The sequence below is a fragment of the Ideonella paludis genome (genome assembly GCF_018069865.1).
In the GTDB taxonomy this organism is placed as follows: Bacteria; Pseudomonadota; Gammaproteobacteria; order Burkholderiales; family Burkholderiaceae_C; genus Ideonella; species Ideonella paludis.
The window spans coordinates 1-57,671 of record NZ_JAGQDG010000010.1; the positions used below are offsets into that span (position 1 = coordinate 1).

Here is a 57,671-nt window from a genome sequence, read left to right on the forward strand (position 1 = left end):
GTTCATCACGGGTCTCAAAAGACTGGATGGCCAGGTTGGAAAGCAGCCTCTCCACATCCCTGTCGGACAGCTTGCTGCCCTCGATGCGGGTTGACGACCCGATGCTCTCTATGGTGGCCACCCTGCGTAAGGCAGACAGACGATCAGGCGCTAGGGTGCCCAAGGCACGCCAAGCGCCTTTGAACTCATCAATCCGAGCGATCAGGCTCAAGATCTCAGGGGTGATTCGAAGGGTGTCAGAGCGGAGCATAGAACCAATAATACGCCCAATAACACCCATTTCTCAGAATGTGGACCCTTCAGGGATCTGACGAAAGAATGGGTGTGAATGGATGCTTTATGGGTTCACGCTCGACCAACTGTGGTGCAGTCACACGCCCTGGCGCCTGTCGCCTACAGCAGGTTCAATGGCATGAAGATCGACACCATCGCAAATATGGCCAGCAAGGCGTTGAGAGTCAACGTTCGCTGCGCTTGCTTCACGGCCCATCTGTAGATCAAGCACAGCAACACCACTGCTGTCGGTTCACCTTAATCGTGTCACCAATGGCACCTTAATTTGGCAGCGATGATCCCTTAATCTGTCACCGGAGCCCTCAACGCGGCTTCGAGACGTTCAAGATTGCGCACTTTCCGCCTGCGTCCTGGCTGTGAGCTTGAAGGTGCCGGCGGCGGCGGCCTCCTCGAGCAGTTCCATGCTGATGGACTCTGTTTTGGTCCTGATAGCCAGCTCAGCCGCTTGCGCCAACAGCTTGGTCACCTTGCCTGTCAGGCCACCGCTGTAGGCCATCAACTTTTGGACAATGTCCTTCTCTGCGAATGGTGACGGCTTGGCCAGTGGCAGCAGGCGGCCGTAGCTCACCACGAAGGATCTGAAGGCGTCACTCTCTCGCCACCTTGGAAGCGCAAAGGGTTCAAAGCGGGAAGCGATCTGCGCATCTGTCTGCATCGCGTACAGCGCTTCGCTGGTTCCCAAGGCAATGATGGGCATCCTGAATTCATTGCTCAGGAACTTCAATTGATTCAGGGACTGGCGTTGCTCTCGAACTGAGCCTGCCAGCAGGTGATGCACCTCATCAACGATCATCACCTTGGGTGGCGATCGATGCATCAGCCGCAAGCACAGCATCTCGATGTCTAGGCCACGGCGCGCAAATGGCGCTTGATGGCCGAGCCCCTCGATGATCTGTGAGTACAGTCTCCCGTCGTCGGGTTTTGCTGGCATCTGGAGCCGCAGCACCCTGCGACTGACCACTTCGCCATCACCATCGTGAACGTCAGGGTGATCTCTGACAAACTTCTCCATCAACATGGTCTTACCCATATTGCTGTCCCCGTACAGAAGCATGCTGGGCATGCGGCCGCAAGGTGGGTGATCCAGGAGGTGCTCCATCCGCGCCAATGCTTCGTCACCCAGTGCGTATGACACCCATTTAGGCGTGTACAAGCGGTGAATGCGCTCGCTGCTGGACACATCAATGTAGGACCAAACGCCCGGATGCAGATGTTCAAGACCCGCCACGTCATTGCTCCCAAATTTCGCCTTCGAACGGTTGCACCGGCTTATCGTAATCAACGGGCGGGACTGGCGCGCCTGCACGCAAAGTTTCTGTAGCCGACGCCCCGTTCTTCTGTCGCTGCGCAGAGCGCCTCGCTACTTTGGTCTTGCCGCTGGCCTGCTCAATCAATGCTCGCTGCTCTAACACCGCTTCGAACATCGCTGCCTGCGTCACTTGGCAGTTGGCGGCCTCTCGCATGCGTGCCACTGCCGATCGTTGCTCCCACAATGAAATAGGCGGCAGCGCGATATCCGCATAGGCAATCGGGACGTAGCTTCCGTCGCGACTCTGAGCGTAGACCTTCGAGAGATTTCTGGGGTCGTATCGGACGACCATGGTTTCGCCCAGCTTGGCCAACACGGGCAGCACCGGATCCCAATAGCGAATGTTGAACAGATGCAAGCCGTCACGTCTGAGCTTGCGCATCTCGAACGGCAAAAAGCTGACGGTGAATTGTTCGATGTCGCCCGGCAGAGCGCCAAGCCCAGCACCCGCATTGCGCATGGCCTCGCTCCAGGCCGCCGCAGGTCGCCGACCAAGGCTGCGATGCACTCGATGGTGGTATTGGTCGCAGATCTCTATCGCCAACCAGCGCTCAAGCTCGCCCAAGGTCATCACCGCTTCGGCCTCTGAGGGGTATGCCCCTTTGTCCTGCGGGTTCGACCCTGTCGTGCCAGGTAGCAGATGCACTCTCCCCATCATCGTGCCGATCAAACGTTCGATATGACCGCCATACCGCGGCTGACGCACCGGCCTCAGGATCAATGTCATGCCGTGCTCGTCACAGCCACGCTGCAAAGCCGCACTTGTGAAGTCAGGGCCATTGTCCGCATGAATGGACTGGGGGATGCCCCATACTGGCCACGAGCAGGGCAAGCCTCTGGCTTTGAGCCAGAGGTCCTTGGGCATCACCGTGTGCGTCAAGCACAGTGCCACCGAGGTAGAGGAGGGAGCTTCCAGAGAGAGGTAAAAGCCCGTCACCATTCGGGTGCAGACGTCCACAGCCAAGGTCAACCAAGGTCGCCCGATGGGAAGTCTATGCTCGTCGTCCAACACCACGACATCGACTCTGGTGTGGTCAATCTGAACGACTTCCAGCGCCCGCTCCACCCGATAGCTGCCCGGCACGGTTTCGAACAAGGCTGCCACTTCCTTGGGCTGCAGCCTAGCCTTGGCCACTTCCATGGCATCGAGTGCTCGCAGTCTTGCCAGGATGGGCTTTCGTGATGGTGCAGCAAGTCTGCGGTGGGCACAGCGCAATCCAACTTGCCGGACGACCTCCTCTTTCTTCGCACGGGTCTTGGTCAGATAGACATCTCTGATGACCTCATCGATGACACTCTCGATCTGAGGACTCAATCGACTCGCACCCGTTGGCGCCCCCGCTCGGGCTGGCAGCAGTGCAGAAGTCGATGGGGTTTTGCGATAGGCCGCCAACCAGCGAAACACCGTGCGCTCAGACACGCCCATGAGGTCCGCAATACGTCCAGCCTCAGCTTTGACGTCTGCACTTGCTTGCAGCTGCTGAACCGCTTTCTCGCGGTCTCGGGCTTGCTGCCAATCTGCGTCGCTCGTTTGCTCCAGACCAGTGAGGTCCAAGCGCTTGCGCTCCAAGACGGGAAGCTGGCGCAACGCTGATGCTGGGGTTGTCGACACCGCACCGGTAGCCAGATCGCGAACCTGCACTTGCCCGGATGCGTTGACCTGGACGATGATCACGACACGGTCGTCTGCAACGGCCGTTGCGCCTGGCACCACCACTAGCTGCTTCATTGACGCCCCCTGTTACGCAACCTACGCACATGGTGACACGATTAAGGGATTATTTGCAAGTTACTGACAAATAAAGGGTTCACATTCGGGAGCGCACTTCACCCAAAGAATCACATGAAGTGAGCAATTGCTCAGCCTGTAATGGCCATAAACTGTGGCCGTGGCCGCTGCCAAATTAAGGTGCCATTGGTGACACGATTAAGGAAAACCGACACCACTACCAACTCGCGATCAGCATGGTGAGCCTAGGTATCTTGCTCGGCGGAGCCGATGCGGTACGACGTATCTCTGATTGGCTCACCAGATTTCGCCACACCGACCTGCTGCTGGAAGGCCTGTTGGCCAAGGTCATCGTGGACCCGGACGACGAGACAACTGAGTTCTTCCACGAGCAGCCCTACGACCCGCTGATCGATGCGTTCTACACCGCCGAGACCCCGCAAGACGCCAGCGCTTTTGTGAAGCAATATCTAGAGGGTTGGTACAAGTCGTTCGAGGGAGTGCCATGGCACGACGGGCACCTGGTGGTTACCGACGAGTATTCAGCCTACGAGGGCTATTGGGCCTTTGAGGCAGCTGCGATCTGCGTGCTGTATGGCATCGATGACAGCAGCTTTCGGGACCATTTGGTCTATCCCAAAGACTTGGCTGACTGGGCGCGTGAGCACAAAGTGCTGGATCGACTCCAGCCTGGCCAAGGTGCCCAAGCTTTGCGGATGCGGTGTCAGGGCGGGCAACCCTGTCCACAAGCCGGGCTCTGGTCTACACCGGCTAAGGCCAACAGTCAGGGACATTTGAGCACTTCAACAACGTTCATCCCCACCCAAGTTTGAGGATGATGTCGCCCAGGGGGAGATGGCGGCAGAATCAGCCCGCCCGCCAGGGCTAACTCAGCGACTGGACTGGTCCGGTATCGCGGGGGCAAGATCAGTTTGTGCAAACCTCTCGTAACGGGCCCCGAAATGAGTACCGCGCATATGTTTCGATGGATGAAGCGTTTTACAGATAGACGCAAGCTTGCGCATACTCCTGCGGATAGCCACGTCAATGATCTTGGCACCATTGATGTTCCCCAAGAGGTCATTCGGGCGACACTCTTGAATCACATGATGGCAGCCATGGCTGGCCTGCGGTCGAGATATTGGGCGGGCATCCCTATCGTGTTCTTGCTCTGCTGGAGCTACACCGATCAGGTGGTGCTGATCGCATGGGTAATCAGCAATATGGTGTGGTGGGGCTTTCGGGCCACCATGCAAAAGCGCTATTTGGCGCAATCTGAGCAAGAGCGAAGCAATAGCTTCGACATGTGGGCCGGCTTGAATCTCATCTGGAACTTTGGCTACGCCCTTCAGTGGGGCATCCTGACCCTGCTGATCTTTAACGATCTGCCCCTCACCCAGAAGACACTCTTGACCATGCTCATGGTAGCCAACGCGGCCATCGTGGTCGTCTTCACGCAGGGCGAGAAGATCATGATCCGAGTGCCTCTGTGGCTCTTCATGGGTGCCCTGGCGGTGGCATGGTATGTGAGTGACTTCGAGGCCAAAGCACTGGTCGCCGCGTGGATCCTGCTGCTGTGCCTAGAGTTTGAAGACGCCATGAACCGACAGTATCAGCAGTTGGTCGCCATGCTGTCACTGTCTTACCGCAACCAAGTGCTGGCCAGCCGAATCACCGAGCAAAACAGCGCACTGTCGGAGGCCCTGGACTCACGCCGCCGCCTAATTGCGGTGGCCAGCCATGATCTGCGCCAACCGGTCCACTCCTTAGGCATGTACGTGGAGAGCTGGCGCCCCACACAAGACTTAGCGGAACAGGAGCAGCGCGCCCGAACGGCACTCAGCGGCATCCGGCACATGCAAGAGATCTTGAACACATTGCTCGACCTCGGACGCATAGAAAGCGGTGCTCTGGATGCCCGACCACGGCAGTTCGATGTAGAGCGAATGTTGCGTGACGTGGCCGATAACTTTCAAGTGCTGGCCGACGCCAAAGGTTTGTCACTGCAAGTCAACGCCTCGGCACAGGACATGGTCTCCGAGCCTTCCTTGCTGAGAAGAGCCGTCTGGAACTTGGTGAGCAATGCCATCAAGTACACCGAAGAAGGGCAAGTTGCGCTGATTCTGCAAACCAAAGGGGACAGGCTGCAGATCACGGTCAAAGATACTGGCCCTGGCATCGCGCCTGAGGATCAAGCCCACATCTTCAAAGAGTTCCACCGATTGGAGGGCACAGACGCGATCGAAGGGGTGGGCCTGGGCCTTGCCGTGGTAGACCGTATCGTTCGCTACTTAGGCGGGAATATCCACCTTGTCTCATATGTGGGTCAAGGCTCAGAGTTCACGCTGGAGCTGCCCCTCGCTCCAGCAGGCCAGACGCTCACACCCCGCCCACCAGCACCCCGCGAGCGAGCGCGCGATCTGCCCTCGCTTGAGGGACTGCAAGTGATGCTGATCGAAAACGATGAGGCCGCACGGCACAGTACGGCCAGCCTATTGGCTGTATGGAACTGCCAGGTGCGTAGCGCTTGCGGTGGTGCCGAGGCCCTGCAGATGCTGCGGTCCTCAGCGCCTTGGCCGCAAGTGGTGCTGTCGGACTTTCAACTCGACAACCCAATGGATGGCCTCCAAGTGATTGCCGCCCTTCGCGAAGCGGCTGGCCACCGGACAATTCACGGTATCTTGCTGACCGGAGATGTGAATCCTGGCGTTGCTCAGCGTGCGCAGTCTCAACAAGTGAAGGTGTTGTACAAGCCGTTGCGCCCTTCCCGCCTCCATGCCGCATTGGCTGACTTGACGGGGCTCCCGGAGTCCCCAGACTCCGACTTTCTGAACTGAGCAGATTTCAGAGCATCCTGAAGACTTGCTGGAAGCTCTTGCTGACCTTCAAGACCTCGCTGCGGCCTCGCAAGTGGACCTCCATGAAGCCCAGAGTATTGCGTTTGACAGCAGCAACATGACGGATATTGACGACTACGCTGCGATGAACTCGCGCGAAAAATTTCTCGTCCAGCCGCCCTAGCAATTCGGTGATGCCGGTGCGCACCAATCCTTCACCGCGCTCCGTGACCACACGGGTGTACTTCTGGTCCGCCTGCAGATACACGATTTCTTCAGGCGCCACCAACATCAAATCCTGGCCTTTGGCTACGGTCAGCCAGCCGGCATGTGCCGCAGAAAATCCAGGCTCGCTGTCGACCGAGCCTCGCACCGATGAGGCCTGCTCTGTTTCAGGTACCACAAGCCTGGCGGGCGCGCGGACGGCGACTCCACGTGCATCAACTTTGTCGAGCGCTGCTTTCAGACGCCGCATCGTGACGGGCTTGAGCAAGTAATCCACCGCACTGCGATCAAAGGCTTCAATCGCAAAACCAGCATCACCGGTCACGAAGATCGCAGGCGCGTTGTAGTTGAGCTGGCTCAGCCAGTTCAAGTCGTCCACGCCGGGTAAGTGAATATCCAAAATCAGGAGGTCAGGCGCCAAGCTATCAATGGCTTGGCGGACGCCGTCCACCGAGCCCACCTGGGCCACCACGGACCAGTGTGGCTTGAGCTGCACAACCCACTGGGCCAAGGCCTCCAATTGCACAGGGTCGTCTTCGGCAACTAGGACACGGACTGAAGATGTCATTGCAGGGTCTGGGCGCGTTATAGGCGGTCTCTTCGACAGCCTACTTATTTGTGTCCCTACTGTAAAGCAGGTCCACCGCGCCCAAAGCACTGATCAGGCCCACAAACTGCCATCAGTCGTGATCGATTAAGGCCGATTTGTCAGCACGCCACCACAGAGCCCAAGGTAGCCCGCATTTTGCCCGGACGGCACAAGCCTCACACAACATGCATTGATCTCTTTTTGGATCACATCATCGAGCATCAAGACCTCGAGGTTGCCACCCGGCGCTTGCGAGTGTCAGAGCATGCTCACCATGCGTGCAGCGCGCGGCTCAGAACTGGCAGGGTGCCGCAGTTGCCCGTCGTGTGGGCGCAGCAACAGCAGACTCAACACATCAGGCACCTCGTCGATGCGCTGCTTGATCTCCTGAGCATGGTCGTCGAAATCGGGCAAACATGACCAGTACCAGTGCCACGCCTCGCCCAGTCCATCGTACTTTTGCAAGCGACTACACAAATGTCGCAGCAAAACTTGGGGCGAGGCGATGCTGCCCTGACAGTACCAATCCAAAAAATCACTCAAATCGCCGCCTGGCAGCACGGGCAGCAGGGGTGTTCCCATGCAACTCGCGCGCCAGCATAGGCTGAGATCGGACGAGATCACCAGGTCCGCTGCAGCCATCATTTCGTCTTGCTGTGCCCAATTGGCGGAGGGGAGAAACACCAAAGTCAACTGGCCCAGTTGAATCGCACCATGCCCAGCCACCGGCACACCAAACGCACAGGAAATAATCAATTGCGCCGCCCCTGGCTCCACCCACACCACTGTTGGGCGTTGCGTGGCTCTGAGCGTGCGCACCAGCGGACACGGGTCAAAGGCGATTTCGCCCGACAGAAGCACAAAAAAGCTGCTCTGCTGCGCCTCAGCACACACCTCCTGCGCCTCCAGCAAGTCCCGCCTCCTCCTAAAGAGGTCCCTGAGGCGATGTGCCCGGTGTACCGGAAAGGTCGGCTTCACCGCGCCCCCCTTCAAACTCTGGCTGTCAAAAACCAAGCACGATTCGTGTCTGCAGCCTGGAAATGCGCCCAATGAACGATGCCCCAGCAGCCTATCGCCATCAGGGGCCAGAAGTTGCACCAGCCGAGACTTCCCCCCCTCAGCCGCCAATATCTGTGAATATGCATTTGGCAGCAGTGCGCCCCACACCAGAACAGCGTGGTCCCCAAGAGGGACCAGTGACTGGGTATGAGGTTCAGATATTTCGAGCCCCGCCCAGACCGCATCGCTATCTTCCGGGCCACGAAAACCCGGCAGCCGTGCCGATAGCACAGCTAGGTCATCTACGTACAGCCGAACAGACTCCCCGGCACTGCTCAACTGTTGCGCCAACTGCACTCCAGCCCATAACGAGCCTGTGACCTTTTCGCTGGTAAAAACATCCCAACACTGTGCGCTCATGACGCCCCCCCAAAAGGCTAACGCCACCCTGGTGAGCGGTGCGATATGCGAACCTCATCCATGCATGGCTGCGCTACTATGCTGGCGTCAGATTTGAATCGCTGCAGCTTGCGACGAAGACGCTTGATGCGAGAACAAAGCGAAGAAATTCAACCCCTAAGCACGGGCCGTGTCCAACATGAACGCCTTGATGTACGTGATCCTTGGCATGATTTTGGGCGGAGTGGCAAGCGTCGCCTGGTACCGCCATTTCGGTACACGCGAGCCTATGCGGACGGACATCAAGCCAGCCGATCCTGTGCTGCCAGTTGACACGCACCTGGTGCTCAATGTCTTGAACCGCTTAGCGATTCAGATTACCGACGAGCATCTTCAAGACGGCTTGGAGGCTTTGGGACAATACCTCGCAGCCAACGCGCGCGATATGAAGGAGGGTGGCATTCCACCAGGCGAGTTAGGTCTCAGCTTGGAGAGCTACTGGCGCCTGACCGAGTGGCAGCATCGAAAGGCCGCCGCCGTTTGGCAGCAACTTGGCCCTTGGCCCGAAAACACACATCAACGAGCCGCGCTGCTCGGGAGACTGCTGTCAGCTCTACAAGCGATTGAGCGAGTTGGTGCGGATCGTGTTGAATTGATGGCGAACGGGCCGTGGTCTGCTGGCGAGAGGCGGGAAGCTCAATGCACTGTCTACATTAGCTCAAAGGAAATGCCTCATATCGCCCCGCCACAGGGTTGGAGGCTTGCCGAGAATTCAGCATTGCAGTTCAACGTCACCTGGAATCACGATATAGCGTCATAGCCGCAGTGCTCGTATTGAATGGATCCTCTGACTTACCTTAAACATTCATTTCGTTCCCTCTAAACACCGCTTCATTGCCTGAAATCAGCTGCTCGTCCAGAATTCAACTGACACAGATCATCGACGAGTACTGTGATCCCACATCCTCTGATACGAGTCTGTTGCGAGATCAATGCCGACGACCGAGCTACCTCAGCAAGACCACCGTGCAATGCATGGAATTGCGTCGTGTTCCCGCCGGTACTTACCTTTCACCGTGCAGGCCGGGGGACTTTGCGACGCTGGATCAATGGTCTGCGGAACCGCACCTACCGCCACCTTCTTATGGCAAGCCATTAGGCTTCCCATTGACCCAGGGCGTCTAACCGTGCGCTGTTTCAGCGCAAAGATAGGGAACTCATGTCTATGAGCGCGGAGCGCGGTGGAGTTAAAGATCTACTCGGAGCGCCTAAGTTACTCGACACGGCCAAATGAACTACTCCATATTCGGACTCGCAGCTTGGTTGAGACGGCGTGTGATCGGACGTGCAGGCCTTTTGGCAACATTTCTCATTTTTCTGTGCCTGTGGGGAACGGCTACATCGGCTTCAGCCGTAGCCGTGCTGGGAACAGATATGACCCTGAACGGCAACGCCACTGTGGCGGGAAGCAGCTTACAACTGACTGCATCCGTGGGGAGTCAGGTGGCATCGGCTTGGAAAACTGCACCAGTTTCCACCTCCAAATCATTTGTTACCTCCTTTGCTTTTCAGCTGATTGGCTCGCCAACACAAGCTGACGGCATCTCATTTGCCATGCAAAGTGCCGGACTCAACGCCATCGGCGGTGTTGGCGGAGGTATCGGGGTAGATGGCATCAGCAACCATGTCAATCTCACCATCAGCAGTTGGACAAACAACCGCATTGGATTCGGAAACAACGCTGTGGGAACGAAGCCTGCCCCCAACGCGCTGGGGAGCTGCAGCAGCGTTGTCGGCAATTTCACATTGTCGTATCAAGCAGAGCACAACATTTTGTCGTTGTACGGAACGTACGCCGCTTGCGGAGCCAACTTCACCGTTGCAGACAGCCTCAACGTCAATCTGCAGAGCAAGTTCGGTAGCACCATGTATGTGGGCTTCACAGGAGCAACAGGTGGCGCAGTAGCCACTCAAACCATCACCAGTTGGTCATTGATCAGTACGGGCGACCTCGTGATGCACCATAAGTTTGACAACGCGACCGGTCTCGACACCAGTCCAAACACCGACAGCACAGGAAATGGCTTTGGCGGAACATTTGTGGGCAATGCCGCAATGGGGGCAGCTCCTCCAGCCTTCTGTGGTGGCCAATCGTGGGCCAAGTTTTCTGGCGGCTCACGCGTTCAAGTCACGCAACACGCGGCCCTGAGTCCGCGCCCGAACTTCTCAGTAGCGTTGTGGGCCAGAGCGGATGGAAGTCAGGGGACATGGCGCACACCGCTCATGATGCGGGATGAGTTTCCGACTCGAGGGTTCAATCTTTACGCAAGCACCAGCAATCAGTGGCAATTTTGGACTGGTCGAGGCGATTCAGCGCCCCCCTACTGGGACTCCATCAGTGCAGGCGCAGTGGCACTAGGGCAGTGGGTTCATATTGCAGCGACCTACCAAGCCACTTCAGGTCCTGACGCCAACGGGGTTTATACAGGGGTCGGAACGCTCTACATCAATGGGGTGGCATCTGGCACCAACAACAGCATGCGCTACCTCCCTTCATGGAGCAACAGCCTAACCATCGGAGCCAACGCTTTGAACGGTACAGCGTTCGATGGAGCGGTGGACGATGTGCGCCTATATGGCAGAGCACTGGCAGCTAACGAAGTACAAAACATTACGCAAGCATATTGTCGGCCGGGAGGCATGCCCAGTGCTGCGTGGTGGTCGCAAGCCTCATCTATTTCCCAGGCTGACAATTCAGACATTGCGACCTGGACCAACGACGCAAACCCTTCTAAGGGTCTGAGCGGTAGCGCCACCCGACCTAAGTTCCGCAACAACAATGCGCAGAACATCAATTTCAACCCAGTGGTGGAGTTCACCACCAACCAGTCGTTCACGGCTGCCAGCATGCTGACGACTCAAGCATGGAGCCAGGGGCACTATGCGTTGGTGGGGTACCCCACGGCCAACATGACGAATGTCATGTTGTTGGGCGAGTATGGCGTCCCTGTCAACGGTTGGGACGGGCGCTTTGGCATTCACTTCCCGCATGACGGAGATGTCATTTGGGATTCTGCCGACGCCAGCGTGAGTCGAGCTCGGTACACCGATTCGAATCTGATCAATCGCGTGTCGGTCTTCACCTTCTTTAAAGATGCCTCGACCGCCTCACCTTTCGGTGTCAAACAGGCGATTCGGAAAAATGGCGTGCAGATGGCGACAGCTAGCTCGCCGTCCCCCTTAACGGGTGCAAACGGAACGTTTAGCGTCGGCAACGCGGGAGCGGGTTGGCGCGGCATATTGGCCGAGGGCGTAATGATGTTGGGCAACACCATGAGTAACGCCCAGGCCCAGCAATTGGAAAGCTATCTGGCCGTGAAGTACGGGGTCACCCTTGGCGGCAACGGAGCCCCCGCCACCAGCTACCTGAACAGCGCAGGTAGCACCATCTGGTCGGCCGGCACCGGCTATCACAACAACATCGTAGCGCTGGGGCGAGACGACACCAGTAAGCTCAACCAGTTGATTTCGCGGTCGGTAAACAGTGGGGACCAGATCACCGTCATCTCCGGCACTGCCATGCCGTCCTCGGCCAGCTTGATCACGCCCACCACGGGGGCAATGGCCCTGGCCACAGACCTTTCCTACGTGGTCATGGGCGACAATGGTCAGAGCTCCACCACCACAGCCACCATCACCGTGGGCACCTTGGCCGGGCGCGCACGCAGCAGCCGCATTTGGCGCTTGCAAGCGACCGGCACCGTACCCTCGCAGCTCAGCATCTGCGTACCGGACAGCATGCTTCCCAGCGGTTTCACCTCAGGGGGCTCAGCACTCTGGCTGAGCACCGCTACGGCACAAGACTTCAGCACCGGCACCGCTGACACAACCATGACTGCAGCCACCTGTGTCGCCAGCGGAGCGGGTGTGAGCACCGGCGTGCCTGGGCGCATCGCCACCGTTTCAAATGCCGTGCTTAACGGCATGGGCGGTGTGGGCTACTTCACGGTCACGCGCAGGCTGCTGGACCACATCGAGATCTCCGCCAGCAGCAACAGCGGTGTGACCTGTGCGCCCACCACCTACACCATCAAGGCCTGCGGAGATGCGAGCTGCAGCAGCCTGTTCACGGGGGGGCTGACAGGCAGCCTGAGCCTGACCGGGGCAGGGGTGAGCACCCTGTTCCCCTCGGGGGCCAGCTTCAGCATTCCCGCAGGCAGCTCCAGCACCACGATCAGTGCCCAGGTCACCAGCGTGAGCACAGCCACGGTGGGCGTCACCAGCCTCTCCCTGACGCCCGGTCACAGCAGCCCGGTGTGGTGCGGCCTGGGCGCCGCCGCCAGCAGCACGGGGGCCTGCACCATGGCGGTGGGCAGCGCCGGGTTCTTGTTTGACGTGCCCGACCACTATGCGGGGGCCAGCCAAGCCCTGTCCATCAAGGCCGTGCGCACGAGCGACAACGCCCAGGTCTGCGTGCCCGCCTTTGCCAACGTCACCCGAGCCATCAAGGCCACCTGCGCCTATGTCAACCCCAGCAGCGGCAGCTCGCCGGTGCAACTGGGAGCAGTCAAACTCAATGCGGGCAATAGCAGCGCAGCCTGCGATGCCACGGGCCAGACCCTGAACCTGGCCTTTGATGCCAACGGTGCCACCAGCACTACCGCGCAGTATTGGGACGCTGGGCGTGTGCAACTCAGCCTGAGCTACACCGGCTCGGTGGGCACCAATGACGCGGGCCTGAGCCTCAGCGGTAGCGACCAGTTCATCGCAGCACCCATGGGCTTTATCGTCACCGACTACCCAAGCGTGGCCACGGCCGGCAGCCCCTTCAGCTTCAAGATCAAGGCCTTGGCCTGGGGGTCCAACATCAACGTCCTGCCCAACTTTGGGCAAGAGAGCCCACGCGAAGGCGTGGTGCTGGACTGGGTGCGCTCCGAGCCGCTGGGGGTGGGCGCTCAAAGCGGCAGCTTCAGCGGCACGCTGGGCCTGTTCAGCGGCGGGGTGGCCGATGTCAGTGCAGCCAGTTGGAGCGAAGTCGGACGCGTCTCACCCACAGCACGCCTGGCCAGCAACAGCTATTTGGGCAGCGGCTTGACAGCGGCAGGCAACCCAATCGGCGTCATGGGCTGGACGCACTGCGCGAGTGAGGCAGGTGGCAGCGCCAACCCCTGCGTGATTCCCAGCGGGGTGATGGCTGCCGTCTATTACGGAATCGGCGCCTACGGCTTCATGAAGACCGGGCAGAGTGGTTCGGTGCCCTGCAGCAACGCTTATTTCGGTGACCCTGCCTCAGGCTCGCCTAAGGCCTGCTACTACACGGCCTTGTCCGGCGCAGGCAGCGTCACCACGCATGTCCAAGTCAAGCCCGCGCGGCTGGAGCTGGCCGCCACTGCGGCCTGCGGCAGCTTCAGCTATGCAGGCCAGCCCTTTGGGGTGACGGCCAGGGCCAAGAACGCCTTGGGGGCCATCACTCAGAACTATGCGGGCACTGTCGCGCGCAGCGTGAACCTGACAGACGCCAGTGGCAACACGACGGGCAGCTTGACAGGCAGCATCCCCGCCAGTGCCTTCAGCCTTGGCGTGGCCAGCCTGCCCAGCAGCGCTGGCACAGCGCCCGTGTTCAGCTTCACCAACAAACTGACCGCCCCGCAAACCATCAGCGTGCGGGCCACCGACACGGACGGTGTCAGCTCCAATGGCTATGACGCCAGCCAATTCTTGCGCAGCGGGCGGCTGCAGATGAGCAATGCCTTTGGCAATGAGAAAAGCCCTTTGCAGGTCCCTCTACAGCTTCAGTACTGGAGCGGTAAGAGCTGGGTGCTCAACGGTGCCGATACCTGTACGGTGATTCCAACAGCCTCCGTGGTGCGAGCGCGCACGCTCAACCATAACAACACACCAGCGAGTTGGAGTACTGTGGTCAGCGGAATCAGCCTAAGCGGGGGCAGCGGTTTCATCACCCTGGCGGCTCCAAGCTTCAACGGCACGGGTACAGTAGATTTAGCGATCAACTTGGGGGCGGGCAGCAGCGACAACAGTTGCAACAGCGTCGTTGGCAGCGCTACGGGTGCCGCTTTGCCTTGGCTGCGCTCACGCCAAGGCAGTTGTGCCAGTAGCTTCGACCGCGATCCCAGTGCACGCGCGAGTTTCGGCATTTTTGCGCCGGAAACCCGAAAATTGATTCACATACGAGACATCTATTGAGACTGCAAGGTTGGGCGGGACAGCGGCGCAGACGAGCCGTCCGTTTGAGTCCATGCTTGCATTTTGCTGACCGGGCTGCCATGCACCAACTCCAAGATCTTCAGCGTCTAGCGCAGCATGATCCCGATTCAGCCCTCGCACTGACTGAATACCGGCTGCAAAGCTGCGATCGCCTGAAGTACCCGCAGGAATGTTGCGAGTTACTGCGCTTGTGCGCGCTGTGCCATACAGGCCTCGGCCACCATGCCGCCGCACTAGAGCCCGCCCATCAAGCCGTCCTTGCAGCTCAAGCCACCGCCTTGCCTCAGCTTCATTGCCGGGCACTGCAGACCATGGCCTGGGCCTGGTTTCAACTCAACGCCTTTGACTCCGCTCTGCACTGCGTGGAGCAAGCGATTCAATGCGTCGATGAGCAATTCCCAGATGGCGTGGTCAAGGAGCTGCGATATCTCACCGCCTGTATTTTCAGAAAGCTGATGCGCTTGGATGAAGCCCTTGCGCTGCTGAGCGAGCTGTATCCAGCCACCGACGGCGAGTTCAGATTCCGATGCTGCGGCGCATTGGCCAGCACCTATTTGCACAAGGGGGATGCCACCGCCGTTCATCGCTGGTTGCAAGAGGCCGCCTTCCACATTGAATCGCCCAAGAATGAAGCTTGGCTCGCTAGCCTCACCGCAAGAATGCACGTGCTGCAGCAAGATCTGCCGGGGGCGCAGGCCGTGCTTCGCCGCCATGCGCAAGCCCTGGCTGCCTTCCCGCTGCACCGTGCCTCCGTGCTGCATCAAATCGCCAAGCTACAGGTGTCAAAGGGGGATTGGGATGCGGCCCAAGACACTTTCTTGCAACTCGATGTACTGCAGGCCCTGGATGAAGAAGAGCGGCTCGACAGCCTGTTGCAGCGCGCACAGTGGGCAGACGCCACCGGCGCCCACACACAGGCGCAGGCCCTGCGCGAGCAGCATCAGCAGGGCTGTCACCAGCAAGAGCAACTGCAAGACCACTACCGCTTGAAAGCTGCACAACTGGCGCTGAACCATCTCGACACCCGCTTGATGCTGGCACGCTCGCGGGAGGAGATGGAGCGGCTCAAGGTCGCAGTCCAAGACCATGAAGCGCAACTGCGCGGCCGCTATCCACAACGTCCCCTGGTGGAGTCTCTGCTCAAAGAGCTGCTGCTCTTGCATGGCGGCTGCCCCAGGCTCGCTGACGGCAGCTACGACCTGTCGTCATTGGGCTTTCATCTGGTCTTTCAGCCTTTCATGGACCTCCAGACGCGCCAGGTGGCTGGCTTTGAGGTGCTGCTCAGGCTACAACATTCCCGCCTAGGCCCCATGATGCCCGCAGACTTCATCCCGCGCCTTGAACGATCCGGCGACATCTTGGATGTGGGCCGCTGGGTTTTGGGCCAAGCCTGCCAGGCCCTGGCCCAACTGCAAGCGCAGGGTTTGGCACCCTTGTGCATGGCCGTGAACGTCTCTGCCGTGCAATTGGGTGAAGAGAGCTTCTTCGCATTCATCTCGCAATGCTTGGCACGTTACCAAATAGTGGCCGAACGATTGGAGTTGGAGCTGACGGAATCCTTGGCCGTCCATAGCGGCGCGCCCTTGGCACAGCGCCTTGAACAACTCAAGTCTTTGGGCATCCGCCTCTCCATCGACGACTTCGGCACAGGCTACTGCAACTTTTCGCGGCTGATCGACATCGACCCGTACAAGCTCAAGATCGACCGCAGCCTGGTGATGAGGCTCAGCCAAGGGGATCGAGAGCAGCGGGTCGTTAATGCCCTGATCCACACCGGGCATGAGCAAGGCATGCGCATCACGGCTGAAGGCATTGAGTCTCTGGAGGAGGCTCACACCCTGCAAAGCATGGACTGCGACTTCGGGCAGGGCTATTTTTTCAGCCGTCCCATCCCTATTCAACAGGCCCTGGATTTTGCTCAGGCCCACGGTGAGAACCAGCACGCGCATGAGCACAGACCGACCTGAGCTGGCCGCACTTATGCGCTTGCGCGAAGAGCAGCCTGAGTTGGCGCTGAAGCAAGCGCAAGCCCTACTGGCCAATTGCGACGAATTCAGCCCCGGCACAGAGGTGGCTCTGCTGCACTTGGTGACCAGTTGGGTCTATGAAACGCAAGGCGACTGGCTACCCGCTCTGGAAGCCGCCACCCGGGCCACGCGCTTGGCGGCGCCCTTGGGCGGTGAATGGGCCGCGCAGGCTTGGATCCGGCTCGCCAGCGTGCAAAGCCAGCTTCAAGCCTATGCAGACGCTTTGGAGTGCATCGACAAGGCCGGCAGCAATTTGGCCCTGATGCGAGAGCCTACCCCCGAGACGCAGGAACGGCTGCGCTACATCACATTGTGTGTACTTGAAGGGGCCGGCCGTTGGGAAGAAGCGCAGGCGGTGGCGGCTAATCTGCCCGAAGATGCCGGCACCCGTCACCGCTTTGCCATGGCCTATGCCATGGCGAATGCCTGCCTCAGACGGGCCGACCCGCACGCTGCTGCACACTGGCTGGAACGCTGCAGGCCCAGTGCACTGACCCGCCAGCAACAAGCGTGTATGGCCTCGGCCGAGATGTCCTTGCACTGCTTGACTCAAGACTTGCCCGCCGCGCAGGCATTGCTGAGATGGGCGGACTGCCAGCTTCCAGCCTTTCCTGCGGTGTTGGCCCAAATGCGGGTGCTGATGGCAGAGGCCTACGTGAAACAAGGCCAGCTCCAAGAGGCACAAAGCTTGATCGATAGCGTTCACCTGCAAGCGGACACGCTGACCACCGACGAGCACGCCCTATTCTGGCGGGTACAGGCCCAGGTGAGCCTGGCCTTGGGCCGCTCGGCCCAAGCGTTAGAGGCCCGAAACCACGAAGCCGCGTGCATCGAGGCCAGGCAAAAGCTGCTGAATGACTATCAGGTCAAGTCGGCGCAACTGACACTGCACCACTTGGAGGCTCGCCTGCTGCTGGCCCACACGGCTCAAGAAGTGCAGCAATTGAAGCGCGCCGTGTATCACCATGAAGTGCTGTTGGCGCGCATGGCGCCCCCCGCACAACAGGCCCCTTCCCTGGTGGCCGAGTTGCTGGTGGACCGGCACCTGTCAGACCTGCGCGGCCCCACCGGATTGCTTGACTTACAGCGTCTCGGCTTCAGCCTCTTGTTTCAGCCCATCATCAGTGTGCGGCAGCACCGCTGGCTGGCCTGCGAGGTTCTTCTTCGGCTGCACCATCCCCAGTGGGGCCATCTCGCGCCGGCCGAGGTAGTTCCCCGTTTGGAGCGGGCCGGAGACATGGCCGAGGTTGGCCCATGGATATTGGATCAGGCCTGCCAAGCCCTTCAGCGCCTACAAGCCCAGGGCCAACCTGCGCTCTGCATGGCCCTAAACCTGACACGATCGCAATTGCAGAGCAACACCTGGCCCGCCCAAGCCATGCGCCTATTGGCCCGCTACGGGCTAGCGCCTGTGCAGGTGGAATGGGAAATCTCCGAGGCCATGGCTGTGGACGAAGACGCTGATGTTCGACGCGGCCTGAGCCGACTTCGCGAGTTGGGCTTTGGCCTAAGTGTGGATGACTACGGCACGGGTTACTGCAATGTGGCTCGGCTCATCGAGGTGGCACCGCAGCGGGTCAAAATCGACCGCAGCTTGATTCAAGCTGCCCAAGAAGCAGCAGGCGACGAGCGGGCCCTCAAGAGCCTTATCGAGAGCAGCCATGCGATGGACATGCAGGTGACTGCAGTCGGGGTGGAGACGCCTGCCCTGCTGCAGCGCCTGCAAAAACTGGGATGTGACGCAGTGCAAGGCTACGGGGTGGCTCCACCACTTTCCCCGAGTGGCTTGATGCACTGGCAGCCCGCACTTCATCCAATAGGCCAATGAACCTCGCACCAACAGTCGGGCACGCCATGGCCACCACTTTCGATCAGGCAGAATAAATTTCTAGCTGCTCCACATGCCGATGTTGAATTTTGGACTGGTATTCGACTCGTAAATGGCCAAGCAGTCGTCGGGCCTCTATCAATGATTCATTATGTAGCCTTGAGCAGATGACTGTAAGCGTGCAGCGAACCCACCTTGCGTCACCGGGGCCAGTCAGGCAGTGGCGTCAGCAGGCTTCCAGCGATTGGGCAGCAGCTCCTCAATGCGGCTGTTGAGCCGCGTAGGCAGGTCAGTGGGTCAGCACGTCCTTGAGGTAGGCGTAGGTGTCATGCCTGTTGAGGCGGGCACTGTGGATCAGGCTCGTGACGGCGGCCGCTCGTTGGCCTGCGCGCAGTGAGCCCGCGAACAACCAGTTCTTGCGCCCAAGGGCAACGGGACGGATCTGATTCTCGACCCTGTTGTTGTCGATGGGCAGATCGCCTCTGTCGATGAGGCGCACCAGCGCCTCCCAGCGCTTGAGGCCGTAGTCGATGGCCTTGGCCGTACCGTTGGGAACTTTGGAGCGCTGCTGCAGCGCATCGGCAATGACCGCGCGCGAAACGCAATCGCGAGGCACGCTGCGGCCACTGCGATCGTTCAACCCGGAAAAATTTGGACGCGCCCGAATAAGCGCCGGCATGAAAAGTCGGAGGGTGGGGGCACGCGAACCTTGCCCTTGCATCCACTGCCTTACCACACACGCTCTCCGCTTTTCACCCAGAAGCACATTCGCGGAAGTACCGACGGACCTTGCTAATCAGGTACCCATTTGGGGGAGGCCCCCCCGGTACTGAGGGATACATCTGTCGGGTTTTATTCTCGGAAGATCCGGGCAACATTTAGGTGTGAGCTGACCTGACACATAAGTGTCAGCAGCCAAACTCGAATTGTTCTTGGGGATGAGTCGCACAAGTCTTGCACGCAGAGTTAGAAACCTTCTGCATTCCGGGCTATGTCGGAGCCCCCCTGAAAGGTCTTTCATGAACGTCGGATCGACCGCTTTGGCTTCACAGCCGCCGGGCGCACAACCAGATGGTGAACCTGCTGCGGTACCCGAGGCGCTTCAGGCTCTAGCGGCCCTGTGCAATGCCGCCCTCCTGCTGCAAGTGGCCGCAGAACCCGAGCAAGTGGCCCACGGCATGGCCTGGGGCAGTGCCTACCAGCCCCAGGTGACAGACGTTCTGCGCGCCGCCAAGCACATTGGCCTGAAGGCTCGAGCTACCCGCCCAGCGCTGAATCGGCTCTCCCTGCAACCCCTACCCGCTCTGGTACACCTGAATGCCACGGCGGGCGAGTCCACTTCCTGCAGCCAATGGGCCGTTCTCGCCCGCTGCGACGGCCAGCGCGCCTTACTGCTAGTCAACGGCCAACCACGAATCGAGCCCTTGGAGCGCTTGGCCGAGGTGTGGAGCGGCGACCTCATCTTGCTCAGCAGCCAAGCCAGCTTGGCGGGCGAAGCCGCCGCCTTTGACTTCTCATGGTTTGTGCCCAGCCTGGTGCGCTACCGCAACCTTTTGGGTGAAGTCCTTCTGGTCTCCTTGGTGCTCCAGCTCTTCGCGCTCGTGTCACCCCTGTTCTTTCAAACCGTGATGGACAAAGTGCTGGTCCACCAAGCCACCAGCACCCTCAACGTGCTGGTCACTGGCCTGGTCTTTGTGGTCGTGTTTGAAAGCGTGCTCAGCATGCTGCGCACCTACGTCTTCAGCCACACCACCAACCGTATTGATGTGGAGCTGGGCTCCAAGCTCTACCGCCATTTGCTCTCCTTGCCCCTGGCCTACTTTGAACACCGCCGCGTGGGTGACTCGGTGGCCCGCGCCAAAGAGCTGGAGACCATTCGCAGCTTCTTGACCGGCACTGCCCTGCCCCTGGTGCTCGACGCTGTGTTCTCCATCGTCTTCATCGGCGTGATGTTTCTCTACAGCACCACCCTGACGCTCATTGTGTTGCTCAGCCTGCCCCTCTATGCGCTCATCAGCGCCGTGGTGGTGCCCGTGCTCAAACACCGCCTCGATGAAAAGTTTGCCCGTGGCGCAGAAAACCAATCCCTCTTGGTGGAATCCATCTCCGGCATCTCCACCGTCAAGGCCAATGCGCTGGAGCCGCAGTTGGGCCTGCGCTGGGACCAACAACTGGCCGCCTATGTGCGCGCCAGCTTCAAGGTCAGCACCTTGGCCGCCTACGCTCATGAAAGCATTGGCCTGGTGGGCAAACTGGTCAACGCTGCCACGCTGTGGTGGGGAGCACACCTGGTCATGCAAGGCGAGCTGACAGTGGGCATGTTTGTCGCCTTCAATATGTTTGCAGGCCGGGTGGCCCAGCCCATCATGCGCATTGCGCAGATGTGGACCGACTTCCAGCAAACCGGTTTGTCAGTGCGCCGCCTGGGCGACATCCTCAACTGCCCCACGGAAGCCAAAATCAGCCATGCCGCCCAACTCCCGCCGTTGCAGGGCCACATCACCCTGGACAGCGTGAGCTTTGGCTATCGGCCAGATGCCCCGCCCGTGCTGCGCCAAGTCAGCCTGGACATTCGCGCGGGCGAAGTGATCGGCATTGTGGGCCGTTCAGGCTCGGGCAAAAGCACCCTCACCAAGCTCATCCAGCGGCTCTACACCCCGCAGCAAGGCCGCCTGCTGATCGACGGCCAAGACATCTCCCTCATCAGTGTGGCCCAGCTACGCCGCCAACTGGGTGTGGTGCTGCAAGACAACCTGCTGTTCAACCGCAGCGTGCGCGAGAACATCGCCATCACTGACCCCGGAGCACCGCTTGAGGCCGTGATGGAAGCCGCCCATCTGGCCGGCGCGCATGAATTCATCAGCGCTCTGCCCGAAGGCTACGACACCATGGTGGGCGAGCAAGGCACGGGCCTCTCCGGCGGCCAACGCCAGCGCATTGCGGTGGCCCGCGCGCTCTTTGCCCAACCCCGCATCCTGATCTTCGACGAAGCCACCAGCGCCCTGGACTACGAGAGCGAGGCCATCCTCCAGCGCAATATGGGGGCCATCTGCCAGGGCCGCACCGTCATCATCATTGCCCACCGGCTCAGTGCCGTGCGCCAGGCTCACCGGATTGTGGTGATGGACCAGGGTGAGATTGCCGAATGCGGCAGCCACGCTGAACTGGTGGCCCACAACGGCCACTATGCGACCCTGTGGCGGCTGCAACAAGTCGGCCCCAACAGCTCAGCAGGCGGCCAGCCATGACGAACAAGCCCCACACCTTTGCAGGTGCCTCTGGCCCATCAGGCCCTCAAGCAGTGGCAAGCCGTTGGGCCGCCTGGCGAGACCTAGCGCGCAAGTACTGGGCCGTGGGCCACGCAGCTTGGCAATACGACAAGACCCACACGCGCCCAGCCCGCCAAGCTGACGAGCTGGCCTTCTTGCCTGCCGCCCTCAGCATCCAAGACACACCTGCCCACCCCGCACCGCGCCGGGCCCTGTGGGTCATCATGGCCTTGTTCTTCGTGGCACTGGTGTGGAGCCTGGTAGGCGAGCTGGACATTGTGGTGGTGGCCCCCGGCCGCATCGTGGTGGCCGACCGCAGCAACGTCATCCAGCCTCTGGAAGCCGGGGTGGTGCGCGCCATCCATGTTCGCGACGGCGATGTCGTCAAAGCCGGCCAAATCCTGTTGGAGCTGGACCCCACCGCCACCGGAGCGGATACCGAGCGCATCAACAGCCAACACCAGGCCGCCACCCAATCCGCGACGGTGGCTCGCACCTTGCTGCAGCACCTGCACGGCCCCCACCTCGCCCAATCCCCGAAGGCACCGCGCTGGCCCGGCCCCGCCACCGATATGGCCGGGGCAGCCCTCTTGCAGGCCCAATGGCAAGGCATCCAAGACCAAAAGGCCCAAAGCGCCGCCTTAGTCGCCCAGCGCCAAGCAGAGCTGCGCACGGCCCAGGAGGTCTTGGCCAAGCTAGACATCACCCTGCCCCTGGCAGCCCAGCGCGAGCGAGATGTCTCCGAACTAGCCGAACAAGGCTTCTTCTCGAGCCATGCCAGGCAAGACCGCAGCCGAGAGCGCATCGAGCTGGAGCGCGACCGCGCCACTGCCCAGGCTCGATTGGCTGAGGCCCAAGCCGCCCTGGCTCAAGCCCAACAAGCAAGCCTTACCTTTAACTCAGACACCCTACGCAAACTGACTGAACAGCAGCGCGACGCCGAGCTGCAAGCTCAGCAAACCCAGGCCGAGGCCCAAAAAGCCCAGCAGCGCCACAGCCAAACCAAGCTGACAGCCCCCATAGACGGCAAAGTGCAGCAACTGGCCGTGCACACCCAAGGCGGGGTGGTCACCCCCGCCCAAGTGCTGATGGTCATCGTACCCCAAGGGGCTGACGTGCAAGCCGAAGTGAGCGTTGCCAACCTCGACGTAGGCTTGGTGCAGCCCGGCCAGCCCGTGAGCATCAAACTCGAAGCCTACCCCTACACCAGCTTCGGCACCCTGCAAGCCCAGCTGCAACACTTGGCGACTGATGCGGTGGTAGACGAGAAGACCGGGGCACGCTTCCCCGCCACTTTGCGCATCACTACACCAGACAAGGCGGCAGCAGGCCACAACCCCACCACACCCATCAAGCTGGCACCAGGCTTGAGCCTCACGGCAGAGATCCACACGGGCAAACGGCGGGTCATTGATTTCCTTATCAGCCCGCTCAAGCAAGAGGTGGAAGCGGCGGGGAGGGAGCAATGAACAGACAATTGATGGCAAATGGGGGGTGCGGACGAATTCTTGGACTACCAAGAGGTAGTTCATGTTTTCAGACGAGGATCGGGTTCGAGCTGTGCAGCTGTACATCAAGCCGGGTAAGCGCGTCGGCTTGACCATTCGCCAACTTGGGAATCCGACGAAGAAGTCGCTCAGATCCTGGTATCGCGAGCACGAGCTGCGCCAAGATTTGCCAGCAGGCTACGTACGCCGTCCAAGGTACTCTCAGGCTGACAAGCACCGAGCTGTTGAACATTGCCTTGAACATGGCCGCTGCATCGCGGTGACGATCAAGGCGCTGGGCTATCCCTCAAGGTCATTGCTGTCTGCCTGGCTTGAAGAGCGTCATCCGCGCGAAGTTGGCTGCGTCCTTGGTCGATCCCAAGAGCTGGCACCTGAAGCCAAGCAGTCTGCAGTTATTGCCTTGTGCACGCGCCAAACCAGGGCACAGTCTGTTGCCGACGAGGTTGGCGTGTCTCGGGGATCACCGTACAAATGGAAGAATCAATTGCTTGGCCACGACGCATCCGCAAACACCGATGCCTCTGACCAAAGGCAGTCTCGACGAGAACTGCGTTCCAGTAGCGGGTGACATCAATTGCAACCCATTGAGGTGCAGCGATTGGATGGTTCAAGTCAGCCATTGGAGTGGTCTTCTTCGGAAGTCATCAATCCAAAGGATGCTTGCTGCCGACAGTGGCTGACAACCACTATGCCTTTACTACGGTCCGGGGATGACCAGCCACGACTTCGTCGACTTGGCCCAACGCAAAGGCATCGCGCTGAACTACATCGAGCCCGGCGAGCCCAACCAGAATGCATACATCGAGCGCTTCAACCGGACGTTCCGCACCGAAGTACTCGATGCCAACCTGTTCAACTCCATTGAGCAAGTGCAGGCCATCGCCGATAACTGGCTTACCCAGTACAACGAATACCGCCCGCATGACGCGCTGGGCGGCGTGCCGCCCAAGCAATACATGCCCAGATTGATCAACACAACCGCTGCAGACTCTAGGAATCAACCGTCTGCTTGACAGGGGAGCTTAAGGCTGCCTCGACCCTGCAAGAATTGGATCAAGCCTTTGCGATAATTTTCGACGTAGATTCCTGAGCTCCAGCACCCAAGGCATCTGCTCGCAGCGCCTCCGGTACTGCAAAGTATTCTAGGCCGATCCCTGGAATCGGCCTACCAGTCAAATAGCCCTGGACATAGGTCACACCGAATGCGACAGCAAGTTGCAATTGATCCCGAGTTTCGACCCCCTCGGTGACGCTGTCGATCCCCAGCCTGCGGCAAATTTGCAGCGCCGTTTCATACACGACACGTCCGGCATCGGTAGCGGCGGCGTCGAGCAGGCTTTTGTCGATCTTGACCATGTCTAGCGGTAACCGAGTCAATGCATCTAGCCCGGCAAAACCAGAACCGAAGTCATCCAATGCAATCTTGAAGCCCTTATCCCGGAGAAAGTGAAGATTTTCGATGGCGACCTCGCTATTTACGCTCCCTCTCTCGAGAATTTCGAAATCAATCGGCATTCCGGCAAGCAGATCGACGATCTTATCCAGATATCTTCGATCCGATATCGTGTCGGGGTGGAGATTTATCGAAATCCGGGGCTCAAAATTAACCTCTCGCCATTTGCCGATATCCTGCTTGACCGCCCGACAAACCCACAGATCAATTGTGCTAGCAAGACCCGCCATTTCCAATGTCTCGAGAAAAAATGGCCCTTTAACCACGCCATCGCTCATATGAATTCGCAATAGAGCCTCAAACTGTGAACTGGTCATCGAAACTGGGTCAACCTTTGGCTGATAATAAACCTCTAATCGTCTTCCCTCGAGCAGATCGATAATCTTCGTCACTTCCATGTGAGAATCGATAATCGTCATTTGGGCCTTGTGAAACTTTCTCGAATTAATCGATTCAAGATTCGAAGTCAGGCTCAGATTTCGCTCGAGCCGACGCAACTGGCCGCTGGAGGATTGCATATAGGAAAATTTCCGAACAAATGGCATATAGATCAGGGTTCCTGTCGCAATACTCACGAATTGAACCAAGACCGCGAACACATTTCCATCGGTTGCAAGATAAATATTCAGAAAAACAGGCGTCGTCCAAGTTGGCGCAGGCGCAGGAAACTCAATCAAACCGGATTGAATGGCAAGATACCCTGCCGCAAAATTGGCGATCGGCACCAGGAAAAATGGCACCAATAACAGTCTATTCATAATGACCGGAAGGCCAAAAATAAGGATTTCAGGAATATTAAATAATATGAACGGTGTCGCCAGGATGGCAACTCGTCTGCCATATCGGTCCTTGGATCCCAGCAGAACCGCCAACCAAAGGCACAGTGCGCTGCCGCATCCGCCAAAAATTACGAAAATATTGTAAAATCCTATGAAATCTAGCCGACCGGACACAGACTCGAACAACGCCGCCGATCCGAATATGACGCCAAAAAGATTATCTCCATGGAGTCCGACAGTCCAAATCAGATGGGCTGCGAGCATTCGGACGAACATGAATTTGAAGCCGCCCAGATCGCCCACCGCGTGAACCATCAGCCCCCCAAACTGGTCGAAGACAAAATTCGAAAGCCGAACAATTAACAGAACCAAAAACAGGGTGCAGATAAACGGAATAATCAGCCGCAACGCCTCGGATATTTGAGGTAAAAATACATATTCGAATTTTTCTCCTAAAATCTTTTTACTCAACCGGGCAATCCCATCAAAAAGCCTCAACGCCAGAATCGGTATGATCAAAACATCAAATAAATTTCCGAAATCATTACTAAAGAGGTTGGCACGATTAAAGTCAAAATTGCCCCCCATATGGGAAAGCGCAGAACAGACCAGCGCGAGAAGAATTCCGATATTCTTGTTTATTCCTTGAACCCCGCAGAGCTGATAGGCGATCGAAACTACCAGCATCAGGGGAAACATCCCCTGAATTGCGCCACCCAAATTGGGATTTTCTGGTCCTAAAATCGAGTTGCCGGTAAAACTTTCGAACAGCGTAACGCTTGCGGCACCCACAAGAAATGGAACCATGGAAAGACATGCGAGTTTCAGGGAATGAACAATTCCAGAAATCTCGCCACCAATTCTCGCCGCCCACCCCAAAATCAGCTTAATGAAATGGCACTGCTCGCAGACCTTGGCAACTCTGCTTTTCAAAGCAGAAAGCACGGATTGTATGACAGCCATAAAATATATACCAATCGATATAGACACACCGTATGACTTTGGCTGGACCGGGACCGAGATCGCTTCAGACCTATATCTCAATCTGATTGGGAACCTGCCTTAGCAGGCTCATCCAGTGAGCCCGTTAGCTCGAATCTAGAATCTTCGTGATGACAGAGCGCCCTAATGTCCAGCCACCAAACCCACACCTACCCCGGGATGTCGCTCCTCGAATTCTTTGAGCCGCTTTGGCACCGATGCGTAGTGTGTAGAGGCGATTCGAATCTCGCGCTGGCCTGACGGGTTTAGTTGCCCACCCGGCGGCAGTGCTTATCAGTACGTTGTCAGACACAACGCCAGAAGGCTGTTTTCGTGCGTTGGTTGTCGGCATCAAACTTTGCTGACCGCCGGAACCATGATGGAGCACACCAAGCTGCACCTGAAGACATGGCTCCTGGCTATTCACTTCGTCATCCAGGCCAAAACTGGCATCTTGTCGCTGGCCGGCAAGCGTAGTCTGGGTGTGTGCTATCCCACCGCCTGGCTGCAGCATCACAAGATCAACAACGCCATGCCCCAACAAGAACCTGCCCCTCGTCTCGGCGGTGCGGTGCAACTGGATGGTGCTTGCTTCGATGGTGAGTGCAGCGGGGGCAAAGTCGGCCAAGGCTCGGAAAACAAGGTGCCCTTCGTTGCGGCAGCGCCGCTCAACGTCGAAGGATTGCCCATGCACTTGAAGCTCGATCCGGTCAGTGGCTTTAGCGCTGACGCCATAGCCAAGGGGGCCAAGGCGAACTTGCCGCCCATCGCCACAGTCCTCAGCGAAGGTCTGGCGTGCCTTGCGGCCGTCACCGCAGCTAGCTGCATCCATACGCCCAGGGTGGTGGGGGCGCTCAAGCCGCGCGACCTTTCCGAGTTCAAGTGGGTCACCTTGTTGGAGAATCTCGACGCCGAGCTGGCCGGTGCATTCAAAGCACTGAAGTTCGGCAAATACGCCAAGACCTACCTCGCCGCCTTCGCTCGTCGGTTCAATCATTGATTCAACCTGCACGATCACATTGCCACTCTCATTATTGATGTGGCGCGAATCCGGCTGATGCCAGAAAAATGCGTCAGGGGTAGCCATGCTCAAGCAAGTATTTAATCAGGTATGGCATAGGCTCAGTTGCACGAAGCGCCCTGGCTGACCTGATATCGTGAACAGATAATGGTCAAAAGCAGTGGCGAACAGATGCATTCGGACCGTGCGATCCACTTCTGCCAGAAAACCAAGGCCATGTTTGGCTGGGCACTGAGGCAAAGCTTGAGACTAGTAAAACGCCTACTGAAGCTAGCCCGACGCCAGTGCCAGACATCACCACAGTGTGCCGCAGGAAGGCGCGCTTGCAGATAGCCTTGACCTATCGTCCCAGCAGCAGCGAGCTGCAGGTGTTGGCGAACAGCTCTGACATCAAGTTCCTTGGCGAAGGCCAATAGATGCGGAAAAAGCATTGGGACGAGACCGGACGTCAATGGCGTAAAGGGCAACTGGGCATTAACGCGCTGACGCCGGAGATTCGGGCGGTGGCGATCACAGACAACAGCGTAGGCGATGCACCTGTGTTGCTGGAGTTGCTGGCCTACATTCCTTCTGCTGAGCCGCCTACCATCATTCCACCTCGGCGTAATGCTAAGCTTTAGAAGTCGAGGGCAGCTGGAGCAGATTTCAACAATTTGGCCTCTCGGACCGGCAAGCGCAATTGCTGCCCATGGTCGTTGCAGTGGACTGCCCACCACCACTGTAGCGATGTGGAGACCAATATGCGCCCCTTCAAGCGGCTGACTGACTGGGTGACGGTCTTGACCTTTGAGTGCTAAGTGGTGGAGTTGCATGTACATATCGCGTTGCTCAACCGTCTCATTCAGCTCGGCGGCCAAAAGCCGTTGACTGAAACGTAACTCCGCCCGGCGTCAAGGGCCAATCTTCTTTCTGCTGAGTTGTGCAGCAAATACTTGGCAAACTATCAAAAATTGAATATAGAATTTTGTTTTCCTTTTCTATTTGTGATCTCAAAATATTGGCAAAATTTCTAGTATCACATATGAAAGCATCAGAATGACCACGAATAATAGTGCTATTTCGCCAACGCTGGAAATACTCTACTGCCATATCATGCACTCGGTCTGAATCAGATCTGAATTCTTTTCCTACCATTCCAAAGATATTTGAATTGACTATCATTGGGTATAGAATTTCATTCTCAGCGCATACATGAATCAAAAATCTACTACTTAGTCTTGCTAGAACTATTCTAATCCCTAAATGCGACTCGACAAGTGCTTTAGTATAAAGATACTGACATAACTCATCTAGCAATCTATTAATTTCTCGATGATCCCTCCTAAACCGATCAGTGCTTGGGTATTTTCGCATGGGAAGCTATTTTAATATAGAGTGTCTACTAACAATAATCGGGAATATGAATTATAGAGATGTAGTGAATAGAAAAACTCCGTACTCCGCCGTTCAAACAGTATTTGATTGCACGCCCTCCAGTTGCAAGAGCCTGCAATTTATAGCGGCATACTAACCATATCCGTCCTATGTGCGCATTTCTCGCGCAAGTCAATCCGCTCCAATTCATCTCGCACCCACAATAACTCCCTGTCAGACGTCATTGGCCTGGAGAACAAATACCCTTGCCCATATTCACAACCAAGGTCTTTTAATATGCTAGCCTGCGCCTCAAACTCAATCCCCTCCGCGGTCACCGACAACCCCAGTGGCCTAAGTAAGGCCAACATATTCGTGACAAATCTTCGTGCTTCAACATCCTTATGAATGTTGTCAATAAAGATTTTGTCAATTTTTACTCCAGTAACTGGAAGATTTCGCAGATAGGAGAGAGATGAGTATCCCTTACCGAAATCATCAATAACCAACTTAACGCCAATCTTTCGGAGCTCCCTCAATGTCGCTCTCACTTCATTAGACTCAGATAATACAACGGTTTCAGTGAGTTCAAGTTCAATGCTTGAGGGATCGACCTTTTCACGCAATAGTATTTTCCACACTTGCGAAGGAAATTCTGACTTAAGTAACTGCAACGACGATATATTAATAGAGGTTTTTAGGGAGGGAACCCACTCACTGACATCCACATGTGAAACAACCGCCGCCTCAATGGCCCAAAGTCCAAAATCGTGAATCAAATCCATGGATTCAATGGCTTTGACGATGCTTTCCACCGATCTCGAACCCCATCGAGGATGTTTCCATCGCATTAAGGCCTCTCTTCCCACAAAACTGCGGTCACTGAGTAGTACCTTTGGCTGAAATAGCAGCTCAAACTCCCCCAGCGGCAGGGCTCGCCGCAGGGCACTCTCTAAATAAAATGACTCTCGCTCATTATTAATGATACCCTTTTTATAAAGGCGGAAGGTATTTCTGCCATCACGCTTTGCTTGGTACATAGCAGAGTCGGCCGCTTGCTCAAGATCTGTTCCTGTACTCCCATCTTGAGGAAATCTAGCAATGCCAATGGAAGCCGTCATTACAATGGGAATCCCATCATGGAAAATTGGCTTCTTTATTTCATCTAGCAGTCGCTGACATAAATTGCCCACGTGAATAGAATTTAGTTCCCCGCACTCACTCCATAAAACTATTGCAAACTCGTCCCCTCCAATTCTAAAAGCTTGCCCCATTCCCTCTAAGACGGTCGAAATTCTCAGTGCAGTCTCTTTTAGCGTCTTATCTCCGTATTGATGCCCCAAGGTATCATTAACTTGTTTAAATTTATCCAAATCCAAATATATCACTACCAAGTTCGAATTCGTTAAACTCAGTGCAGAGTTTGCAGAAGCCCTATTCAATTTGGCTTCGAGGTTTAAATTATAAGCGCGCCTATTCCCTAGGCCAGTGAGCTCATCCAATTCAGCAAGGCGCCGCTTCTCATCAGCATCCCGCACTACGCCACACGCTTTGGCGTGCTCAGGAATCCATGTGCCAGATAGACTCACCCAGCGCCATTCATTCCGGACATATCCAACCCTGAATTCAATAGCAATATTGCGCGCATCCATCCGTATGAAAGACTTGCATGAAATATTCACTTGCGCTTGATCGTCAGGGTGAACTAGACAGGAGACACAGTCAATTGCCTCATTAACAGAGACAGAATATTGCGAAATCGCCCCAGTGCCACTGCAAACCTCAATTGTAAATTTCTCAGAATTTTTATCATAGCACCAAATCTTATCTCCAATTGATAGTAGTGCCGTCTTCACTAAAGCCGTCTTAATTTCACTCTCTGTCATCTCAATTGAAGATGAAATACTTCCGTTGCAGCCATTTTCTACCGATGCTGCGTTGGTTAGCATTCTTTTCACTCTAGATTTAAGCCAGGCCCACATTGATTTAACCTCCTCAGACGTTGACTGATCAAGGGCTACTTTCTCATTGTCGGGAATCTGCATCCAACTCTCTACCGGACATATGTCTTGCTTCCCAATATAGCCCGACATATGTCTGATATTTGAATATATTCCGACATCTGTCGGGTTCGCTAAGCACGTGCTCGTACGAAAATAATAGTCAGGCGCACACTGTTGAAGTGCCTAGGCCACCTATTAGCATTGGCCACAGGGCGATGGGTCCTGCCTTAATACGCTTAATTGGGAGATGACATGACCCGAACTGCAGTACAGCTCGACGACGCGCGTCAACCTGGTGATGGCGAGCTCGATGATGCACTATCGCAGCTGTTTTTGTTGGCCTTGCACGACCCTCAACGAGCATTCAAGCTTGCAGACGCCACCGTATTAAGGGCGCGCTTAGATGGAGATGGCCTGCGATTGGCTCGAGCGTTATCCATTAAGAGCGGAATCTGCCTACATCAAGGTCTGGGTGAGATTGCAATTGATACAGCACACTTGGCTGTTCGCCTGACAGAGGCTGGTGGTGTGAACCGTGACCGCGTAGATGCACTCGGTGCATTCGCCGTTGCGTTGTCATTTGTTTGCGCCCACGAGCAGGCGTTACACATAATCGACCAAGCGCAATGCTTTGATCCAGCTGAAATCGATCGCGGATGGCTTAGCTTCAGATTGGGAATTATCTTACTTCACGCACGACAATTTAAAGAGGCTGCTGACGCGTTTGAGTTAGCTGGGATTTATCTACGTGGCGATCCCCGTTCACCATTTGCCTGGAGGTGGCAGGTTAGTTGCCAAATTGCCCTGGGTAACTTTAGCAAGGCAAGAGAATGCCTCAATTATGCAAAAGCCTGCTCTGATGCATTTGATCGGTCAAATTATCTACCTCACATTATTGCTGCTACAGCAGAACTCGGGGCTGCAGAAAATCACATTGAATCGACAATTGATTTAATGGAGGAATATAGATTGACCCTGGAGAGAGTTCCGTTGCAGATGGTGTGCGCCAAGATCGCTTGTGCAGGTGCATTGTTTCGGCATGGTGACAACCGCAAATCCCTTACCATGCTGAGAGACATTGACAAATACACATCCTTGCTAGGGAGCGCAAGACGGCTCGAAATATTGAACTTGATGCGTCAACTTTCAAATGCGGGGACTGTATATATTGATCAAGAAGTCATTGAGTATGATATAAAGAAGACTGAATCAGTCTTGATGGAGTTACAGCATTCCGCCAAGCTAAAAGCGATACAAATATCTATTGATTTACTGGAGGCGCGACTGATTTCTGCGGATTCCTTTGAAACAGCAAGTCAAATTAATATTGAGCTTGCGGGTCTAAAGGATGATTTGCATAAATTTGGCACTGCATATGTCCAATAAGTCCTTATCTGAAATCTATGACTCCAAAGCATTTTGGGGCTAAATGTGCTTCATTGCATAACTTTGCAGAAGGAAGACGCGCCCCGACCCCGGGCGAAGTTGCGCTACGGGCGCCTTCTCGGGGCAGTCAAGCTGAGTGCGGCGGTTGAGCAAGGCGACACTCACATACAACTGCATCACTTGGCCCTCAATGGTTTAGGCCATCACTCGCGGATCCAGCCGCTCGAAACAGCGCACTTTAGTCTCCACCTGGCTGCGGCCGTGGTAAGCAATCCACTGAGTCTTCAGTGGACTGCCCAAGCGCTAGCAGGCCCGAGCGGCCAAGTTGCGGCGAGCTACACCAGCCACCGTGGTCATGTAACGATTGGAATTGCTCCGAAATAGCATGAAGGTCAGGCAGAAAAACGTCGCACCTTCCGAGTCCCACCGGTTCCGCACCTGCCTGCCATTGGGCTGCGTAAACCATCGCATGATCACGCCAAGTCACACCGTCAGCGAATCCCTGGCATGGAGCGATGCTTTGTATTGCGCCCCGTTCGTCTCCATATACCGCTGCGCGAGATCACATATAACCCTCATCTGCCAACGTTATCAGGGCGTGTCGTGCCATGATGCCTAAGAAACCCAACAATGCCGTGACTCCTTCAGCTCAAGAATTGATACCTAACGGTCAGAGAAGACCAATACCTCAAAGTGTCAAAGATGACATAAAATGGCTCAAATTACCTAAAGAATTAAGTCATGAATTTGAAAGACAGAGTGAAATGGAGTCGCGTGTAAGCAGCTATGCTATGGCTTGCTTTGGACTTGGAATCTGGTGCTGCTACTCAATTTTGGACCAGTTAATATATGGGTATTGGGAGGCAATTATCGCCGGGAACAGCTCTTACTTGCACTCGTCATTGGTAATAGAAAGAACTGTGGTTGCAGCAATATTAATATTTGCTGTCATAAAATATAGAAATCCGTCAAATAAGTATATTTCATCCACCATTAAATTTCTAATTCTTCTTAGCATTTCCGCGGGAACTGCGGCAGCAGCCGCAATTCACGAAGCCATCAACGGATACAACCTGTCAGGCACACTAGTTATTTTGATAATGATCATATCTCTGCCCATAAACATTTCCCTGATGACTTGCATTTTTTTTTCATTTACAGTTGGTGCTCTTGGTATATTTCTACCGATATTTTTGGGTGTGCAACTGAGTAAAATAGAAATTTTTCATAGGACATGGCCACTGGTTGTCGCCACAGGAATGGGTGCATTAACACACTATCATCTCCAATTGTCGAAATTCAATCAATTTTTATTGCATCGTCAAATGGATTGGCTGGCGCACAGTGACGGGTTAACAAATTTGAATAATCGTCGAGCATTCAACGAGCACCTATCAAAGTGCTTAGCTTTGGCAAAGAGGGATAACTTGCAGATTGCGCTAGTTCTGCTTGATGTAGATTATTTCAAGCGCTTTAATGACTGCTATGGGCATGAAGCAGGCGACCAGGCATTGATCAGTATCGCGAAGGTGCTGCAGGATGTTAGTGTGCGTGAATTGGACATGGCCGCAAGAACTGGCGGTGAGGAAATGGCGTTAATTCTTCATGATATAAATTTTATTAGTTTGAAAGAGACAATATCTCAGATATCGAAATCCATATCGGATCTAAAAATTCCACATGAATATGGAGTAAATGGTCAAATTTCCGTTAGTGTCGGGGTAGCTACATCATTAAAAAATGACAACCCAAAAGATCTGTACATACGCGCAGACCGTCTCCTGTATGCCTCCAAAAATTCAGGTAGAGCCAGAGCCACTTACGAATTTGACAACCCTTGAGCGCGCACAAATTATGTAGAAGGGCTGGTTAATTTCAATCCCAAGGCCGATATCTTTATAATCAATTCGGTACGTCGAGCAACCTCAAATATAGCCAATATATCAGAAACATATGTTTTGCGGACTGTATTTTCAGACAAATTCATCTTTCTCGCAATTGATTTATTTGGCAGGCCCTGACAGATATAATAAAGAACTTCGCGCTGTCTACGAGTTAATTTGTACTTTTTATTGCCCCCATTATCATTCGAACTTAACAAATTCTGATGCTCCTGAATGACTGAACTTGGCAAATAAACAGCACCAGAAAATATACAATGAAATGCAGTTAATAGAGTGCGCTCATCACCGATGCCCTTGGTAATGTATCCCGCAGCCCCATCTTCGATACATCGAATTATCGTTTCCGGGGTATCATCCCCAGAAATAACGATGATTTTTGTCAAATAATCCATCTTTCGGATATGTGCAATCAGAGACGCCCCAGTGGCACCATCAGAGAGATTGATATCCACAATAGCTACGTCAAAAGACGTTGAATCCAGATGGGATATAGCTGTACCTAGGCTGTCCGCTTCGAAAATTTCAGCATTGGTTGATAACGAATTAATTGCGGTGCGCAGACCCAACCTGAATATAGCATGATCGTCCACAATTAAAATTCGCTTCATCAAATCTGGAAATGGGGCAATTGCATTTACCATGACAAATTTGACCTCCAAATAATTTCAATAGTCAAACCGAAGTCCATTTTAGGTTGAGTCTCATTTATCGGCCAAGCTTTTGGCAAACTAGTAGCAGAAGCACTTCATCAAGCGCCGACTCATGAATTTCTTCAGTACACTCGTCAATTAATTCATCTCGCAATATATCGCGATCGTCGGTTATTATTATCGCTGGTACCCAGCCCCATTCAGAGCGTGCCGCTTGGATAACCGCAGTACCACTCGTTTCATTTAACAATTTGGATCTTGCGATTATCAAACTTGGCACTCTTTCAATTGAGCCAATCAGATCATCGACTCGAGTAGAGTCGGAATATATAGTAACCAGGGCACCTTCAGACTGAAGCCGTCTTCCGAATGCATTCAGCTTCAAGGCGCCATCATCCACTATAATAATATACTTATTTCTTAGATTTGCCGCATTGACCTGAACATTGGAAACATTTTGCGAATCAGACCTATCCAATTTACTACCACCTACAATCGAGATAATAAATTCCGCACCGACGTTAGCTTCAGTATTGAAAGCAATTTCGTGCCCGTCTAAGCGGTCTATCAACTTGGAAACAATGGATAAATCACGGCCGAAGCCGAGATCTGAGCTGCGTCGTGCAATCTTTGGCTTCGCTTTCAATTCTACATTTTCGGGATTTATTTCATGATCACCCTCAATTTTCATTCCATTGTCAGAAATGAAAATTTTGCAAAAGTCGCCTTTGCTCTCGACGTTCACAAAAACATATGAAGGGAATTTTTCGTTGGATTTGTACTTGATTCCGTTGCGGATCAAAGTCTCAATAATTCTCTGCAAGAGGGCAGAGTCTGACACCACGTATACAGCGTTGGCAGGCAATTGAACTTCTATGTCGACCTGAGCTATTTTTGCTGCGCCTTTCCACAGAATTGCTGCCCGGTGCACAATATCGTTTAAATTGAATCGTGCTAATTTCGGAGTAATTTTGCCGGTCTCTATCTTTAAAATGTCTTGCAAGTTAATGAGCTGATCTTGTAACTGGGCAGTTGCCTCGCCGACCAAAGAAATGTATTGCATTGTCGAGGGGTCGCAATTTTTCTTGAGCAGTTCTCTAAATGGAACCACTAGGTTCATCAGCGCTTGGGCGGGTTGTCTAAGATCATGCACCGCAGTTGTAAAGAAATCCTCTTGCTGATTTTCCTTTTTTTTTGCTTGCTCTATGATTTTCTGCTGTAGCTCAATTATATTTTGGAAGCAGGAAAGATCAGTGGATTTTTTATGAAGGCTTTCTTCTTGCATCGCAATGAGTTCCGTTTTCTTCAATTTTGGCCTCATCATTTTCGTCATTGCCACAATAGATCGATGTTGATTTAAAATTTTTGCCTAGTTACGAAATTTCAAATCAATTGAAAATTAACAAAGCGTAAAAATTCGACTGGGGTCCACCTGCATAAATCGACCTTTCAGCAAAGGGATTCAATTAAGTCAAGAACTTACAGTGCGCGAATAGACTGAAAACGATCTACGCAGTGGATCACTAGCACCCTACCTATATACCCAGTAATATCCAATATATTATATTTCATTTCGTTTGGTACCTTGCAACAGCCGTTTTCCATGACCACGACATCCAGCCTTTTGGCTCAAGGCGCTCTGGCTTACCTGATAACGTGGGCCGATGAAGGTCATAAGCAGTAGCGCTCAGCGGTAGATGACAACGAACGGGCAACAACTCAACCCGTCGCACAGGCCAAAGGATCCGTGACGGCGTCCTTGGATAAGATCATGAAGAAGTTTGCGCGACCCAACGGCGGGCGGATGCGGACCCAGCGGGACTGTGCGATCCAGTTCTGCTTGATCGTCATTACACATCGGCGCAATGCCAAGCTTTAGAAGTCGAGGGCAGCTGGAGCAGCTTGCAACAAATTGGCCGCTAGGACCTTCAAGCACGATGGTCGACCACGGTAGTTGCAGTGCAGCGCCCACCACTGTAGCCGTGTAAAGACCAATATTCGCCGCTTCAAACGGCTGACTCAGCGTGTGACGGTCTCGACCTTTGAGTGCTAAGTGGTGAAGTTGCATGCACGTATCGCCTTGCTCAATCGCTTCATTCAGCTTGACCGCCACGAGTCAGCGCCTGTGGCGTAACTCCGCCCGGGGTCGGATGCAGTTTTCCTTCTGCAGCGTTATGCAATGAAGTGCAATCAATCATCACACCTCTGACACCCTGAAAATTTTACCTATCTCGAACAATATCCTCTCCCCATCTACTGGCTTTTTTAACACCAAGGAATTGGTATATTTGCCCTCAATAAACTCAGGGGAAGTGTCGCCTGTAATTATAATGCTGGGTATATTTTTCCAAGAATCTGGCAATATTGAAAATGCATCCCCAACATCATGAATGGCCCCGATTTGATAATCTGCAATAAATAAATCGGGACACTTATCCATGTATTCAATTACTTCAGCCAGTCGCTCAATATTGTTCGCCGATATGGTTCTGTAGCCGTTAGACTCCAATAGCACGATGAGACTTCGAAGAACCAAATCATCATCCTCAATTATAAGTATCACAAGATCGCCTGTGTCTGAACTAACTTCATCCATATTTTTAGGCATCGATCTCGATGCAAATTTCACTCCACTTCTTAAAATTATTGAAGCTGCAGTCCCAAAATTTCTATTTGATGTGAATGATATTGAATGATCAGGTAACAATTCAATCATTTTCTTAACAATAGCCAAACCGACACCAAAGCCATTAGCTTGAACATAAGAGGATCCTCTTATGAACGGCGAAAAAATAACTCCATTTCGGATATCATTTTCATCGATGCCAACTCCATTATCCGCAACTTCAATTTTACAAAATTCATCAAGATGAACCTGAAGTGATATTTTCACCCAAGACTGTTCACCGGTTTGAATTTTTTTATATTTAATGGAATTTTCAATTAAATTTCCAAGTATGCGCTTTAAAAATGACTCATCTGTATAACCGGTTATACTATCCGTTTCCGAGCGAATCTGCAGAATGACATTTTGTAGATTCGCCTCTGCAGAATACATTTCTATCACTTCATCAACCAACTGCTTCAAATTGTATGAACCCAGTGCGGGCAGCAGAGCCCCTCTCTCCAACTGTGCAATATTAAGCAAGGCACCCAACTGATTTTTTAATGAGTCCGCTGCGCGCCACACCAACGTCAAGCATTCGGCTCCTCGACTTAAATCCCCGTCACGCAATAATTTATTGATTGGAAGCCGCATTGATAGCATTACCTGAACGGGCTGCCGCAAATCATGAACAGCCCCCGACAAAAAGTCTAAACGGTCAATATCTTGCTTATGTGCATCTTCTTCAATCTTTAACTGCAGTGCGAGAACAGTCGCCAATCTTTCTTCAGACATGATTTTGGCCTCGTTCAATTCTCTATTGATGAATTTAAGCTGCTCGGCAGATTGCTCCTCAATTAAAATTTTTTCCCTTAACCCTTTTTGAGACAAAAAGGTCGATCTAGCTTGCACTTCTAACAAAAAACTCGTGAGTACGCACAAAAATGTAACCATCACGATGAGGCAATACATTGTGACTGCAGCCTCGGTGCCTATCAGTGGGTTTGGACGATGAAATTGAATAGCAATTATTAACGCAATCGAGCATGACAAGAAAATGATCGATGATATTAAGGTGGCCCGCCTGAGCAGCCCCAGCATGCTGAAAGCAAACGTTACCTGGAGCATCATGCCAAAGTACAAGCCAATCCATTGCTCATCAAATTGCAAAAATCTGAATCTAACGAGCTGCGCCACCGCGGATCCACAGACGGTGATCAATATCCATTTTTCAACCAACTTGGGAGAATTAAATACATTCTGCCTTTCCAATGCGAAAGTGCGAAATAGCAAAATCAAAACACCAGCGACCCAGGGAATTATGCAGAAGTATATATTATTGAAAGTCACCGCATCGCGCTGATGTGCGAAATACAGATCCCAAAAGCCAAAAAATATCCAAGCACACCCAGCCAAGAGAGAGGTCGCAGATCGTCGCGTTGCCCATTCCGCCGCATGGAAAGCCTGAAAGTCCGACTCCACTTCGTTCTCAAATGGAAGCGGCAAGCTCTTTGCAATCTCAAAATCACTTAGTCTTTTCATGATGGTATCAACGTGCCCCATGCAATTTACCCCAAAATATTACTCAGACTCATGCAATTCCATGAGTATTTGCGATTTAACGTTTGCGTCCCATCTCCAAGATGGTGAGAAAGATGACGTAAATGAAAATTTTTTCTCATTGGGGACAGGTCTATCTATACCCAACAGTTCATCACCATCGCCTCAACAAGCCACTTTGTTTATACAGCATAGTACCGACATTTTTTGGAAATATTCCATCTCTCAAGTCCCGATCTGAGATATTCCCACCAATCCATAGCCTTACATCGGAGGCGCCAGAAGACAACACCATTTCAGCAAACCTTTCCATGCCTTCGGAAGAGGCGCCTTTCAACAAGTTTTGATCAAGATGAATTAGTACATCGAGAATTCTTGGTATTGTCCAAATTTTCGCATATCTTTTCAGTAAATTTGAAATTAGATGTTGGCAGACATCGAGATGGTTCATCATGAACTCATAACTTGCAAACGGATTTATTACGCGTCTGTGTTTTTGATCTTGATGCAATTTTGCACATTTACCAACATGGATGAATCTGCGGCCATGCTTCTCTGTAATGGTCACAATCGAGACTAGATTAATCTGTTGCCCGGTTTGAGGGTCGCGAAGTGAAATCAATTCATCGGACAATTTCAAATAGAGCAATTTCCTAAATGGCCAATTAAACATCGATATGCCCTTTTAATTTCGCGTCGGTAGCGCCTATTGATTCAAATTGTCAAAGGCAAACCCCTTATGGGAGCAAAAAGGGGGCACTGAGTCTTTGGACCCAGTGCCCCCTCGGGGCGCTCGTCTGAGCCCCCTGCACCAACCGTTAAAACTGTTGATAGCTTGCCTGGTCGGCTTCCTTAACCAAGCCAGCGTAGCTACCGAAGTCACCCACCAAACCCATTAGCGCGGTGGCACTGACGTCGACGCCGACGTGCATGCTGGAGTCAGACAGACCGCTGCTGGCGGGGGCGTCGGCGGCTGTGTTGGTCACAAACAAAGCCGTGTCCATGACCAACAGGTCGCGCAAGTCCAGGGACTGGTCGTCTGCGTTGCCGACGCTCGCGCTGTTGAGGCTCAGTGCAGTCGTGCTTGAGTTGACCGGTGCAGCAAGGCTGTAGGCCTGCACCACTTGGCCCCCAAAGTCCGGCATCGTTGCCACCGCAAAGGTGGGGTCCACTGGTTGCGACTCTTCAAATGCCACCAAATTCAGAGAGGCACGGCGGACTGCGGTGGGGTCCGCAATGGCATCAATCTCGATGGTCAGTGCTGGAGACGCAGCAGAGGCCACACCGGCCTCGGTGACATAGCGCATGCTCACATCATGCACACCTTCAGCAATCGGTGCAGTCGGCTTCAGCGTCTTGGCAATGGCGTCATAGCTAGCGCTCACCACTTGGCCATCCAACAACAGCTCAATCTTGCCACCCGGGGGCACCTCACCCACCACAAACCTTGGCTGGGTATTGGCGGTGATGTTGTCCGTGGGGCTGATCCCGGTATCGTCGAAACTCAGCAGATCAGGCTGATTCACCGGTGCCAAAGGCACGCGGGCGTCGATCCGCACATTCAACGCCTCAGAGGCCGCTGAGACGTTGCCAGCCAAGTCGGTCACCTTGAGGCTCACACTGTGTGCACCGTCGGCGATGGCGTCCACCGGTTGAATCGTACGCTGGGCAGCGTCGTAGGTCGCGGCAACCTCCTTACCATCCACCCACAGGCTGACGCGGTCTGTGGCAGCCACGGTGCCTACAGCGAAGACCGGGCGGTTGTCGCCAGTGAGGTTGTCCACGGCGCTGGTGCCCAGGTCACTGGTGGCCAGCATGTCGGGCTTGATGGCGGTGGGGGCTGTGGTGTCGATGGTGATCAGGTCGCCGGCATAGGCGTAGAGGCCCCCCATCTGGGGCGTTCCGGCAGGAATGGTTACAAACTCCGTCTTGCCGGGCTCACGCCAGCGCAGATCAACGCTGGCTGCACCATGGTGCTCATGGTGCTCCATGATGAGGGTGTATTCCTTGCCGCCCTCCAAGGTGATGCCACCACTGGTCCGCAGTCCAAACTCCTCGAAACGCACATCTTCGATCAACAACTTGCCGTCCACATAAAGCCGCACACCGTTGTCCGCCCAGGATTGGAAGGTGTATTCGCCCGTGGTCGGCGGAACGAGCTTGCCTTTGTAGCTGGTGATGAAGCTGTCTGTCATGTAGGCAGGCCCACCAAATCCCCAGTCCTGGTTCACCGTCGACGTGACCTCCGACGCCTGGGCAACCCAGTTACCGTCATAGTAGGTGGCCACCACGCCCGGACGATCTCCGATGGCTGCCAAACCAGACTCAACGCCCGCTGCGTTGGTGACGGACCAGGCCACCCAATGCTGGCCAGGGGTCAGGGCTGCAACGGGAGTCAAGGTACCTGCCGCCTCGTCGTACACCGCATCGACTTTTTGGTTGTCGATATAAAGGTTCATGGTGTCACCGGCTTTGGGCGGCGCCCCCACGGTGAAGCTGGGACGGGTGTTGTTGGTGATGTTGTCGGTTTGGCTCAGTCCGCTGTCACTGGCGGCCACCATGTCGGCACCGTTGGTGGGTGTCTCTTTGATGGCATCAATATCGATGGTCAACGCTGGTGAGGGCGCCGACTTCACACCGGTTCCAGAGACATTGATGGTGCTGATTTGGTGCAAGCCCTCGGTGAGCGCAACCGTTGGGGTCAAGGTCTTGGCCACCGGGTCGTAAGTGGCGGCCACTTCCACGCCATCTACCAACAACAACATTGAGCCGCCGCGAATCTTTTCACCCACCACAAAACCCGGCTTCGTATTGGCGGTGATGTTGTCCACATTGCTGCTGCCCGAGTCAGCAAGGGTCAGCATGTCTGGCGTGTTCAACGAGGCAGGCGGAACGTCGGTTCTGATGGCGATAGTCAGGGCGGTCGAGGCAGCCGAAACATTGCCTGCCAAGTCGATCACCTTCAGGCTCACACTGTGTGCACCGTCCGCGATGGCGTCTACAGGCCGAATGGTGCGCTGGTCGGCGTCGTAGATGGCGGCAACTTCACTACCGTCGATCCACAACGTCGCACGGTCGGTGGGGGCCACATTACCGACGCTGAAGGCCGGGCGGTTGTCGCTCGTGGTGTCGTCCTTGTTGTTGAGGCCCGTGTCACTGCTGTCCAGCAAATCGGGAACGTTGGCGGTGGGAGCTGTAGTGTCGATGGTCACGCTCAACACGGCAGACTTGGCCGATTCAGCGCCGGCGGCGTTAGTGAAGGTGTAGGTGACCTGGTGATTGCCAGGGGCAATGGCGTTCACTGCTGTGATGATGCCGCTCGAAGCGTCATAGGTGGAGGCCACCTTGACACCGTTGACATAGAGATTGGGGACGTCCCCCGCCTTTTCCATGGCTCCAATCACAAAGCTGAGCTTTGTGGCATTGGTGTAGTTGTCGCTGTTGCTGAAGCCGCTGTCGTTGCTGGCAACCAAATCAGGCGCTGACAAATCCATCACCTTTGCAGCCACGTTGACGGCCACCGTGGCGGTGGATGTACCGCCCTTGCCGTCAGCCACGGTGTAGGTGAAGGTGTCGGTGCCGCTGTAGCCCGCGTTGGCCTTGTAGCTCACGGTACCGTCGGCGTTCAACACGGCGCTGCCATGCGCAGGTTGGTTGACGCCCGTCACCGTCAGCTTGTCGCCGTTGGCGTCAGTGTCATTGGCCAGCACATTGATTGTCACACTACCCGCGTGGGCCACGTTAGCAGTGTCATCGCCGGCCACAGGCGCCACATTGGGGGCGGCTGCTACCTGCACGGCCACCGTGGCGGTGGATGTACCGCCCTTGCCGTCAGCCACGGTGTAGGTGAAGGTGTCGGTGCCGCTGTAGCCCGCGTTGGCCTTGTAGGTCACGGTACCGTCGGCGTTCAGCACGGCGCTGCCATGCGCAGGCTGGTTGACGCCCGTCACCGTCAGCTTGTCGCCATTGGCGTCGGTGTCGTTGGCCAGCACATTGATGGTCACGCTACCCGCGTGGGCCACGTTAGCAGCGTCGTTCCCGGCCACAGGCGCAGAGTTGGGCGCGCCGGCGACAGTGAGATACACCGTTGCGGTGGACTCACCGCCCTTGCCGTCGGAGACCGTATAGGTGAAAGTGGCCGGGCCGCTGTAATCGGGCGGAGCGGTGTAGGTGATGGTGCCATCAGCGTTTTGCACCAAAGTGCCCACGGTGGGCTTGCCGAAGCCGACGATGGTCAGTTTGTCGCCATTCGCATCGCCATCATTGGCCAAGAGCACACTCGGGTCGGCAGTGACTGCATTGCCCGCCTGCACGGTGGCGTACTCGTCTTGCAAGGTGGGCGGCACATTGGCTGTGCTGACCACGTTCAAATAGATGGTGCCGGTAGTTTGGTTGCCGGCGGCATCCTGAACCACATAGGTCACGGTGTCTTGGCCCACAAAGCCAGGCGCAGACACATAGGAGATCGTGCCGTCAGCGCTCTGGGTAAAGGTGCCGTGGCTGGCTTGGCCAAACTTGACGATGCTCAACGCACCGCCTTCAGGGTCCAAGTCGTTGGTGAGCAGGATGCTGGCTGGCGCACTGACCAATTGGCCCGCATTCACTGTGACATATTCATTCACAACCACGGGAGCAAGATTCAAAACATCGGTAGCCATATGTCGCTTTCAAAAGGTTCGTTGGAGGGACAAAAGAGGCCTGCTGTAACTGCCTGTGCAGGCATCGGCCGCTTGGTCTGTATTGTTTTTGGCGCGTCCAGCGCAGAGCTTGGTTGCCGACGAAACGGCGTTTGGCGGCATCGAAAGCGCGATCCGGCGGAACGAAACAAATCCAAGCGTTGCGACGCCCGCATACGCCCCAGCTTTTGCGTGATATATGCCGCACTTGAATGCGACTGGGGGCTAGCGGGACGGATATCGATTCACTAGCGAGATGTGAACAACTACGCAAACCGCGTCATGTTGTGCATCAGAGGCATCCCGCCTGCGCCGCAAACACGACGCCACTGAAGCCTTTTGCTGTCAGTGGCCATTGCAATCAAACGAAGCAAGGCACCCTCACCCCTGCGGAGTGGGTCTATTTGGGCGCAGAAGCTGCAGCTTTGACGACTGGGGCGGATGCCTTTGCAACAGCCGCCTTCCCGATGGGGGGCTTGCCCGCTGGTGCAGCCTGTTTGACAGCAGGCGGCTTGGCTGCTTCAGCCGCCTTCATGGCCTTGACCTTGGCGGCCGCCTGTTCGCGCGTCAAGCCACCGATCTTGTGGCAGGTGCCACGGGCCACGAAAGTCCAGTCTTCAGGGCTGTAGTCTGTTTTGGACAGACCTGAGCAGGTGTGCGTGGCTGAGATATTGCCGCAAGCGTTTTGCCCTGCCTTAGACACGCCCCAACAGGGCTCCAAGCCTTGGGCCTGCGCGGAGCCCCCTGCAGCACTGAGCAAACCCAGCGCCGCCGCCGCAGCCACCGCAGCCTGAACACGAGAGCGTGCGTCGTTGTTCATACAAGCCTCTCTAATCCTCAGCGCATGGTCGCCATGGTTTGCTTGACCAAGTCATAGACGGGCAGCAAGAGCGCGACGATCATGAAGATAAAAAAGCCCCCGGCCACCACCACGATCAGCGGTTTGATGATCTCGCTGAGGCGACTGGTCAAGGCATCCAGCTTCTCGGCATAGTGATTGGCCAGGTAGGCAAACTGGTTGTCCAAAGTGCCCGAGCGCTCGCCAGCCGAGACAATGGTCACGGCGACATTCGGGAACATCTTGCAAGCGCGGAACGCATCGCTCAGGGTGTAGCCTTGGACGATTTGTGCAGTCACAGTCTTGAACCGCGACAAGTGCCACTCATTGGTCACCGATTCCTGGGTGATGTTCAAGGCAGTGACCAAGTCAATGCCCCGGCCATACAGCACCTTGAGGTTTTGAAAAATCACGCTGAGCGTGCTCATCAGCAGCAAGTCCTTGACCACAGGCACGCGGCCCAGGGCTTTCAGCCACCCCAGGCGATAGCCGGCGCGGCTGCGCCAGGTGAGCACATGAGCCACCAGCAGCGCCGCCGTGACGCTAAACACCAGGCCGTAGTACTGCGAAATCCACTCAGCCGCCGCCATGGTGGCCACTGTCAAGGGGGGCAGCTTCACATTCATCTGCTTGAACAGCGCCGCCATATTGGGCACCACATAGATGATCCAAAAAGCCGCCGCTCCAAACATGGCGCCAAAGGTGAAGATCGGATAGATCAAGGCCTGCTTGAAGTTGGACTTCAGCTTCAGCGACTTCTCCAAGTGATCCGCCGCCTCCATCAGCGACTCGTCGATCAAGCCCGTTTGGTCGCCCACCACCGCGAGGCAGCGCACCATTTCCGGAAATGAGTCGGGCTGCTTGGCCATGGCCGCGCTGATCTGCAGGCCGCCTTGAAGGTCGGCGCTCATGCGCCGCAGCACATGGCCCGCGCGTTCGTTCTTGGCCTCGGCGGCGTCGCTCACGAGGTTGGCCATGCACTCGTCCACCGGCACACCCGCCTTCAGCAACAACGCCAACTGACGCATGATGGGGGCGAGGTCTTTCTCGGACAGCGTGGCGCCCACCAAAGGGGTTTGCCGCAAGAACCCCGACAACCACTTTGGGACCACCCGCAAGCTCAACACAATGGCAGGCTTGAAGCGGGCCAGCAACTCTTGCGTGGCCTCGTCTACATTGAGCGCCAGGACCAGCCCACGCTTCAAGTGACGGCGTGCCACCAGCACTTCATACCAGTACAGCGTCGTGATCACCACCGGGCTCCCAGCACGCGCTCCACCTCATCCGCATCGACCTCTCCAGCCAAGACCTGATCTCGCGCACAGTCATGCATGGTGGCAAAACCCCCACGCACCATCTCGTCGCGGATGGCGTCGGCAGAGGCCTCGGCTTGTACCAAGTTGCGGATCTGCGGTGAGACCCGCAAGATTTCATACACGGGCAGCCGCCCTAAATAGCCCGTGCCACGGCACTGCTCGCAGCCCACGCGCCGCCCGCCCTGCCCTTGCTCCAGGCCCAGGCGTCGGCAATCGTCTGGTGGCAAAAGCTCAAAGCGACGGCAGTGCGGGCACAACCTGCGCACCAGGCGCTGGCTGATCACGCAGCGCAGGTTTTCGGCCAGAGACACTGGGTGCAAACCCATCGAGACCAACCGGTTGGGCACACCAGAGGTCGAGGTGACGTGCAGGGTCGAAAGGACCAAGTGACCCGTGGCGGCGGCATCCACCGCTGCCTTGGCAGTTTCCGGGTCGCGCATTTCGCCCAGCAAGATGACATCGGGGTCATGCCGCAAAAAGTGGCGTAGCGCCCTCTGGAAGTCATAGCCTGCCTTTTTGTTCACTTCGGTCTGCCCCGCCAGGGGTAGCAGGTACTCCACAGGGTCTTCCACCGTTAGCACATTGCGACCGATCAGGTCGGTCATTTTGATCATGGCGTGCAGCGTGCTGCTCTTGCCCGACCCCGTCGGCCCTGTCACCACAATTAACCCGTTAGGTTGATTGGCTACTTCGTTGAGCAAGTCAGCCGCCTGTTGGGTGTAGCCCAGGGCCACCACATCTGGCACTTCGCTGGACTCGCACAGCAGCCGCATGGCGATGCGCTCACCCAAGCCCGTGACGATGGTGGACACACGGATGGTGTAAGGCACGCCGTTGATCTCGACGCTGAAGCTGCCGTCCTGGGGCATGCGCTGTTCGGAGATGTCCATCTCGGAAAGCACCTTCAGGAAGCTGATGTAGCGCGAGAACCATGGCGCCAGCGCCATCACCGGGCGCATCACACCGTCCACCCGGAAGTAAATTTGCAAGGCGCCCTCAAATGGCGCAATGTGAATGTCCGTCGCGCGCTCAGCCACCGCAAAGCGCAATAACAACGTAGAGAACTGATCGAAGGTGCCTGTCTTGCCTTGCAGCTTGGTCAGGCGCTGAACTTCAGCAGCGAAGGCGGCTTCGGCATTGCTGAAACTGCGACGCAGGCTATTGCGCATCACCGCTGGCGCGCACAGGTGAATGCGTGTGCGGTAGGACAAGCGCTTGAACACCGCCTGCTCAATCGCCTCGAAGTCCAGGCTGCCTGCCACCACCTCGATGAAGCCCGCGCCCTTGCTCAGCGGCGTGAAGTTGAGTTGCAGTTGCAACTCGGCAGGCAGCAGCTCTTGCAGCTCCCGCTGAAACTGAAGCTCAGCAGGCTCCACATAGCGCAGTGCCAAGAACTCTGCAATCTTGCGGTACAGCCGCTCCTCGGTCACAAACCCGCCCTTAAGGAACAGCGGCTCCAGGTCAATGCCTGCGCGAAACTGCTGCCCCAGCAACTGGGCTTCCATGTCGTTGATCAGGCCATCATTCCGGCACAACTCAATGAAACGATGGTCAATCCGGCTCACGATATCGTCCTTACTTTCTGAACACCTGACGGCCCTTGAGCGTCAGCACCGGCAAGGCACTGGAGCCCGCAGGCACCTTGGAAAACAAGCCATCACTCACGCTGCCGGATTCCACGCTGAAAGACTCCACCAAGAAAAAGCTGTCTGTTCCGGTGAGGTTGTCGCGCAGGGTTTGGTTGATCCGCTCGCGCGGCATCGGCCGGTTGGCAATGTCCAACTGTCGGTCTGAATAGTCGCCATAGAACAAGCCCGCTTGGCGCGAGCCCTCCACCAACGCCTGCTCTGCCTCGGTGGCCTCACGCGCCAAGGCCAGTTGGGCGACTTCGGCTTCCACCTCACGCAGCGAGAGTGCCAATTGGGCGTGGCGTTGGCGGCTCTGCGTCTCGGCCCAGGCCGCACCGCCCACCAAGGCCGCGCAGGCCAAGGTTAGACCAAGGTGAAGGTACAAGAGAGGTTTGAGTTGCATATGCGTGCGTCGGCTGGTGGAGCCGCCCTCACTCCAAAAAAATGATCACGTCTGTGAAACGCCTTGAGCTGTATTGCCCATTGCATTGAACAGCGGCATCACCCCAACAGTCCGCACCCGCGCTGGGGGTGCCGGTATCCGCCGCATAGCGCAGGTCGCGCACGCTGCCAAAGCGGGTGGAGTGGCTGCCGTCCATCAGCAAGTCGATCTGCTGGGCCATGCTGTAGTGCAGGCCTTTGATCAGCATGGCCGGCTTCGCCACGGCATTGAAGGTTCCCACAGAAGTGCCGGGCACCGACTTCTCGTGGGTCAGTAGGCACATCTCCGATGTGTGACCAATGCCTTCGTCATCGGTGTAGAGCAAGATATCGGGGCGGCCAGCTCGTGCCTCCCTTTCGGGCAGCGACACGCCCTTGGCGAGAAAGGCATTGCTCAACTCGAAATTGCCAGGGGCATTGCACAGCGTGACGGTAGCCCCGTTCTTATTGAGATGTTGCTTGATATAGGTGGTAGGGTTGGTGACTGAATCTGCAGGCATGGCATTGGTGCGCTGCCGATACTCTTGAAAGCTGGCCTTCCAGTCCTGCACAAAGGTCCAGTAAGAGGCAGTGGCCTTGGCGCCAAAGAGCACGCTGCGGCCACTGTTGACCATGGACAGAATGAGTGTGATCACCACCAAGACCACAGACAACTCCAGCAAACTGAAGCCGCGGTGAGAATGTCGATGCAATGTGCGCATGGCTCAGTTCCTCAATTCACCACATTGGCTCGAAGCACTACCAGCAGCTCCCGAGACCGCTTGTTGCGCAACTCCTTGCGAAACAAGGCCCCAACACCTTCAGCCTGTGACAATCCCGGCGGGCCGCTGTTCTTGTTGTCTTCTGTGCTGTCCATCAAGCCGCCCATGACAATGATGGAGCCAGGCTGCATGGCCACCCAGTTACTGGCCGACTTCGTTCGGACCCGAGGTAACTGAACAGAGGCGCCAGAGGCCACGGTTTGCAGCCCCAGCGTTGCTTCATCGACCGTGGTTTGAGTTGGCGACACGTACAACTCAATCAAGCCTGTGTCCGCCACTCTGCCCCCGACCGTGAACGTCATGCCCGAGAACAGGGTCGAGGTCACCACTTCAGAGGTTGCACCACCTTGACCCAAGTTGGCCTTGACCGACTGAACATAGCGGATGGTGTCGCCGACCGTCAGGCTACTGACGGTTCCACTGCGGAGCCGCAATGTCGGGTTGGCCATGATCTTGACGTTGCCGAACTTGCGAATGGCGTTGACAGTGGCGGAAATACTGTTGTTGCCGAAGACCAGCCCAGAGCCGCCGGAGGTATTGCCCGCACTGGTCCCGGTGAACTGAAACACCGTTGGCGCTAGGCTGCCACCACCGATGGTGCTCAAGGGGGGCACGGTGACGGACGTCGCACCAATCACGGAGGCCACATTCTTGGACAGAGCGTTCCAGTCGATGCCAAACGCATGCTCGTCACCCAGCTCAACATCAATGATCTGAGCATCAATGTCCATCTGCATCGCACCACTCTTGGTGAGACGCTGAATCAAGTCAGAAATAGACTGCACACGCGATGGTTTGGCTCGCACAAACACCACACCCTTGACTCGATCTACACCGTGGAAGGGCTTTGCACGACCTTGCGCCTTGCCGGCCTCAGCGTCTTCGGTCAGCATGATCTCCACGAGCTTCATCAATTGCTCAAAGGGATCGGCCTTCAGACCAAAGTCGTCCGTAACCGACTTGACATGTCGAAGCGGAGAGTCTTTGTCAGCCCCCATCAAATCCCCACCGACCACCGATGCCAAACTGCTGCGCGAGGCATTCGGATCAATGTAGAACGACTGCGCCACTTCAGTGCTCACGATCACCGAGCGTCCCTGCCCTATCGAGGCCGCTGAGTCAAAGGTGCGCATGATGTCGGCCAGAGCATCCTTGGCCTCCACATTCGTCATATTGATGTTGACCTTTTGGTTCAAGGCCAAGGCGGTATCGCTGAGGATCAAGTTGATGCCCAACTCTTTGCCGAGCAACCACACGGTTTGGCGCAGAGTGGCGTCTTTGAGGCTGATGCTGACCGGGCGGCTGGGCAGCAGCTCGGCCACCTCGTCAGGCATCCATACTGTGCCGCGGCTCACCGGCTTGCCTTGTGTGGCCTCCATGCTGCTGCCCAAGTCCATGCGCAGCTTGTCCAGCCCCTTGGAATCTTCCATCACGGTAGGAGCGGCCAACATGCGCGGGGCGGACATGGCCTTCAAGCGCTGGGCATACGCCACAGAGTCCGTGGCCACATCCACCGTCGAGCAGCCGCCCAGTGTGGCCAAGCATCCCAGTAACAGCAGCAATCGCCAAGAGGAGGCTGTTCGAAGCGCCTGCGGCGAATGCAGGGTCGTGGAGTGAGGAGAGAAAAACATCTTCATTTCCTTGGGCATAGCGTCCACCAACATCAAGCCTCGCCCCCTGATATCCTCAAGAGATAGGTTTGCAATCCCTCAAGAGTCATGAAACGCAAGGTGTTGCGCACCCCATTCACCGGCTGCGCACAGACGGGCTCGGCACCCGCAGGTTTGGGCACCGTGCGAATTGAATACGCCAAATTTTTGCTTCTGAAAGTGCAGTCACCCATGGCGGTGGAGGCGGTATCCCCTGCCAAATAGGGTTGAGCAGCGCTGGCATTGGCATCTTGGTTTTGTTCACGCAGCACGGCGATCAAGGGTTCGTAGCGCCCACCGGCGTTGCTGCCGTTCCCCCAGCCGTTGCCAGTGCCCGTACCGCCGCTCGAGGTCGGCGGCATCGCAATTTCAGAGTGCACGCTGTAGGCCACGCTCAGGCTCATGCCCCGAAATTCCCCCACCTCGAAACCCAGCGTCGCCCAGGGCAGAGTTCCGCGCTGCACCGATGCGCAGTTTTCGTAGCCATCGTCATCGGTGTCAGCACAAGGCAAACGGTTATTGGCCGTCACATAGGCTTGCAACGCGGTTTCAGCCCGCAACAAGAGTTGGTCAGACAACGCAAACTCGTCCGGCCTCGCGGTGCGGGTGGCCAGCAGCGCCAAAGCGCCCATGACCATCAACACCACCGCCATTTCCAGCAAGGTGAATCCACGACCCTTACTCGGGGCTTTGTCAGGGTGGCTTACAGACATGGCAGGCATACTCCGGAGCGAGGTGTAACTTCAGCGCATTACTGCGCGGGCTTCGTGCCAGTCGGCACTTGAGGCATAGGCGGCAAGGCTGGTGCGTTGTTCAAGACCTGCTCATGCAGCTTCCGCATCTTTTCAGTGACGGCTTTGTACTCAGCCTCCGTCAATGTCTTGTCTCCACGCTCTACGCGCTCAGCCATGGCCTGCATGGACTGCAACTCTGCCGAGACTCCCAGCAACAGCTCGTTGTTCTTGCGGATCGCACTCAGATCAACACCGTTGAGCATGGGGCCGCCATTGGCCACCTCCAGCTCTTTCATCGCGGCCACAACGGCCTTGGGATCAGCATTCTTTTGCGTACTCACCTCTCGCAGTCGCTGCGCAGCCATGCGCACCCGCTCCAGGCGCTCGCGCTCCTTGGCCAGTTCGGCGGGCGTGGCATTGGCTTTGGGCATGGCGGCCTCCACCATCTGCACGGCAGAGGCGGGAAGCCCCATGGCAGAAACGACCTCGGTGGGGCTCTTGGCTTTGAGCCAAGCGGGCGCGGCCGCCTGAGAGGGTTCGGCGCCAGCCTTTTCGGCCTCACTCGAGGGACTGGGCGTGGTTTGGGCCACGCCTGTGCGCGCCGAAGGGTTGCTCTGCCCAAAGCTCGTCGCGTTGGCCTCCGATTTCGAACCCAGCACCCACCAGGCCCCCGCACCAGCCACTGCCAGCACGGCCACTGCCACCATGGGTTTAGAGATTGTTGTCATGATCTGATTCCTTTCTTTCACTGATCTAATTTCACGGTGATGCTGCGTCCCGAGGGACGCTTGATCACAGCCTTGTCGGGGTGCAGTGCCAGCAGCACATCACCCCCAGGGAGCTTGGCGCCCACCCCATACGACTCATCGCCCACCACCAATCGAAGGGCTTTGCCCGTGCGCATCACGCCGACGTTCAGGCTGGCGTAGTCCACCGCACCCAGGTCCTGAGGGGCGGCCGAAGCAGCGGCTGTAGGCTTGGGCGCCAAGCTTTGTTCGAGGAACTCCGCCAGTTCAGCGTCAGAGGTGTTGGCCTGAGCCGCTTTGACTTGGCTCAGCAACTGTTTTGCCCGCGCCAAGCGCTGGCGGTCAGCGGCGGTCCCACCTTCACTGGCATTTGCGCTTTCTCCCAGAGCCAGCAGCCTGGGTTGGGCCCACACCCAAACCGCAAGCCCCAGCACGGCCAAGGACAAGGCGGCCACCGCCACGCGCAGCCATTTGAGTTGGAGGTTCATCGCACACCGCCTGCCGCACTGCGGTCAATCAAGTAGGTCACCACCTCGCTGCTCTCGGCATCGCCCGCTCCTGCGGCGTTGGCCTGGCTTGGGCTGCGGCGCGAACGCACCGTGAAGCCCTGGTTCTCTAGCTGCCGCACAAACTGCGACAGCACGGCGGACTTGTTGTCGACTGCGGCAGCCAAGGCCGCATCCAACCGAATGCCTTTGACCGGCTCCGCCACGCCTGCCTTACGCGGCGTTTTGTCGTCGCGCTCCAGCCCCAAGCTCAGCACCACCATCTCGGGCGGCACGGCCAGCTTCACCCGACCGAGCCACTCGGCCAATGCGCCAGGTTGTCTATAGCCCGCCGCGAAGGCTTGAGTCAAAAACTCAGCTTGGGTATTGGCCTCAACTTGGGGCCGGGTTTGGGCGCGCAAGGTTTCCGCTTGGGCACTCAAACCGCTCAGGCGTTGGGCCAATTCCTGGCCAGCCTGGTGGTGGCGCCAGGCCTGCCACCCCAGCAGCCCAGCCAAGCCGATGGCCACGGCACAGGCCAAGGCGTTGGCCAACTGCACGCGAGGCCAGTGCTGACGGGCCAGCAAGGCGGCGTGGTCTGCGGCCGGGTTGCAGAGGTCCTTCACCCGAGCTGTGTCAGCCAAGCCCCCCAAGCGTTCAAACTGTCGCCTTAGGGTATTGCCATCCGCCGAATTGAACCAAGCCCTCAAGGCCAAGCCCTTAGGCCACCATTCCTCCACCTGCAGCGGCGCATCTGCTGAGGCCGAAGGGGATCGGAAGTCAAAGAGCTCCAACTCCGCATAAGCGTAGCGCTGTGATGAACCATCGCCGACAGCCGCCTGCTCCACCATATTGCGCAGGGCGGCATTGACATCGCTGTCCAACCCCATGGGGGAGGAGCGCAATTGCAAGGCTCCAGACTCCTCCCACACCAAGCACAGAAAGGCCGTGAAGCACATCAAGACCGCTGACTTGGGCGTACAGCGTTGCACCGCCAGGCCCGGCAACAGGTAGACCGGAATGGCTTCTTCGGCACGCGCCGCATAGGCCATCATCTCCGTCCAGCGGGACAGCGGAATGGCGCTGTAAAGCACTTGGTGATGTTCACCGAGCTTGCGAGTGGCATGCACCACCACCTGCACCCGCTCAGCGAAGGTGCCGTTGTCCTCGGCAGTCTTCTGCAGCACTTGGGCCGCATATTGAACATCGCCGTCGTAATGCGTCAGCTCAGGGATGCTGCCTTCATCCAACCACAGCACACAGCGTGGCCACAGGCCGCTACGAGGCTCAGCACTGCGCACTTGGCCCAGATGGAAGCGGTGCCACTCGTCGCGCAAGGCCACCGTGTGGTCGGCTTGGCGAGAGGGAGGAGGAGATCGTTTAAGCATGACTTGGAGGCGTTGGCCGACGGCAGTGCCTCCGTGTCAGAGGCCTGCTCAAGTCGGCATAGAGCCGGTGCAGAGGAGATAGAAGCGATCGACGATCACTGATTCATGCGGTAGTGGGCCGTCAGGGTCCCCACTTGGCCGTCGGCCGTGCTGCCGCTGAGCATGGTCTGGTTGTTGGCCCCCCAATCCACGACATTGGCCGTGACGCCCTCCAGCCGGAAGGTGCCAGCCGAGGCATTGATCACGCCGTCCAAGCCGTTGTCCAGATTGCGAGCCAAGTCGGGGGTTAGGCCTGTGATCACCATGACATTGCCCGCGCCAGACACGGTGCCCGGTGGGTTCCACTGGAAGCAGGCCTGCAACTCTTGGGGATTGCCGTTGGTGTCGAGGTAGGCGTACTTATCTTCTAGGCCTTTGCCCCGGCCCCGTGGCAGCTCGACACCCGCGCTTTGCAAGATCTCCAGCACATGCTTCTCGGTGCCCGAGGCGTCTTTGGCCTTGGCATTGCCCCGCGTAAGTTTGCTGCCGGTCGGTGCGGCCGGCCCGCACAGGGCGAGCGGTGCGGTGACGCCCGACAGGTCACCACCAGTGGGGCCGCTGTAGAGCGAGCCGTTGACCATCAGTTTGGGGGCGTCCATCTGGTCGCCCAGCGGGAATCCGTAGCGCTGCACAAAGGTGTTGTAGGACAAGGCCCACTGGTTCACAAAGGTCTGCTTGATGCGCAGGTACTCAGCGTTCTTTTGAGTGTCGCGACCGATCATCACGGCGGCCAAAATGACCCCGATGATGACCATGACGATGGCCATTTCCACCAAGGTAAAGCCCTGGGAGGATCGTCGTTGTTGAAGGGAGTGCGTCATGATTTCAAATTCGAAAAAAGATGAGTGGTGCGATGCTCAATAACGGGCACCGGTATTCAGGGCTTTCTTGTAACCATCCGAGGTTGACCATGTGGTGGTGTTCACCAGCCCGAGGGTGGCAAGTGCAGGGCGAGCCAAAAAGTCGTCAAAAAGTCCGGCTCTGGTGTGATAGATAGCCGCGTCCGCCATCAGCAAGCCTTGCGCGGCCATAGCGTCAGCCGTGGCAGCCGCAGCAAACGGCAGTGAAACGCCGCTGGGCGCGCAATAAGGGCAAGACACCACGCCTACCGCCGCCAGCGTGTTGCCGGTTTGACGAAAGATCTTAGAGCTGCCCTGCAGCGCCTGGGTTGTGGCCGCCACCGCGTCCAGGTTGAAACTGGCCAATTCCGCCGTCCAGACCTTCATGCGATCGTTGTAGGACTGAGTCAGGAACTCCATGCTCGCCAACACATTGGCATTCGCCCTCAGTGCATGGGCTCTGACCTGGGTGCAGTTGAGCGCAGCCCACAAGCTGCTGCCGGAGGTATGCAGTGCTCTGTCTTGATGCTGGAGATCGGCCTCGGGTAACAAGCTATAGGCGGTATGGGCGGCCTGATTCGTGGCGGTGACCAAGTTCGCCAGCGTTTCGCAGAAGTTCTGCTCTTTGACGCCAACGGCACCCGCGTTGCCGGTGAATGATTTCACAGGCATGGCCGTCATGGTCTTGAGAATGTCCAGACCGGTGGTCGCCAACACCTTGGCGTCAAAGCTGTTCACCTGCTGCAGCTCTTTGGCCACCACGCGGTAGCGCATTTGCGCCGCAACCGGCAACGGCAAGCCCAGGGTCTTGACAGGCAAATAGCCTTCCGTGATGCCGCAGTTTTCGGTGCCGCCAGTGGCCAAGTCTGCGTTGTCTGCCGGGCAAGGCAGGCGGCTGTGCATGGCCGCATAAGCCGTGATGGCCGCCTGCGCGCGGTGCACCGCTGAGTCTTGGATCACCATGCGCGACTGGGCGTCTTGGCGTTGCACCATGGCGATGATCAAGATCATCAGCAAACCAAAGCATGCCAATGCAATCGAGGCCTCGACCAGGGTCACCCCGCTCTGGGTGCGGTAACGATTGATGTGTCTCATGTTGATGTCCTCAATAGTGGCGCATGAAGTGCTCGCGGAGCTTGCTCTCGGCATCGCTTTGTTCAGCGTTCACGATCTGTGATTGAATGAGTGTGTTCGCCAGCATTGCCGTACTCGTCGCCAAATAGGCTGCGTCCACGCCTGGTTTCAATGGGTAGGTCAACATGCCGGGCGCAAGACTGGCCTGGGCCATGCCTGCAGCCGTCAAGGTGGCTGCGGCGGTGGGTGTGCCCGTGACCCAAGAGGTCCCCCCTTGCGACCCTGCCGTCGGAATGGCCGACGAAATGAGCAGGGACTTAGCGGCGTAGTAAGAGGCGTTAGTCGCATCAAAGGCCAAGCGCTCAGCGTCAGCAGTCACACTCAACACATCGATGGGCAACTGCATGAAGTTGATGAGATTCGCGTGGTCTGAAATGGCGTAATAGGCGGTCACCAGGCCATGCAACTCCGACAACAACTCGATGCAACCGTATTGGGCAGCCAGTTCACCGTGGCCTCGGGCCTGAGCGTTCTGGTAGCTGGTGTCCGTGAATTCGGCTGTCAAAAAGGCTGCTGTCAGGCCCGATGCCAAGGGTTTTGCACTGCGCTGTAAGTTCAATAAACGCTGGCAAAAATCCGCTCTCGCGAAACTCTTGCGACTGCTGCCCCCCAATATGCCCGAAGGGCCAGCATTGACGGACTCACCGCGCAGATTCGGCTGGTAGGTATTGACCTGCGTGTCGCTCAGCATGGCTTCGTCCACCACATAGCGCACCCCACCGGCATCCGGCAGGCCCAGTGCGTCCCAGGGGACCTTGCCCTGCCGGTAACCGGCAACCGACGAAGGCTCCGGGTCTTTAGGTGGGGGCAGCTTGCCCTTGGCATGCGCGTAGGCCACCAGCGCATGCTCGGCCATGCGGACAGGGTTGAGTTTGTCAGTGGCGCCGCGCTTGCTGGACATGTCCAACAGGTAAACACCACCGGCCATCAAAGCGCCTAAGATCATCAGGCCAATCGATAGCTCAACCAGGGAAAAGCCACGTGCAGACCTGCCGGCCCGTAGCCGTGTTCTGGCTTGTATGAGAAGTGAGGTCATGGGGTACTCCGTCTTCAAAGGGGGATTCAGCACAGATTTCTCGGGCTCAGATCAACCCCAAAGTGGCGGCCGTGTCTGGGAAACTCTTTTGCCGAAGCAATGGCCATGTCGGCATACCCGCAGTGATCCCTTCGAGCGTCAGGCTGGCTGCGTCGTTTGTCATTTGCACGCCCACGTCGGCAGCGGCCAAAGCCATAGCAGCGGTGCTCACCCCCAGTGCTGCAGTCTCGAAGGCCAAGGTGTTCCAGATCTCAGGGCAAGGCGCGTGGCCTGCGGTGGTCAAGATCAGGATGGACTTGATGATGTTGGCCCCTTCGTTATCCAGGTCTCCTTTGGCCTCCACCACGGACAGCGCCGCGTAAGCCGTGCCGCCGATGGCCAAGTGCGCCCGGTGCATGAGGAAGTCGGTGCCTGAACGAATCTTTTCACCTGGTGCCAACGTCACATAGGGCTCGATGTTTTTGATGGCGGCAACGCCTGCCAATCCCCCACGGCAGCCCAGACGCGACAACAGTTGGTCAAAGGGAACAACCTCCGTCACATCGCGATAGCTGCCGTCTCGGGGCCGGTTGGGAGACTCAATGACGGGGTCATTGCTGGCATTGAGGTCAGAGAAGGCCTCACCCGCCGCGCTGACCGCCAAGCCGTAAGCAATGTTGACGGCGGGCTGGTTGGAGCCAGGCTTTTTGAAGCTGTGCGCGAAGCGCATGTCAGCACCAGCGGTGGTGTCCATAGTCCAGGCCGTGATGTCCACTTGCCCGACCTTGCCGCACAGATCAAACCCATCAATTGGATCGTCCGCGAAGCTCGAGAACCTGACGCCCGCCCAGCCATATTTTTTGGCCACCAAGTCACGATTGTCATGCGAATTGCGGTAAGCAACATAGCGCACCGCCGCATTGAACGAGTGATTAGGCTCGTGGCTGCCCGGCGTGCCACTGGGGATGCCACCGCCACTGCCACCACCACCACCACCACCAGCGCTGCCACCTCCGGCATAGCCCGTCATCAGCGTGGCCACCGGCAAC

Annotated in this window: 40 protein-coding genes and 3 pseudogenes (1 of these 43 running past the window's edge); 14 read left to right on the forward strand and 29 right to left on the reverse strand. The window is 56.4% G+C overall.

The window, feature by feature from the left end:
• The 3 genes and pseudogenes from KAK11_RS20810 to KAK11_RS20820 form a co-directional block, all read right to left on the reverse strand.
• Positions 1-250 (reverse strand): annotated as a pseudogene (locus tag KAK11_RS20810) (Fic family protein); the annotation flags it as partial.
• A gap of 366 nt (positions 251-616) precedes the next feature.
• A complete protein-coding gene (locus tag KAK11_RS20815; RefSeq protein WP_310737847.1) occupies positions 617-1,522 on the reverse strand; it encodes a TniB family NTP-binding protein in 906 nt (301 codons plus the stop codon).
• Between the two features lies 1 nt (position 1,523).
• Complete coding sequence (locus KAK11_RS20820) at positions 1,524-3,332, reverse strand: TnsB C-terminal domain-containing protein (protein WP_210811483.1); 1,809 nt, start codon at positions 3,330-3,332, stop codon at positions 1,524-1,526.
• A 236-nt stretch (positions 3,333-3,568) separates the two neighbouring features.
• Between KAK11_RS20820 and KAK11_RS20825 the strand changes: the two genes are divergently transcribed.
• Both KAK11_RS20825 and KAK11_RS20830 read left to right on the forward strand, forming a co-directional pair.
• Positions 3,569-4,165, forward strand: coding sequence for a PoNe immunity protein domain-containing protein (locus KAK11_RS20825; protein ID WP_210811484.1), 597 nt, complete (start codon positions 3,569-3,571; stop codon positions 4,163-4,165).
• A gap of 285 nt (positions 4,166-4,450) precedes the next feature.
• Positions 4,451-6,169, forward strand: coding sequence for an ATP-binding response regulator (locus KAK11_RS20830; RefSeq protein ID WP_210811486.1), 1,719 nt, complete (start codon positions 4,451-4,453; stop codon positions 6,167-6,169).
• A 7-nt stretch (positions 6,170-6,176) separates the two neighbouring features.
• Here the strand turns inward: KAK11_RS20830 and KAK11_RS20835 are convergent, their stop codons facing one another.
• Positions 6,177-6,962 (reverse strand): LytR/AlgR family response regulator transcription factor, encoded by a 786-nt coding sequence (locus tag KAK11_RS20835; protein WP_246499202.1) that lies wholly within the window; start codon positions 6,960-6,962, stop codon positions 6,177-6,179.
• 279 nt (positions 6,963-7,241) lie between these two features.
• Entirely contained in the window at positions 7,242-7,997 is a 756-nt protein-coding gene (locus tag KAK11_RS20840) for an elongation factor P maturation arginine rhamnosyltransferase EarP (RefSeq protein ID WP_210811493.1), read from the reverse strand.
• Between the two features lie 574 nt (positions 7,998-8,571).
• Between KAK11_RS20840 and KAK11_RS20845 the strand changes: the two genes are divergently transcribed.
• The 4 genes from KAK11_RS20845 (at position 8,572) to KAK11_RS20860 (ending at position 18,461) form a co-directional block, all read left to right on the forward strand.
• Positions 8,572-9,201, forward strand: coding sequence for a hypothetical protein (locus tag KAK11_RS20845; RefSeq protein ID WP_210811494.1), 630 nt, complete (start codon positions 8,572-8,574; stop codon positions 9,199-9,201).
• 614 nt (positions 9,202-9,815) lie between these two features.
• Positions 9,816-14,585, forward strand: a complete 4,770-nt coding sequence (locus KAK11_RS22370; protein ID WP_210811496.1) for a DUF8202 domain-containing protein — start codon at positions 9,816-9,818, stop codon at positions 14,583-14,585.
• A gap of 80 nt (positions 14,586-14,665) precedes the next feature.
• Positions 14,666-16,573 (forward strand): EAL domain-containing protein, encoded by a 1,908-nt coding sequence (locus KAK11_RS20855; RefSeq protein WP_210811497.1) that lies wholly within the window; start codon positions 14,666-14,668, stop codon positions 16,571-16,573.
• Positions 16,554-18,461, forward strand: a complete 1,908-nt coding sequence (locus KAK11_RS20860) for an EAL domain-containing protein (RefSeq protein ID WP_210811499.1) — start codon at positions 16,554-16,556, stop codon at positions 18,459-18,461. The genes KAK11_RS20855 and KAK11_RS20860 overlap by 20 nt, the downstream gene beginning before the upstream one ends.
• Positions 18,462-18,674: 213 nt before the next feature.
• On the opposite strand, the pseudogene KAK11_RS20865 reads toward KAK11_RS20860, so the two are convergent.
• Positions 18,675-19,035 (reverse strand): annotated as a pseudogene (locus KAK11_RS20865) (IS66 family transposase); the annotation flags it as partial.
• A gap of 445 nt (positions 19,036-19,480) precedes the next feature.
• Here KAK11_RS20865 and KAK11_RS20870 point away from each other — a divergent pair.
• The 4 genes from KAK11_RS20870 to KAK11_RS20885 all read left to right on the forward strand — a co-directional run bounded on the left by KAK11_RS20870 (position 19,481) and on the right by KAK11_RS20885 (position 24,251).
• Positions 19,481-21,709, forward strand: a complete 2,229-nt coding sequence (locus KAK11_RS20870; protein ID WP_210811500.1) for a type I secretion system permease/ATPase — start codon at positions 19,481-19,483, stop codon at positions 21,707-21,709.
• A complete protein-coding gene (locus KAK11_RS20875) occupies positions 21,706-23,199 on the forward strand; it encodes an HlyD family type I secretion periplasmic adaptor subunit (protein ID WP_210811501.1) in 1,494 nt (497 codons plus the stop codon). Before KAK11_RS20870 ends, KAK11_RS20875 begins: the two co-directional genes overlap by 4 nt.
• A gap of 61 nt (positions 23,200-23,260) precedes the next feature.
• Positions 23,261-23,806 (forward strand): transposase, encoded by a 546-nt coding sequence (locus tag KAK11_RS20880; RefSeq protein ID WP_210811503.1) that lies wholly within the window; start codon positions 23,261-23,263, stop codon positions 23,804-23,806.
• 142 nt (positions 23,807-23,948) lie between these two features.
• A complete protein-coding gene (locus KAK11_RS20885) occupies positions 23,949-24,251 on the forward strand; it encodes an integrase core domain-containing protein (protein WP_375140707.1) in 303 nt (100 codons plus the stop codon).
• Positions 24,252-24,291: 40 nt separating this feature from the next.
• On the opposite strand, the gene KAK11_RS20890 is transcribed toward KAK11_RS20885, so the two are convergent.
• Positions 24,292-26,415, reverse strand: a complete 2,124-nt coding sequence (locus KAK11_RS20890) for an EAL domain-containing protein (RefSeq protein ID WP_210811504.1) — start codon at positions 26,413-26,415, stop codon at positions 24,292-24,294.
• Between the two features lie 183 nt (positions 26,416-26,598).
• Between KAK11_RS20890 and KAK11_RS20900 the strand changes: the two are divergent.
• Positions 26,599-27,556: pseudogene (locus KAK11_RS20900) on the forward strand (IS1595 family transposase).
• Positions 27,557-27,756: 200 nt separating this feature from the next.
• Complete coding sequence (locus tag KAK11_RS22335) at positions 27,757-27,888, forward strand: hypothetical protein (protein WP_375140708.1); 132 nt, start codon at positions 27,757-27,759, stop codon at positions 27,886-27,888.
• Positions 27,889-28,309: 421 nt separating this feature from the next.
• Here the strand turns inward: KAK11_RS22335 and KAK11_RS20910 are convergent, their stop codons facing one another.
• Both KAK11_RS20910 and KAK11_RS20915 read right to left on the reverse strand, forming a co-directional pair.
• Positions 28,310-28,825, reverse strand: coding sequence for a hemerythrin domain-containing protein (locus KAK11_RS20910; RefSeq protein WP_210811513.1), 516 nt, complete (start codon positions 28,823-28,825; stop codon positions 28,310-28,312).
• Between the two features lie 140 nt (positions 28,826-28,965).
• Positions 28,966-30,870 carry a putative bifunctional diguanylate cyclase/phosphodiesterase gene (locus KAK11_RS20915; RefSeq protein WP_210811514.1) on the reverse strand — a complete coding sequence of 635 codons (1,905 nt, stop codon included), beginning with the start codon at positions 30,868-30,870 and terminating at the stop codon, positions 28,966-28,968.
• Positions 30,871-31,080: 210 nt separating this feature from the next.
• Here KAK11_RS20915 and KAK11_RS20920 point away from each other — a divergent pair, with 210 nt between their 5' ends.
• Complete coding sequence (locus KAK11_RS20920; protein WP_210811516.1) at positions 31,081-32,214, forward strand: tetratricopeptide repeat protein; 1,134 nt, start codon at positions 31,081-31,083, stop codon at positions 32,212-32,214.
• A gap of 608 nt (positions 32,215-32,822) precedes the next feature.
• Positions 32,823-34,055 (forward strand): GGDEF domain-containing protein, encoded by a 1,233-nt coding sequence (locus KAK11_RS20925; protein ID WP_210811517.1) that lies wholly within the window; start codon positions 32,823-32,825, stop codon positions 34,053-34,055.
• An 11-nt stretch (positions 34,056-34,066) separates the two neighbouring features.
• Here the strand turns inward: KAK11_RS20925 and KAK11_RS20930 are convergent, their stop codons facing one another.
• The 20 genes from KAK11_RS20930 to KAK11_RS21025 form a co-directional block, all read right to left on the reverse strand.
• On the reverse strand, positions 34,067-34,777 hold the full coding sequence (locus KAK11_RS20930; RefSeq protein WP_210811519.1) for a response regulator transcription factor: 711 nt from the start codon (positions 34,775-34,777) through the stop codon (positions 34,067-34,069).
• A gap of 46 nt (positions 34,778-34,823) precedes the next feature.
• Positions 34,824-36,077, reverse strand: a complete 1,254-nt coding sequence (locus KAK11_RS20935; protein ID WP_210811520.1) for a sensor histidine kinase — start codon at positions 36,075-36,077, stop codon at positions 34,824-34,826.
• 378 nt (positions 36,078-36,455) lie between these two features.
• Positions 36,456-36,881 (reverse strand): hypothetical protein, encoded by a 426-nt coding sequence (locus KAK11_RS20940; protein WP_210811524.1) that lies wholly within the window; start codon positions 36,879-36,881, stop codon positions 36,456-36,458.
• 84 nt (positions 36,882-36,965) lie between these two features.
• The gene (locus KAK11_RS20945) at positions 36,966-38,915 is read right to left on the reverse strand and encodes an ATP-binding response regulator (RefSeq protein WP_210811528.1); all 1,950 of its coding nucleotides are present in this window, start codon (positions 38,913-38,915) and stop codon (positions 36,966-36,968) included.
• Positions 38,916-39,087: 172 nt separating this feature from the next.
• Positions 39,088-39,573, reverse strand: coding sequence for a hypothetical protein (locus KAK11_RS20950; protein ID WP_210811529.1), 486 nt, complete (start codon positions 39,571-39,573; stop codon positions 39,088-39,090).
• A 178-nt stretch (positions 39,574-39,751) separates the two neighbouring features.
• On the reverse strand, positions 39,752-43,591 hold the full coding sequence (locus KAK11_RS20955) for an Ig-like domain-containing protein (protein ID WP_210811531.1): 3,840 nt from the start codon (positions 43,589-43,591) through the stop codon (positions 39,752-39,754).
• A gap of 418 nt (positions 43,592-44,009) precedes the next feature.
• A complete protein-coding gene (locus KAK11_RS20960) occupies positions 44,010-44,429 on the reverse strand; it encodes a BufA1 family periplasmic bufferin-type metallophore (protein WP_210811532.1) in 420 nt (139 codons plus the stop codon).
• 17 nt (positions 44,430-44,446) lie between these two features.
• Positions 44,447-45,700: a type II secretion system F family protein gene (locus tag KAK11_RS20965; RefSeq protein WP_210811534.1), complete on the reverse strand. Its 1,254-nt coding sequence runs from the start codon at positions 45,698-45,700 to the stop codon at positions 44,447-44,449.
• Positions 45,697-47,328 (reverse strand): GspE/PulE family protein, encoded by a 1,632-nt coding sequence (locus KAK11_RS20970; protein WP_210811535.1) that lies wholly within the window; start codon positions 47,326-47,328, stop codon positions 45,697-45,699. The genes KAK11_RS20965 and KAK11_RS20970 overlap by 4 nt, the downstream gene beginning before the upstream one ends.
• Positions 47,329-47,338: 10 nt before the next feature.
• A complete protein-coding gene (locus tag KAK11_RS20975) occupies positions 47,339-47,794 on the reverse strand; it encodes a hypothetical protein (protein ID WP_210811536.1) in 456 nt (151 codons plus the stop codon).
• A 28-nt stretch (positions 47,795-47,822) separates the two neighbouring features.
• A complete protein-coding gene (locus tag KAK11_RS20980) occupies positions 47,823-48,533 on the reverse strand; it encodes a prepilin-type N-terminal cleavage/methylation domain-containing protein (RefSeq protein WP_210811538.1) in 711 nt (236 codons plus the stop codon).
• A gap of 11 nt (positions 48,534-48,544) precedes the next feature.
• Positions 48,545-50,224: a type II secretion system protein GspD gene (locus KAK11_RS20985; RefSeq protein ID WP_210811539.1), complete on the reverse strand. Its 1,680-nt coding sequence runs from the start codon at positions 50,222-50,224 to the stop codon at positions 48,545-48,547.
• Positions 50,225-50,256: 32 nt separating this feature from the next.
• Positions 50,257-50,955 carry a type II secretion system protein gene (locus KAK11_RS20990; protein ID WP_210811540.1) on the reverse strand — a complete coding sequence of 233 codons (699 nt, stop codon included), beginning with the start codon at positions 50,953-50,955 and terminating at the stop codon, positions 50,257-50,259.
• Between the two features lie 38 nt (positions 50,956-50,993).
• Positions 50,994-51,704: a hypothetical protein gene (locus KAK11_RS20995; protein WP_210811541.1), complete on the reverse strand. Its 711-nt coding sequence runs from the start codon at positions 51,702-51,704 to the stop codon at positions 50,994-50,996.
• Positions 51,705-51,721: 17 nt separating this feature from the next.
• On the reverse strand, positions 51,722-52,210 hold the full coding sequence (locus tag KAK11_RS21000; protein WP_210811542.1) for a hypothetical protein: 489 nt from the start codon (positions 52,208-52,210) through the stop codon (positions 51,722-51,724).
• On the reverse strand, positions 52,207-53,595 hold the full coding sequence (locus KAK11_RS21005) for a YfgM family protein (protein ID WP_210811543.1): 1,389 nt from the start codon (positions 53,593-53,595) through the stop codon (positions 52,207-52,209). The genes KAK11_RS21000 and KAK11_RS21005 overlap by 4 nt, the downstream gene beginning before the upstream one ends.
• Positions 53,596-53,690: 95 nt before the next feature.
• Entirely contained in the window at positions 53,691-54,455 is a 765-nt protein-coding gene (locus KAK11_RS21010; RefSeq protein ID WP_210811544.1) for a type II secretion system protein, read from the reverse strand.
• 36 nt (positions 54,456-54,491) lie between these two features.
• Positions 54,492-55,568 (reverse strand): type II secretion system protein, encoded by a 1,077-nt coding sequence (locus KAK11_RS21015; RefSeq protein WP_210811545.1) that lies wholly within the window; start codon positions 55,566-55,568, stop codon positions 54,492-54,494.
• Between the two features lie 10 nt (positions 55,569-55,578).
• Positions 55,579-56,643, reverse strand: coding sequence for a type II secretion system protein (locus tag KAK11_RS21020; protein ID WP_210811546.1), 1,065 nt, complete (start codon positions 56,641-56,643; stop codon positions 55,579-55,581).
• Between the two features lie 46 nt (positions 56,644-56,689).
• Positions 56,690-57,671, reverse strand: partial view of a hypothetical protein gene (locus tag KAK11_RS21025; RefSeq protein ID WP_210811547.1) — the 3' portion only. The gene runs 341 nt beyond the window's last position; only the last 982 of its 1,323 coding nucleotides appear in the window; the start codon falls outside the window, past its right edge — the gene reads right to left on this strand; it ends in the stop codon at positions 56,690-56,692.

What these genes read in the sequence shown, in the direction of transcription:
- KAK11_RS20825 (WP_210811484.1), top strand. Translation starts at nt 3,569, where the DNA reads ATGGTGAGCCTAGGTATCTTGCTCGGCGGAGCCGATGCGGTACGACGT.
- KAK11_RS21005 (WP_210811543.1), bottom strand. Translation starts at nt 53,595, where the DNA reads ATGCTTAAACGATCTCCTCCTCCCTCTCGCCAAGCCGACCACACGGTG.
- KAK11_RS20995 (WP_210811541.1), bottom strand. Translation starts at nt 51,704, where the DNA reads ATGACAACAATCTCTAAACCCATGGTGGCAGTGGCCGTGCTGGCAGTG.
- KAK11_RS20955 (WP_210811531.1), bottom strand. Translation starts at nt 43,591, where the DNA reads ATGGCTACCGATGTTTTGAATCTTGCTCCCGTGGTTGTGAATGAATAT.
- KAK11_RS21020 (WP_210811546.1), bottom strand. Translation starts at nt 56,643, where the DNA reads ATGACCTCACTTCTCATACAAGCCAGAACACGGCTACGGGCCGGCAGG.
- KAK11_RS20960 (WP_210811532.1), bottom strand. Translation starts at nt 44,429, where the DNA reads ATGAACAACGACGCACGCTCTCGTGTTCAGGCTGCGGTGGCTGCGGCG.
- KAK11_RS20910 (WP_210811513.1), bottom strand. Translation starts at nt 28,825, where the DNA reads ATGCGAAAATACCCAAGCACTGATCGGTTTAGGAGGGATCATCGAGAA.
- KAK11_RS20915 (WP_210811514.1), bottom strand. Translation starts at nt 30,870, where the DNA reads ATGCAGATTCCCGACAATGAGAAAGTAGCCCTTGATCAGTCAACGTCT.
- KAK11_RS20875 (WP_210811501.1), top strand. Translation starts at nt 21,706, where the DNA reads ATGACGAACAAGCCCCACACCTTTGCAGGTGCCTCTGGCCCATCAGGC.
- KAK11_RS21000 (WP_210811542.1), bottom strand. Translation starts at nt 52,210, where the DNA reads ATGAACCTCCAACTCAAATGGCTGCGCGTGGCGGTGGCCGCCTTGTCC.
- KAK11_RS20985 (WP_210811539.1), bottom strand. Translation starts at nt 50,224, where the DNA reads ATGTTTTTCTCTCCTCACTCCACGACCCTGCATTCGCCGCAGGCGCTT.
- KAK11_RS20975 (WP_210811536.1), bottom strand. Translation starts at nt 47,794, where the DNA reads ATGCAACTCAAACCTCTCTTGTACCTTCACCTTGGTCTAACCTTGGCC.
- KAK11_RS22370 (WP_210811496.1), top strand. Translation starts at nt 9,816, where the DNA reads ATGACCCTGAACGGCAACGCCACTGTGGCGGGAAGCAGCTTACAACTG.
- KAK11_RS20920 (WP_210811516.1), top strand. Translation starts at nt 31,081, where the DNA reads ATGACCCGAACTGCAGTACAGCTCGACGACGCGCGTCAACCTGGTGAT.
- KAK11_RS20820 (WP_210811483.1), bottom strand. Translation starts at nt 3,332, where the DNA reads ATGAAGCAGCTAGTGGTGGTGCCAGGCGCAACGGCCGTTGCAGACGAC.
- KAK11_RS20870 (WP_210811500.1), top strand. Translation starts at nt 19,481, where the DNA reads ATGAACGTCGGATCGACCGCTTTGGCTTCACAGCCGCCGGGCGCACAA.
- KAK11_RS20885 (WP_375140707.1), top strand. Translation starts at nt 23,949, where the DNA reads ATGACCAGCCACGACTTCGTCGACTTGGCCCAACGCAAAGGCATCGCG.
- KAK11_RS21015 (WP_210811545.1), bottom strand. Translation starts at nt 55,568, where the DNA reads ATGAGACACATCAATCGTTACCGCACCCAGAGCGGGGTGACCCTGGTC.
- KAK11_RS20835 (WP_246499202.1), bottom strand. Translation starts at nt 6,962, where the DNA reads ATGACATCTTCAGTCCGTGTCCTAGTTGCCGAAGACGACCCTGTGCAA.
- KAK11_RS20830 (WP_210811486.1), top strand. Translation starts at nt 4,451, where the DNA reads ATGGCTGGCCTGCGGTCGAGATATTGGGCGGGCATCCCTATCGTGTTC.
- KAK11_RS20925 (WP_210811517.1), top strand. Translation starts at nt 32,823, where the DNA reads ATGATGCCTAAGAAACCCAACAATGCCGTGACTCCTTCAGCTCAAGAA.
- KAK11_RS21010 (WP_210811544.1), bottom strand. Translation starts at nt 54,455, where the DNA reads ATGACGCACTCCCTTCAACAACGACGATCCTCCCAGGGCTTTACCTTG.
- KAK11_RS20855 (WP_210811497.1), top strand. Translation starts at nt 14,666, where the DNA reads ATGCACCAACTCCAAGATCTTCAGCGTCTAGCGCAGCATGATCCCGAT.
- KAK11_RS20880 (WP_210811503.1), top strand. Translation starts at nt 23,261, where the DNA reads ATGTTTTCAGACGAGGATCGGGTTCGAGCTGTGCAGCTGTACATCAAG.
- KAK11_RS20980 (WP_210811538.1), bottom strand. Translation starts at nt 48,533, where the DNA reads ATGCGCACATTGCATCGACATTCTCACCGCGGCTTCAGTTTGCTGGAG.
- KAK11_RS20860 (WP_210811499.1), top strand. Translation starts at nt 16,554, where the DNA reads ATGAGCACAGACCGACCTGAGCTGGCCGCACTTATGCGCTTGCGCGAA.
- KAK11_RS20990 (WP_210811540.1), bottom strand. Translation starts at nt 50,955, where the DNA reads ATGTCTGTAAGCCACCCTGACAAAGCCCCGAGTAAGGGTCGTGGATTC.
- KAK11_RS20945 (WP_210811528.1), bottom strand. Translation starts at nt 38,915, where the DNA reads ATGAAAAGACTAAGTGATTTTGAGATTGCAAAGAGCTTGCCGCTTCCA.